The organism is Glycomyces lechevalierae (genome assembly GCF_027622945.1).
Classification (GTDB): Bacteria; Actinomycetota; Actinomycetes; order Mycobacteriales; family Micromonosporaceae; genus Glycomyces; species Glycomyces rutgersensis.
This window is the reverse complement of sequence record NZ_JAPZVQ010000012.1, coordinates 1-57,671: the sequence shown is the minus strand read 5'-3', so window position 1 is coordinate 57,671 and position 57,671 is coordinate 1. Positions and strand designations below refer to the sequence as shown.

Sequence of the window (57,671 nt, the reverse complement as noted above, 5' to 3'; positions counted from 1 at the left end):
GCCGCCGCAGCCGCCGGAGGCAACGCCAGCACCGCGCACACCACCGCCAGCGCGGCCGCGAAACCCCGCACCAACGAACCGCCTCCGCGCCACCGCACGCCAGCCTCCCAAGTCATCCCAGCAGTCTATGGTGTCCGCGCGCCCCTCCCGGCTCCCTGGCGGCCCGACCTTCACCACACCCCGCCGCGCCGCACCCCGCCCGCGTCACACCCCCGCGTTAGGCTGGGCCGATGCGCACCATCGCCACCGCCAACGTCAACGGAATCCGAGCCGCCGCCAAGAAGGGCATCGTCCCCTGGCTCGAACAGACGCAAGCGGACGTGGTGCTCCTCCAAGAAGTCCGCGCCGCCCACGACCAGATCCCCGCCGAAGCCCTCGAAGCCGGCGGCTGGCACTGGCACGTCGCCCCCTCCACCGTCGCCAAAGGACGCGCCGGCGTCGCCGTCCTCACCCGCACCGCACCCGAGGCCGCCCGCATCGGCTTCGGCGGCGAATTCGACGACCACGGCCGCTACGCCGAAGTCGACCTCCCCGGCCTCACCGTCGCCAGCCTCTACCTCCCCTCCGGCGAGACCGACACCCCCCGCCAGGTCGAGAAGGAACGCTTTATGGACGCCTTCGCCGAATACCTCGCCGAAGCCGCCAAGAAAGCCCAGGCCGACGGCCGCGAACTCCTCGTCTGCGGCGACTGGAACATCGCCCACGCCGAAGCCGACCTCAAGAACTGGAAGTCCAACAAGAAGACCGCCGGCTTCCTCCCCAACGAACGCGCCTGGCTCACCGACCTCTACGCCACCGGCGCCTTCGTCGACGTCGTCCGCGCCCTCCACCCCGGCGTCGAAGGCCCCTACTCCTGGTGGTCCTACCGCGGCCGCGCCTTCGACAACGACGCCGGCTGGCGCATCGACCTCCACGTCGCCACCACGCCGCTCGCCGCCAAGGCCACCACCGCCTGGGTCGACCGCGCCCCCGCCCACGACCAGCGCTGGTCCGACCACGCCCCCGTCCTGGTGACGTACGACCATTAGGTGGCGTCCGGGAATCCCCGGCGAGTCGGTATCCGAGTCCATTTGTTCGCTCGCAAGGCGGCAGGCCCTCCCGATACCGGTGTTGTATCCGGAGGGCCGACAACGAAGCGAGCGGGCGAATGGGCCGGATAGCGGCCGTTGGGGATTCCCGGACGCCACCTGACCCCGCCTGGCCGGGCAAGCGGGCAAGCGGGCACCATTGACCCCCGTGAGCCTCATCGACTACCTGCCGTCCTCGAACACGCCCGAACCCGACGACGTCTACACGGCCTTCGCGCAATGGGCCGAAGACTCCGGGATCGCCCTCTACGAGCACCAGGAAGAGGCGCTGCTGGCCATCTGCACCGGCCAGAACACGATCATCGCCACCCCGACCGGCTCGGGCAAGTCGCTCATCGCCGCCGCCGCGCACTTCAACGCGCTCGCGAACCAGCGCACCTCCTTCTATACGGCGCCGATCAAGGCGCTCGTGTCGGAGAAGTTCTTCGAGCTGTGCGAGCAGTTCGGGCACGAGAACGTCGGGATGCTCACCGGCGACGCCGCCGTCAACCCCGACGCGCCGCTGATCTGCTGCACCGCCGAGATCCTCGCGAACCTCGCGCTGCGCGAAGGCGCCGCCCTCGACTGCGACTCGGTCGTCGCCGACGAGTTCCACTTCTACGCCGAGCCCGACCGCGGCTGGGCCTGGCAGGTCCCGCTCCTCGAGCTGCACCGCGCCCAGTTCACCCTCATGTCGGCGACGCTCGGCGACACCGAGTTCTTCCAGAAGGACCTCACCCGCCGCACCGGCCGCGAGACCGCGCTCATCGCCTCCGCGACCCGGCCCGTGCCGCTGCACTACGAGTACCGCAAGACCCCGCTGCACGAGACCGTCGAGAACCTCGTGGACAACAACCGGGCGCCGGCGTACATCGTGCACTTCACGCAGGCCGCCGCGCTCGACACCGCCCAGGCGCTGTCGAGCCTCAACCTCGTGGACAAGGACGCCAAGGCCGAGATCAGCGCCGCGCTCGGCGGGTTCCGGTTCACCACCAAGTTCGGCCAGACCCTCGCCCGGCTCGTGCGCTCCGGCATCGGCGTCCACCACGCCGGGATGCTCCCCAAGTACCGGCGCCTGGTCGAACGCCTCGCCCAGCAGGGCCTGCTCAAGATCATCTGCGGCACCGACACGCTCGGCGTCGGCATCAACGTCCCGATCCGTACCGTGCTCTTCACCGGCCTCACCAAGTACGACGGCCGCCGCACCCGCCGCCTGCGCTCCCGCGAGTTCCACCAGATCGCCGGGCGCGCCGGCCGCGCCGGGTTCGACACCGAGGGCTTCGTCGTGTGCGAGGCCCCCGAGCACGTGATCGAGAACGAGAAGGCCATGCAGAAGTTCGGCCTCGATCCCAAGAAGCGCAAGAAGATGGCGAAGAAGAAGCCGCCCGAGGGGTTCGTCGGCTGGTCCGACGAGACCTTCGCCGCGCTCTCCGAGGCCCCGCCCGAGCCGCTGCAGTCGCGCATGCGCATGACCCACGCGATGCTCATCAACCTGCTCGCCCGGCCCGGCAACACGTTCGAGCACGTGCGCACCCTCATCGAGGACTCGCACGCCGACCGCGCCACCCAGCTCAAGATGGCGCGCACGGCGCTCACCATCGCCCGCACCCTCCGCGACGCCGGGATCATCGTCATCGAGGACGGCAAGGTGCGCCTCACCGTCGACATGCCCGACCACTTCGCGCTCAACCAGCCGCTCGCGCCGTTCGCGTTGGCGGCCTTGGAACTGCTCGACACGGAGTCGGAGACGTACGCGATGGACGTCGTCTCCATCGTCGAGGCGACCCTCGAAGGCCCCGGCCAGATCCTCGCCGCCCAGCGCAACAAGGCCAAGGGCGCGGCGATCGAGGCGATGAAGGCCGACGGGCTCGACTACTACGACCGCATGAACCAGCTCGAAGACGCCGAAGTGGACTACCCGAAGCCGCTCGCCGACCTCCTCGATGAGGCGTTCAGCGCCTACCGGACCAGCCACCCGTGGGCGGCGGACTACCAGCTCGAGCCCAAGTCGATCCTCCGCGAGATCTGGGAGGGCCGCATGAGCTTCGGCGAGTACATCGGCCTCTACGGCATCCAGCGCGGCGAAGGCCTGCTGCTGCGGTACCTCTCGAGCGCGTACAAGGCGCTCATCCAGACCCTCCCGGAGGACACCGGCGGGCCCGAGCTCGACGACCTCACCGCCTGGCTCGGCGAGACCATCCGCCAGACCGACTCCTCGCTCATCAACGAGTGGGAGCAGCTCACGAACCCCGGCGAGGAGGAGGACATCGACACCGGCCGCCCCTCCCGGGCGTTCACCGACAACGAGCGGGCCTTCACCATCGCCGTCCGCAACGCCGCGTTCCGGCACGTCGAGCTGGCCGCGGCCGACCGCGTGGACGCCTTGGCGGCCTTGGAGACCGGCTGGCCCGTCTCCAAATGGGACGCGACCCTGGAGCGGTACTTCCAGGCCCACGACGACATCGGCACCTCCGGCGCGGCACGCGGCGGCGAGTACCTCGACATCGCCAAAGAGGGCCGCACCTGGACCGTCCGCCAGACCATCGACGACCCGGCCGGCGACAAGGACTGGGCGATGGTCTTCAAGGTGGACCTGGATGCCTCGGACGAGACCGGCACCGTGGTCATGACCCTGGAGGACTTCACCGACTAGGAACGGCCGAGTCTTGCCGAGATCTGCGAGGCCAAGGCGAGGCCTGCTTCTCCCGACGCTACAACCGATCAGCGAGGGCCAAGCGGTGTTTCACCGGGAGGCGCCGCCGGGGCCGGGTCGGTGCTCCTTGGGTACAAGCAATCAGCGACGGAATGCGGTGGGCGAACTCCCGCAGTGTCCGGCCGGAGCGCGCTGCCGGATTCGGGCAGGCGCGCGGACGGTCGTACCTGCCGTTCCCCCCGGGGCGGTCGGGCCGGCGGCGGTGGCCGGTGGGGTGCCGCCGTTGTCTGGCGGTGCCCCGGTGCGGTCGGGCGGCCGGGGCCAGCGAGGATCGAGCCGGAGACGGCAGGCACCGCCCCTGGGGCGACGACGCTCGCCGCCTCGGCCGTCATCGACTCGCGCGCGCGCATCCCGTTCCACTGACACGCTTGCAGCATCACTGGGCTCTGCTTCCTCATCGCCTCACACCTCCCATCCTTCCGACCTCGTCTCGCGCTCCATCGTTCGCCGAGGGCACCCGGGCCTTCGGTGTTCGCTTTCGCCCGACGGGGCGTCTGTTGCGCCCCTTTCGGTGTGCGATCGTCTTGGCGGTCCCCATCCTCACGGCCCGCTCGGAGAACCTCCTTTCCGTGTCTCGGCCACCACGATTACCGGGTAGGTGTCGTTCCTGGGAATGGCGTGTCGGTGTGCTGGCGGTCGCCGCCCCCGATTGGACGGTCCTGTCCGCTGCGTTCACCAACAGCGCCTGGTGATGTCCGGACTCCCGCTATGGTCGGCGTTGCATCGCTTGGACATGGTGTGCCTCGTTCGTAGCACTCGCGGTCCGGTCGAGGTGATCCCGACCGGTCCGTCTCCTACCCGATCCGATCAGCGAACTGAGAGCGGATAGCTGCAGGACCCGATAGCACGAGCGGAGCCAGCACCACCGACCCATCGAAATGGGACGGCGGCCTGGGAACCCGTTCAGGTAAGCCAGTCGGCCAGAGGCTTGGCGTAGTCTGCTTGCACCTACTCGACTCCTGTACGGATTCCATACTCTTGTGCGTATCTCAATGATCCTCCGTACCCGCAGGGACGGCAACACCCACACGGTGCGAAACCATTCACGTTCGCGTCAAACCACCTGGGCTGCAACGAAACCCCCACCCCGCGGTGGAGCGGGTCGACCGGCAGTCCGGCGCCCGCCGAACCCGTCGACCGACCCCGCCGCTCCACCCAGCTCCTCGTCGCTGACTGGTTTGACCACCAGGACATGAGTGCGGCAGGCCGCCAGCGCATCCGATGGGGCAGAATCAGCCGGTGCTCTCCGACCCGCTCCACTCCCCCATCGGCACCGACTTCCACTCGGTCACCACCCTCACCCACAACACCGGCAACCAGGCCACCGGCGGCATCTGGCGGGTCTCCGGGCCCGGCGGAGACGCGATCCTCAAGCACCTCACGCCGAACGGCGGCGGCCACCAGCACTGGGCGGCCTCCGACGACCCGCGCCACTGGAACTTCTGGCAGCGCGAATACCTCGCCTACACCAGCGGCTTCGCCGCCGCATACGGCCGCGAAGCCGGTATCGCGGCGCCCGCGCTGCTCGCCTCCGGCGAACGTCCCGACGGCAGCCGCGAACTGTGGCTCGAAGCGGTCGACGGTGTCCACGGCCGGCACTGGACCGCGCCGATGCTCGCCGACTTCGCCCACCGGCTCGGCGTCGTCCAAGCGCTGCACCGCGACAGCCCCGAGCCGCCCTGGCTCTCCCACCGCTTCCTGCGCCAGTACGCGGGCCGCCGCGACTTCACCGGCATTCCGTGGGACCACCCGGCCGCGGCCGCCCACTGGCCTGACGAGACCCGCGGAGGACTGCGCCTGATCTGGGAGCGCCGCGACGACCTGTTCACCGTCGCCGAGCACCTGCCGCAGACGATCGGCCACCTCGACGTGTGGCCGATGAACCTCGTGCAGCGCGAGGGCGAACCGGTCCTGCTCGACTGGTCGTTCACCGGGCGCGGCGCGATCGGCGAGGACGTGGCGAACCTGATCGCGGACACGTTCTTCGACGGCCTCCAGCCCGTCGAGCGCCTCGCCGAGACCGAAGCGCTCGTCACCGACGCCTACCTCGCCGGGCTCGCCGAAGCCGGGTACACCGAACCGTCCTCGACCCGAAAAGCCATCGCCGCCACCGGCGCCGCCAAGTACTGTTGGCTCGCCCCGGCGATGCTCACCCGCCTCGCCGCGGAGCAGCCGATCGCCAGCGCCGACTACGATGCCGCCGGGGACGCGGCGGTGCTCGAACGGCGCCGCCCGATCTTCGACATGCTCGTCCGCTGGGCCCGCACCGCCCTCGACACCTGAGAGACCGACATGCCCGTCCAAGTCACCGAGACCATCGCCATCCCCGACAGTGAGCTGCGGTGGCGCTTCTCGCGGTCCTCGGGCCCGGGCGGGCAGGGCGTCAACACCACCGACTCGCGCGTGGAGCTGGTGTTCGACCTGGCCGGGACGAAGGCGCTGTCTCCGGCGCTCATCGAGCGTGCCCTTGCGCGCCTTGGGGACCGGGTGGTGGACGGGGCGGTGGTGATCGCGGCGTCGGAGTTCCGGTCGCAGTTGCGCAATCGCGAGGCCGCGCAGGAGCGGCTGGCCGAGCTGATGCGGCGGGCGATCGCCGCGCCGCCGCCGGCGCGGCGGGCCACGAAGCCGTCGAAGGGTGCGAAACGGCGGCGCCTGGAGGACAAGCGCCGCCGTTCGGACGTCAAGAAGCTGCGCCGCAGCACCGACGATTAGTTCTCGGGGAGGGGCTCCTCGAAGTCGGGGGTGCCGTCCTCGTTCCAGCCGAAGGGCTGCACGCGGCAGTGCCGGTCGGGGTTGTCGAGCGGGTCGCCGATGATCTCCTCGTAGGCGCGGGCATGGAAGACCAGGAGGTCGTTCCCTTCTTCGTCGACGGTGAAGGCGTTGTGGCCGGTGCCGTAGATGCCGTTGTCCGCGTTGGTGGTGAAGACGGGTTCGGGGTGCTTGGTCCAGGAGGCGGGGTCGAGGAGGTCGGCGTCGGCGTCCGCGGTGAGCAGGCCCATGCAGTACTCGGCGCCGGTGCCGGAGGCCGAGTAGGTGATGAAGACCTTGCCGTTGCGGATGAGGGCGTAGGGGCCCTCGTTGACGGCGAAGCGGATGGTCTCCCAGGGCAGTTCGGGGCGGGAGAGTTCGACGGGCGCGCCCTTGAGGGTCCAGGGGTTCGCGAGTTCGGCGAGGAAGAGGCTGGTGTTGGAGCCTTCGAGGCCGGGGTCGTGCTGGGCCCAGCAGAGGTAGCGGGTGCCGTTGTGGGCGAAGGTGGTCGCGTCGAGGGAGAACGAGTCGATGGGCGTCTCGATCTGGCCCTTCTCGGTCCATTCGCCTTGGAGGGGGTCGGCGTTGCGGTTCTCGAGGACGTACATGCGGATGCGCCAGACGTCCGCGGTGGCCGATTCGGCTTCGCCGGCGGCGAAGTAGACGTACCAGGCGCCGTCGATCCAGTGCAGCTCCGGGGCCCAGATGTGGGAGCCCATGGGGCCTTCGGGGTGCTGGACCCAGATGGTGGTCTCTTCGGCGTCGCGCAGGCCCAGGAGGGTGTCGGCGGCGCGCAGCACGATCCGGTCGTAGGCCGGGACGGTGGCGGTGAAGTAGTACCGACCGTCGGTGTGCCGGGTGATCTGGGGGTCGGCGCGTTCGAGGATGAAGGGGTTCGGGAGCTCGAAGGCAGTCTTGTTATCGGTCACAACTGGCATGTTACAACTCCACGCGGAGTGTCCCGGAGGGCTCCACCTCCGCCGTGCCCGCGGATTGGGACGCGAGCCAGTCGACCAGCAGCTCCACGTCCGAGCAGGCCAGGTCGAAGACGACTTCGGGGCCGAAGGCGACGTCGACGAGGCGCACGTCCTCGCGCAGTCGCAGCAGCCCTTCGAGGCTCCCGGCGGTGCCGTAGTCGACGCGGACGGTGAGCCGCTGCCAGTAGGCCAGCGGGACGGTGCCCGCCTCGTCGAGGGCGGCCGAGACGGCGGCGCCGTAGGCGCGCACGAGCCCGCCCGCGCCGAGCTTCACGCCGCCGAAGTGGCGGGTGACGACCGCGAGCACGTCGGTGAGGTCGCGACCGCGCAGCACTTCGAGCATGGGGACGCCGGCGGTCCCGGCGGGTTCGCCGTCGTCGTTGGAGCGGGCGGCGCGGCCGTCGTCGAGGACGTAGGCGGTGCAGTTGTGGGTCGCGTCCCAGTTGGCCTTGCGGTGGGCGCTGATGCGTTCGCGCGCTTCGACATCGGAGGCGACGCGGTAGAGCGTGCAGATGAACCGGGACCGGTTGACGACGGTCTCGGTCTCGGAGCGGGCGACGGCCAGTGTGGAGGGCATGTCAGCCTACGACGCCGTGCTCCCAGGCCCACGCCGCGATGCCCACGCGGTTGCGGACGCCGAGTTTGGCGCGCACGGCCTCGAGGTGGGTCTTGACGGTGGAGACGGAGACGAAGAGCGTCTCGGCGATCTCGGCGTTGGTCTTGCCGCGCGCGACGAGTTCGACGACGTCGAGTTCGCGCTCGGTGAGCACGTGCGAGGCCTTGGGGCCCTCCGGAACGGGCTCGGTGAGCCGTTCGAGGAGCCGCACGGTGACGGACGGGGAGATGAGCGATTCGCCGCTCGCGGCGGCTCGGACCGCTTCGACGAGCAGGGTGGGGCCCGAGTCCTTCAGCAGGAACCCGGTCGCGCCCGAGCGCAGCGCCCCGTACACGTACTCGTCGGTGTCGAAGGTGGTGACGACGACGATGCGGGGCCCGGTGCCGTTGGCGCCGGCCAGGAGGGTGCGGGTGGCCTCGAGCCCGTCGAGGCGGGGCATGCGGATGTCGAAGAGGCACACGTCGGGCTTGTGCCGCCGCGCCTCGGCCACCGCGATCACCCCGTCGGGGGCGTCGGCCACCACTTCCATGTCGGGCTGGGCGTCGATGATGGCCCGGAACCCTGCCCGGACCATCTCCTGGTCGTCTGCGATCAGCACTCGGATTGCCACGCCCCGAGCCTAACCGGCGTCGGCCGCTATGCGGCGGCGCCCGCCAGTTCCCGCTCGCGCACCACAGGCGCGGGCATCGGCTCGGCCACAGGCTCGGCGACCGGCGCGGTGCGGATCGGCGCCACGGCCGAGTCCTCGGCCTCGCGCTCGAGCACGGCCTGGCGGCGGGCCGACCGCTGCCGGATGGCGAAGGTCGTGGTCACCAGGAACAGCCAGGTGCCTTCGAGGAGGATGAGGCCCCAGTCGTGGCCGATGATCGCGGCGGTGAGGAGGATCGAGCAGGCCGAGATGACCAGCAGCAGCGAGGCCGGCTTGGTCGCGTGGATGCGGTGGGTCTGCAGGAGCAGGAAGTTGGTGATGTAGAGCAGCGCGCCGATGATCTGGAACATGATGCGGATGTCGAAGTCGTGCATGGCGAATCCTCGAAAGAACGTGAGCAGGCAGGAAGGTGCCCCGCGCCGTCGGTGGCGCGGTGCGGGAAGGAAGAAGAGGAGAGAGGAGACCGAGGGGTTACAGGGTCGCGGCCGGATGGCCGCTCGGTCTGCTCCGCGCGCAGATCTCCATCACGGCCCCGCGAAGGACCCGTGTCTGGAGCGATCCGCAGATGCAGCGCGTCCATACCGTCAGACCCGAGCCGCTCTGATGCCGGGACACGGTCGTCACCGGATCGTCGTCGGGCCAACCGCAAAACGGGCAGCACTGCATGACCGCGTCCTCCTTACAGGGCTTCGGGTTTCGTTCTAGGGAAGAGCGCCGGCCGAAACCGCCCTCGGCGGTGTTCGCGCACTGTTCTCACGCTCAATACGAGGTTAAGGTCCCAATCGTCCGGGCTACAACACCTTGGTGACGCTAGTTTGCGAAACTCATCGTGAAGTGACTACTTAAGCGATTGGGGCCACACTGTGATCGACCTGAGGAGACTGCACGTGCTGCGGGCGATCGCCCACCACGGCACGGTCTCCGGCGCCGCGAAGTCCCTGCACATGTCCACTTCGGCGGCGTCGCAGCAGATCCGGCTGCTCGCCAAGGACCTCGGCGTGCCGCTGCTGGAGCCGGTCGGGCGCGGGGTCAAGCTCTCGTCGGCGGCGCAGGTCCTCATCGCCCACATCGACGCGATCGAGGCGATGTGGCGGCTGGCCGAGGCCGAACTGCAGGCCACTGAAGGGGAGCCGTCGGGGATGCTGCGCCTGTGCGGGTTCCCCACGGCGATCGCGACGCTGCTGGCGCCGCTGGTCGATGCGGCTCGCAAGCGGTTCCCCGCGCTCGAGCTGCGGCTGCGGGAGGCCGAGGCCTCGGAGAGCTTCGACCTGCTGTTCGCCGGAGAGGCGGACCTCGCGCTCGTCGAGGCCACGCCTGAGAATCCGCCGCCCGAGGACATCCGCTTCGACGCGCAGACGGTCTTCAACGACCCGTTCGACCTGGTGGTGCCCGCCGGGCACTGGTGCGCCGGGCACGAAGCGGTGGACCTGCGGGAGCTCGAGCGCGAGCCGTGGATCATCGGCGTGCCCGGGTCGATGCACCGCCGGCACGTGCTCACCGCCTGCTCGAACGCGGGTTTCCGGCCCACGGTCACCGGTGAGGCGCGCGAGTGGAATGTCATCGCTGTAATGGTCGCCCACAAGATGGGCGTCGCACTCATCCCCCGCCTCGTGGACCTCCCCCACCACCTCGACCTCGTGCGCGTCCCGGTCTCGGGGCCGTTCACGCCGTTCCGGCACTTCCGGGCGGTGACGCTGCGCGGCGGCGCCCGCCGCCCGTCCGTCGCGGCCGTCATGGAGCTGCTGGACGAGCAGGTGCGGGCCGCCGAAGGCATCGGGCCGCTCCCCGAATCGCCGTCCTGAACCGGCGCGGGCGCTTTTACACCCATGCTGAGCTGGGCGAACCAGAGAACGTGATCGACCCTACTGGACATTGGATTCCGTTACGCTGACCGCATGTTCGACTACGGCGGCGATCCCGCGACCACCGGCCCCCGCCACCTGCGCGTGCGCGGCGGCACCGCCCTCACCGGGTCGATCGACGTCAAGACCTCCAAGAACGCCGGGGTCGCGCTGTTGTGCGCGAGCCTGCTCAACCGCGGGCCGACGGTGCTGCGCCGCGTCGCCCGCATCGAGGAGGTCAACCGGATCCTCCGCGTCCTCGGCTCGATGGGTGTCGCGTACGAATGGCTCAGCCCCGAAGGCGACCTGCGGATCCAGCCGCCCGAACGCCTCGACCTCACCCGCGTCGACACGGACGCGGCCTGCCGCACGCGTTCGATCATCATGTTCCTGGGCCCGCTCCTGCACGACTACCATCAGTTCGAACTGCCGTTCGCCGGCGGCTGCGAGCTCGGCGACCGCACGGTCGAACCGCACCTCACCGCCCTGCGCCGCTTCGGCCTGTCCGTCGAGCGCTCGCAGGGCCGCTACTGCGCCACCGTCAAAGAGCACGTGGAACCGCCCGGGACGATCGTCCTGACCGAGCGCGGGGACACCGTGACCGCGAACGCGATCATGGCCGCCGCGCGCTTCCCGGACGTCACGGTCATCCGCAACGCCTCCTGCAACTACCAGGTGCAGGACCTGTGCTGGTACCTCGAGCAGCTCGGCGTGCGCATCGACGGCGTCGGCACCACCACGCTCACCGTCTACGGCCGCGAGGAGATCGACGAGCCGGTCGACTACGCGCCCGCGGAGGACCCGATCGAGGCCTGGAGCCTCGTCTCGGCCGCGATCGTCACCGAATCCGAGATCACCGTGCGCCGCACGCCGATCGAGTTCGTCGAGATCGAACTCGCCCTCGCCGAGGAGATGGGCCTGGCGTACTCCCGCAGCGAGGAGTACCTGGCCGCCAACGGCCGCACCCGCCTCGTCGACCTCACGGTCCATCCCTCGCCGCTGCGCGCGGCCGCGGACAAGATCCACCCGATGCCGTTCCCGGGGCTCAACATCGACAACCTGCCGTTCTTCGCGGTCATCGCCTCCTGCGCCGAGGGCGGGACGATGATCCACGACTGGGTGTACGAGAACCGCGCGATCTACCTGACCGAGCTCAACCGGCTCGGCGCGCGCGTGAAACTGCTCGACCCGCACCGCCTCCAGGTCGAAGGGCCGGTGCGGTGGACCGGCGGCGAGGTCGTGTGCCCGCCCGCGCTGCGCCCGGCCGTCGTCCTGCTCCTGGCGATGCTGCGCGCGCAGGGCGTCTCGGAACTGCGGCACGTGGACGTCATCCACCGCGGCTACGAGCAGCTCGCCGAGCGCCTGCAGCTCCTCGGGGCCGAGATCGAGCCGTTCTGAACCGCGGTGTTCCGAAGCACGGTCGCGGACCGGCCGCGACCGTATGTGACACTTCCATTCATGAACATGCCGCCCGATGTGCCTCCGCAGACCTATGCGCTCCTGAGCCTCGTCCAGGCCCATCTCAAGCACCTCGACAAGGTCGAGGGCGAGGTCATCGGCAGCCCGCAGTGGGAGGCGACCGTCGAGTCCACGAAAGCCGTGGTCGCCGCCAAGTCCCCCGGGCTGGCCGTCACCGCCGCGGACATCCCGATGATCGTCGGCACCGGCTCCCCCGACCGCAAGCGGCGCCTCTACGCGACCATGCCCGTCAGCCCCGAGATCGCCGCCCTCGCCGACGAGTCCGAAGTGGCCCTGTTCGCCTACAACCGGCGCGGCCGCCTCCAGCCCGCCAACCGCACCGCCGCCAAAGCCCAGGCCCGCGCCTGGTACCCGCCCGCGAAGGCCCTCGCCCCCATGCGGATCATCGACGACACCGTGTGGGAGCCCGTCGTCGCCGCGACCGGCGACAGCGGCCGCCCCGGCATCATGGAGGCCGCCGCCGGCTGGCTCGTCCTCCTCGCCGTCATCGCCTGCATCCTCGCGGCGGGCTACCTCGTCCTCTGGTACTTCCACATCCTCTGACTCCCCCTCGAGAGCGAACCCAAGAGCCTCCCGTTTCCCCTTGCTGAGCAGGGAAAACGGGAGGCTCTTCCGTGCTCTGTCCTTCTTGGTGGGTGCGCGGGCGCAGCCCGTGCTCGTGCTTGATGACGGCCGATTCCGTTGACTGACAACGAGGTCTTCTACCTCGGAGTCGATATATCTTGTTATACCTGCCATAATGGACGCATGTTGAAGATGGCCATTCTCGGATTCCTGCGGGACTTCCCGCTCCACGGCTACGACCTCAAGAACCGGGTCGCCAGCCTCGCCGGGCACGTCCGGCCGATCGCCGACGGGACGCTCTACCCGACCATCAAGAAGCTCGAGGACGCGCAGTGCCTCACCCGGCGCACCGCGCCCGGGTCGGTCGCGGCCCCGCGCCACATGCTCGAGATCACCCAGATCGGCACCGACCAGCTGCGCCGGTGGCTCCGCGACCCCGAGCCGGGGTTCGTCACCGACGACAACAAGTGGTACGTGCTGCTCGCGTTCCTCCACCACCTGGAGAACCCGCGCGAGCAGGCACTCGTGCTCGCGCGCCGCCGCGAATTCCTCGACCAGCCGGCGCAGCTGTTCTTCGACGAGCAGGGCGCGCCGATCCCGGCCGAACGGCTCGAATCACCGTTCCGCAAGGGCCTCATGCAGATCCACCGGTCGACGAACTTGACCGAGATCGACTGGCTCGACCGCCAGATCGTCGACCTCAACCGCCGGGCCGGCTTCTCGGTGCGCCAACACGACGGCGTCTAGCTAGCCGTTGAGGATCGTCGAGAGCAGCACGAAGAAGATGACGATCAGGACGATGACGGCCGCGCCGGTCACCAGGACGGCCGGCTCCTGCGTCAGGGGCCGCTTCGCCGGGAGCTGCTGCTGCGGCTGCTGATACGCCGGCTGCGGGGCCGGGGCGGGCTGCTGGTAGGCCGTCTGGGGCGGCAGCATCTGCGGGGCCTGGACGGGCGGGCGGGGCGCGGACATGTGCCCGGCGGGCGAGACGGGGCCGCCCGAGGTGGGGCGGGTCATCGGCTGCTCCGAGGGGGCCGGGCCGGAGGCGGCGCGCACCGCGCCTTCGACGACGACGGTCTCGGGCTGCTCGAAGGTCTGCGGTGGGACGCCCAGCTTGGAGTGGATGAGCTGGGAGATCGCGGGGATGCGCGAGGAGCCGCCCACGAGGAAGATGCCGACGAGGTCGGCGGGGTTCATGCGGGCGGACTGGATGGCGCGCTGGAGGCAGTCGACGGTGCGCTCCAGGGGCGGGCGGGCGATCTCCTCGAACTCGGCGCGGGTGAGGTGGGCGTCGACTTCGAGCGCGGGGAGGTGGATGTCGGCGCTCGCGGTGCGCGAGAGGGTCTCCTTGGCCCCACGCACGTCTTCGTAGAGCATGCGGCGGTAGCGGCGGTCGCGGTCGTCGGAGGGGGTGAGGAGGCGCTGCCACTCGGCGGGGTGGGACTTGCCGTAGGTCTTGCCGAGGTGCTCGACGATGCCGTGGTCGAAGTCGAGGCCGCCGATGTCGCCGACGCCTTCTTCAGCGAGGACTTCGAAGCCGGTCTGGGTGCGGCGCACGACGGTGGCGTCGAAGGTGCCGCCGCCGAGGTCGTAGATGGCGAGCGAGCGCCCGGGCGGGACGGCGGTGCCGAGCACGGAGGTGAAGTAGGAGGCCGCGGCCACGGGCTCGGGGATGAGCTGCGGGGTCGGGAGGCCGGCGAGGCGCGCGGCGTCGACGAGGATGGCGCGGCGGCGCTCGCCCCAGCGGGCGGGGTGGGTGAGGCGGACCTGGCCGGGCATCTGGCCGGCCTGGCGCTGGGCCTCGAGGGCGACCTGCTGCAGGACGTACGCGAAGACCTGGGGCACGGGGATCTCGGAGGTGCCGAGGAACAGGGACCCGTCGTCGATGCGGCGCTTCGGGTTGGGTTCGAAGCGGGCGGGGTCCATGCGGGCGTTGCGCTCGGCGTCGCGGCCGACGAGCATGCGGCCGTCGGAGTTGTAGTACACCGCCGAGGGCAGGATCGGGGCGCCGTCGAACAGCAGGGGTCGTACGCGTCCGTCGGCCGAACGCAGAACCGCAACGGTGTTCGAGGTTCCGAAGTCGATTCCCAGCACGTGCATTTTGAATACTCCCTCTCGGCGACGCTTGCGAGCCGTTGACGCGTCTAGCCTGATGCACACCCTACTGGGCGCGTCCACCCTTGATGCGACCCGATCGGCGTTCACCGGCCGCCCGCGCCCGGTACGCCCCGGTGTAACCGGAAGGTGGTGGACGGCGTTTGCCTCCGGTGATGTCCGGCCATGAAGGGGACGAGCGGCATCTCACGTGCTCGGGCGCGCGGATCCGGGCCGGTGTTGTGTCACACTTCAAGGGGACGTCCGTGGGCGGCCGCACGAGCGCCGGGCCACACTTGGGGGTCCGCAACGCGAGCGCGGCGCCTGGGAACGGCGATGCCGGGAAGGATCCGGCCGCGTCCGGGCGTTGTACGAAGCGAAAACCCCAGGAATCGGCGTGATCGGCTGGGGACTGATGCGCCGGCCCAGGCTGACCGGGTCGGCTGCGTGTGGCAGAGCGAATGCTCCAGAGGAAGTGCAGGGGAACATGGGCGACAGAATGCTGAGGGGCTCCCGTCTCGGCGCCGTCAGCTACGAATCGGACCGCAACACGGAGCTGGCGCCGCGCCAGACCCGCGATTACGTCTGCCCGCAGGGGCACCGCTTCGAGGTGCCGTTCGCGGTCGAAGCGGAGATCCCGTTGACGTGGGAGTGCCGTCTCGACGGTTCCACGGCCAAGCTGGTGGACGGCGAGGAGCCGGAGACCAAGAAGGTCAAGCCGCCGCGCACCCACTGGGACATGCTGCTGGAGCGCCGCTCGATGGAGGAGCTCGAGGAGATCCTCGACGAGCGCCTGCAGGAGATGCGCGCCCGCCGCGGCGAGCGCTAGCGAGCTGCAAGGTAGCGCGGTCGAGCGCTAGCGAGCTTCAAAGAAGCGCGGTCAAACGCTGATAACGGCTGAGTTTTTCACGGGCCCGGGTCGATGGACCTGGGCCCGTTTTTCGTGTCCCCGTACTTGACCGGCGCGTCCGGATCCCAATCGCCTGTCCGCATGTCGTCCGCGCTGCGCTCGTCGATCACTTCGCCGTCGATGACGTCCCCGCCGCCGAAGCGCATCACGGGGGCGCTCGCGGCGATCCAGCGGCCGAGGCCGCGGAAGAGCAGGCGCGTGGGCGGGAAGAGCAGCAGCAGGCCGATGAGGTCGGTGACGAACCCGGGGATGATGAGGCACAGGGCCCCGGCGATCGCGTACCCGTTCGGGAGCTCCCGGGAGGGGTCGCCGCCGGAGTTGAGGTAGTCGCGGGCGGACCGGAAGGACTTCTTGCCCGCGTTCGTCACGAGGGCCACGCCGAGCACGGTGGTGCCGACGGCGATGAGGATCGTGTAGAAGAAGCCGATGAGGTAGGCCAGGCCGAAGAACGCGGCGGCCTCGGCGATGACCCAGATGGCCAGCGCGAGCCGGAAGGCGAACGGTGCGCGTTTGGGCGCCGCGGGCGGCTGCTGGTACGTCACCCTTCGATTCTGCCACGCCGCAGGGCGCTCTTGAGTTGGCGTGCGCGGTGGGCGAGGCCCCAGCGGCTCACGTTCCAAAGGGCTTCAACGGTGATGGCGCCGCTCATCTTGGAGGCGCCGGCGCGGCGCTCGGTGAAGACGATGGGAACCTCGCGGATGTCGAAGCCGGCTTTGACGGCGCGCCAGGTGAGGTCGATCTGGAAGCAGTAGCCGACGGAGTTGACGGTGTCGAGCTGGAGTTTGTGGAGGCCGTCGAGGCGGTAGGCGCGGTAGCCGGCGGTGACGTCCTTGACGCGCAGGCCGAGCATGGCGCGGGTGAAGACGCCGGCGCCGCGCGAGAGGGCGAGGCGGTGGAGGGCCCAGTTGCGGACGGCGCCGCCGGGGATGTAGCGGGAGCCGATGGCGACGTCGGCGCCGTCGTCGAGGGCGGCGAGGAGGCGGGGCAGGTCGGCGGGGTCGTGGGAGCCGTCGGCGTCCATCTCGACGACGGTGCGGTAGCCGTGGCGGGTGGCCCAGTCGAACGCGGCGAGGTAGGCCGCGCCGAGGCCCTGCTTCTCGGCCCGGTGGAGGACGTGGACGCGGGGCTCGGCGGCGGCGAGCGCGTCGGCGATCTCGCCGGTGCCGTCCGGTGAGGAGTCGTCGACGATGAGGATGTCGATGCGGTCGCATCCGGCGAGGGCGGCGGCGACGGTGGTCTCGATGTTGTCGCGTTCGTTGTACGTCGGAATGGCCACGATGGCCGGACTGGTGTCGTTGCCGGCGGGGCCCCGGTCCGGTGTCTGGCTCATGGCTTCGGCTTTCTAGGTCTGGCTGCGGCGGTGCTTGAAGTTGATCAAGAAGGCGCAGGCCAGGGCCACCAGTGCCGCTCCGGTGAGGACCGCTTCAGGAAGGATACCCACTGTGGAGGCCGGAGTCGAGCGGTCGGACAGGGTGAGGTCCGATTGGATGACGGCGGCGGTGTTGAACTCGGTCGCCTGGGAGACCTCGCCGGTGTGGTCGGTGAACCCGGAGACGCCGACGGTGGAGGCCATGAGGCCGTCGCGGGCGTGCTCGATGGACCGCAGTTGGACCATGGCGAGCTGCTGCTGGGCCTCGTTGGTGTCGAACGTGGCGTTGTTGGTGCCCACGGCCATGAGCTGGGCGCCGTCGAGGACGGAGGCGCGGGTCTCGGCGTCGAAGGCGATCTCGAAGCAGATGAGGCCGGTGAGGGTCAGGTCGCCGACCTTGACGATGCCGGGGTTCTGGCCGTGCTCGAACCCGGCGACGTTGTCGAGGCCCTCGGACATGCGCGGGTCGATCCAGCCGGCGACGGTGCTGAAGAAGTCCTTGTAGGGCACGTATTCGGCGAAGGGCACCGGGTGGCGCTTGGAGTACATGTAGACCGGGCCGGCTTCGGGGTCCCAGACGATGGTCATGTTGGAGCGGGTGCCGTCCTCGTTGTTGACGATGCCGCCGAGGACGATGGGCGCCCCGATGGCGGCGGCGGCCCCGCTGATGGCGAGGTAGGCGTCGTCGTTCTGGATCGGGTCGATGTCGGAGGCGTTCTCGGGCCACACGACGAGGTCGGGGCGGTCGGCGCGGCCTTCGTTGACGGCGTCGGCGAGGTCGAGGGTGGCCTGCACGTGGTTGTCGAGGACGGCCATGCGCTGCTCGTTGAAGCCCAGGCCCAGGCGCGGGACGTTGCCTTGGACGACGGCGACGTTGATGGTCTCGCCGTTCGGCGCGGTCGAGCCGATCGGCAGCGCCAGGGGCGCCAGCGCGGTCAGCGCGGCGGCAGCGGTGAACGCGACGGCCTTGCGGATACCGGCCGTGCGGCGTGTGACGATCGCGAATCCGGCGGCGAGGAGGAAACCGCCCGAGAGGGCGACGATGAAGCTCAGGAAGGGCGCGCCGCCGAGCCAGATCGCGGCGGCCGTCGGCGCGTCGGCCTGGCTGAAGGCGAGGTTGCCCCAGGGGAAGCCGCCGAAGGGCTGGCGCGAGCGCAGGGCCTCTTCGGCGACCCACGCGGCGCCGGTCAGGGGCGCCCAGATCCAGCGGTGCGAGTCGATGAGGCGCGAGCAGGCCGCGAGGCCCATGCCCAGCAGGCCCATGCCGAGCGCTTCGAGGCCGCACAGGAACAGCCACGGCCACTGCCCGACCTGCGTGGAGGACCAGGCGAGGAGGGGCAGGAAGAACGCCATGCCGTAGACGAAGCCGACGCCGAGGCCGCCGCGCAGGCGGCGGCGGTGGACGGCGGCGCCGAGACCGGCGACGGAGACGGCCGCGAGCGGCCAGGCGCCGTAGGGCGGGAACGCGAGCACGGCGAGCAGGCCGGAGGCGACGGCGAGGACGAGCGCGGCGGGGAGGGTGAGGCGGCGGCCGAGCGGGGAGTCCGTCAGCACGAGCGTGCGGCGCTTGGTCGCCGGGGGCGCGGCCTCGAGGGTCGGGGCGGCGTCGCGGTCGTCGTCGATCACGGTGCTCAAGTAGGGCACTCCTCGCTGGTACGCGGTGCTGCTGGGCCGCGCGCGGCGGCCTGTGGCGAGGGGCCCTCGCCTTCGGGGGTCTAGCGTACTGCGGGTACGGCAAAGGGGCGTAGCTGTGTCCGGCTACGCCCCTCGCACGGGTTTCTCCCAGTCCCTGTACGGCCGGTGTCCCCTGCCGCGTCGGCTGGTGATCTTCGGACCAACTCGCACCCGTCTGGCTGAGCGTCTACGAGCTGTTGTCTAGGGATCTCCTGCGTCTGCTGCGGGTCCACCACCGGCGACCGGCTCGCCTTCCTCCGCCGACCCCCGCGATCTGGACCTGGCCGCCGGTAGCAGTGCGGCCGCGCTGCCACCTTGTCCAGTCTGCGTGGGAGCAAAGCAAGTCGAGTCGCCCCCGACGTTCGGCGGGCTTCCGTTTCCGGTCGTCCGCCGAGGACCAGACCACCGTAAGCCAAACTGCGCCGATGGCGTCAACCGGGTCGGAATTTTGGTCCCACAAATTTTCTCGCGTCAGGACGGCCGCGGAGTCGGCGCTGGCCAGGCGGCCGACCAGATCAGGGCGCCGTCGGCGACGGTCATGGCGCACTTCGGATCGGGGACGCCGGGGTCACTCAGATCGGGAAGTCCCCCGTCCGTGAGCTCCCACACGGTGAAATTCGCGCGCGTGTGCGGCACGAGCGACCCGGCGTCGTCGACGCCGAGGGCCCTCCAGCCGCCCCTGGTGGCCGCGGTGAACGCCGCGGCCATCGGGAGCCGCGAGACCGGGTTGCGGTGGCGCACGGCGGCTCTCACGCCGCCCCAGGGGTCCAGTGCGGTCACCGGGGAGTCGGATCCGAAGGCGAGGGGGACGCCGACGCCGGCGAGCTTCGAGAACGGGTTCGTGGCGAGGGCCCGCTCGCGCCCGAGCCGGGTGGCGTACATGCCGTCGGGGCCGCCCCAGGCGGCGTCGAACGCGGGCTGCACGGAGGCGTGCACGCCGTGGTGGACCATGCGGGCGATAAGCGCGGCGTCGAGGAGCTCGGCGTGCTCGATCCGGTGGCGGGCATGGCGGATCGCGTCGAGGCCGAGCACGGGTTCGACCGCGTCGAGGCCGTCGAGGACGTTGGCGATCGCGCCGTCGCCGATGGCGTGGAACGCGGCGGGCAGGCCCGCCTCGTGGCAGTCGAGGAGGTGCGCGGCGACGTCGTCGGCGGTCAGGTACTCGGCGCCGAGCGTGTCGGCGTCGCGGTAGGGCTCGCGCAGGAACGCGGTGCGGGCCCCGAGGGAGCCGTCGGCGGAGAGGTCGCCGCCGCAGCCGTGGGCGCCGAGGTCGCGGGCCTTGGCGGCGGCCCGCAGCTCGCCCCACCAGCCGTGCACGGACGGGTTGCCGGGCTGCTGCCCGAGTTCGACCAGGCCTTGGAACTCCTTCTCCCCCAAGGGGTCGGCGGCGACGGGGATGAAGTGCTCGACGACGGCGGCGATGCCGCGGCGGGCGGCCTGGGCGAGGGCGTGCTCGGCGAGCGCGAGGCGCTGGGAGACCGGGATGCGGGCGGCGAGAGTGGCGCGGGCGGCTTTGTGGGCGGCGCGGGTGAGCACGCCGGAGGGGTCGTAGCCGTCGTGCTCGGCGAGTTCGGGGTGCTCGGCGAGGAGGCGTGGCGTGGCGATCCCGGTGTGCCCGCAGGCGCGCGAGAGGTAGGCCAGGCGGCCGCCGGCGGCCTTGTCGACGGCCTCGCCGGTGGGCAGCGCCGGGTCGTCCCAGGTGGTCTCGTCCCAGCCGCCGGCGAGGATCAGCGCGTCGGCGGGGGTGGTGCGCGCGAAGTCGTCCAGGTGCTCGAGGACGGCCGCGGCGGAGCGGTCGGCGGCGAAGTGCAGGCCCGCGAGGGCCGCGCCGGTGCCGGTGAGGTGCACGTGGGAGTCGACGAACGCGGGCGTCACGAGCCCGCCGCCGAGGTCTTCGATGCGGTCGGCGGCGGGCGCGTCGGCCTCGGGGCCGACCCACTCGATGCGGCCGTCGACGCTGAGCAGGGCCGTCGCGGCGGGACTCGTCGGACTGAGCACGCGGCCGCCGCGCCACAGGACGCGCTCGGCCGTTGCGGGACCGGTCTTCTGGTGGAGGCTCATGCCTCCAATGATGTCAGTCGACCGGGTGCAGGACGCGGTGGAGGAAGCTGCGGGCCCGCTCCGTCTTCGGGTTGGAGAGGACCTCGGCGGGCGGCCCGGACTCGACGATGACGCCGCCGTCGAGGAACAGCACCCGGTCGGCGACCTCGCGGGCGAAGCTCATCTCGTGCGTGACCACGAGCATCGTCATGCCTTCGGCCGCAAGGCCCTTCATGACCTGCAGGACTTCGCCGACGATCTCGGGGTCGAGGGCGCTGGTGGGCTCGTCGAAGAGCATGAGCCGCGGTTTGACGGCCAGCGCGCGGGCGATGGCGACGCGCTGCTGCTGCCCGCCCGAGAGCTGCGAGGGCTTGGCCCGCTCCTTGCCTTCGATGCCGACCTCGGCGAGGAGCCGCCGCGCCTCGGCGACGGCCTCGTCCTTGGGGAGCTTGCAAACGCGCATCTGCGGGATGACGAGGTTGTCGAGGATCGTCATGTGGCTGAACAGGTTGAAGTGCTGGAAGACCATGCCGATGTCGCGGCGGGCGAGGTCGAGGTCGGCGTCCGGGCCGGTCATGTCGTGCCCGGCGGCGCTGATCGAGCCTTCGGTGGGTTCCTCGAGGAGGTTGACGCAGCGCAGCAGTGTGGACTTGCCGGACCCGGAGGGGCCGATGAGGCACACGACCTCGCCTTCGGCGATCTCGAGGTCGACGCCGCGCAGGACCTCGTTGTCGCCGAAGGACTTGTGCAGGCCTTCGATGTGGACGATCGGGTTCGCTCCGGCGCTCATCGGGCTTCTCCTCGCTTCTCGAGGCGGCGGGCCAGCAGCCCGAGGGGGATGGTCAGGAGCAGGTAGAGCAGGCCGCCGACGAGCAGCGGTGTCGCGTTGGCCTCGGAGGTCAGCGCGTTGCGCGCGAACTTGGAGAGCTCCATGGTCGCGGTGGTGACGCCGAGGACGAACACGAGGCTGGAGTCCTTGGTGAGCATGACGAGCTCGTTCGTCAACGGCGGGATGACGATCCGCAGCGCCTGCGGGAGGACCACGGTGATCATGGTGCGAGTGTGGCTCATGCCGAGCGAGCGGGCCGCCTCGACCTGTCCCTTGGGGACGGCCTGGATGCCGGCGCGCACGCTCTCGGCGATGTACGCCGAGGAGGTCAGGCCGAGGCCGATCGCGACCTGGCCGTAGACGCCGCCGGGGTACTGGATGCCCGGGAACGCCTGCGGCACACCGAAGCCGACGAGGAACAGCACCAGCAGGGCGGGCAGGCCGCGGAAGATCTCGACGTAGCCGGTGGCGAACCACCGGTAGGGGCCGAACGTGGAGACGCGCATGAGCGCGATCGGCACGCCCACGGCCATGCCGAAGATGAACGCGAGCACGGTGTAGACGATCGTGTTCCAGAACGGGATCCACACCGCCGGGAACATGTCCGCGGCGATGTCGATCTGGAAGAACGAGTCGACGATCCGGCCCCAGTCGGCCACGACCGCCAGCACGATCACGATGGCGGCGAGCACGACGTACTGGATCGTGCGGGACAGGCGCCGCCGCTGCCTCGGCGTCATGCGGCGTTCGGGCGCCGCGGTTGCGGTTGCGGCGTCCACTACTTTCCGGCGTCTCCGGTGTAGGGCTCGCCGATCCACTTCTCGTAGAGCTCGGCGTAGGTGCCGTCCTTGAAGGCCTGGTCGAGCATGGCGTTGACCTCGTCGAGGAGCTCCTTGTCGTCCTTCTGGACGGCGAAGCCGTAGTGCTCCTCGGTCTCGATGGGCTGCACGAGCTTGAGGTCGGGCGCGTCCTTGATCATGTCGGTCCAGGTCGCGAGGTCGGCGATCGAGGCGTCGACGCTGCCGGCGGAGAGGGCGGAGGCGATGTCGCCCATGGTCTCGAAGGCGACGACCTCGTAGCCGTACTGGCCGGCGTGGTCGTTGGCGTAGGTCTCGCCGGTGGTGCCGGACTGGACGGCGACCTGCATGCCGGAGAGGTCGTCGAGCGTGGCGACGGTCGAAGCGCTGGGCACGACGAGGGCCTGGTCGGCGCGGTAGTAGGCCTGGGACATGCCCATGGCCGCCTGGCGCTCCTCGGTGATGGTGAGGCCGGCGGCGGCGATGTCGCAGGTGCCGGCGTTCAGGGCCGAGCCGGAGCCGATCGAGTCGAAGTCGATCTCGACGACCTCGACGGTCTGGTCGAGGCGCTCGGCGAGGAGGTTCATGAGATCCATGTCGAAGCCGACGTACTCGTTGCCGTCCATGAACTCGAAGGGTTCGAACGGGACGTTCGTGCAGACGGTCAGGGTGGAGTCGTCGCCGGAGTCCGACGTACATGCGGCGGCGGCCAGCCCGGTCCCGATCAGGGCCAGTGCGGCGGCGGCGCGGCGGGCGTAGGTGTTCACCTGAGGGCTCCTCATAGGTTGCTGATTCGCTGATCATTCCGGTCGGACCCTCCCATAGTTGTTCCAGCCAGTGGAAAATGTGGCAGGTTTCGCACTAATAGAAGCGGTCGAATCGCCGTTCGCACGCCGTGTCGTCGGCCTCGGCGAAGCTTGCGAGGCGTAAGTGTGCACAGCGTGAGAAGCTGGTGGGCATGCTGATGCTCATCGACGCCGCCTCGCTGTGGTACCGCGCCCACTACGGGCTCCCCTCCTCGATCAAGGCTCCGGACGGGCGGCGCTCGGGGGCGGTGCGGGGCTTCTTCGACGGCCTGGCCGTGCTGGCGCGCAAGTACTCCCCCACCGGGATGGTGTGCTGCCTCGAGGGGAACTGGCGCCCGGAATGGCGGACCGACCTCATGCCCGGGTACAAGGCCGCGCGGGCGCTGCCGGACGGCTCGGAGGACACCCCGGAAGGGCTCGACGAGCAGGTCGAGGCGATCGAGGCACTGCTCCCGGCTTTGGGCGTGGCGACGGCGACGCATCCGCGATTCGAGGCGGACGACGTGATCGCGACCCTCGCGGCGCGCACCGCCGAGCCGGTGCTGGTCGTGACCGGCGACCGGGACCTGTTCCAGCTCGTCGACGACGAGCGCGATCGCAAAGTCGTATACCTCGCGCGCGGGATATCTAAAGCGGAATTGTTCGACGGGGAGGCGGTCGCGACGAAGTTCGGCGTCGCCCCCGATCACTATGTGGACTTCGCGGTCCTGCGCGGCGACCCCTCGGACGGCCTGCCTGGCGTGAAGGGCATCGGCGCGAAGACCGCGGTGACGCTCGTGAACACCTTCGGCGGCATCGCGGGGCTCAAGGCCGCCGCGGCCGAGGACGGTTCTGATCTCCCTGAGCGCCAGCGCAAGGCGATCACCGAGGCCGCCGACTACCTCGACCGGGCCGTGATGACCTCGACCGTGGTCGCCGACGTCGACGTGCCCCTGGTCGACGCGACCCTGCCGAAGTCCCCGAAGGACCCCGAGCGCGTCGAAGCCCTTGCGGCCCAATGGGGCGTGGCTTCAGCGCTCACCCGCTTCCACGAGGCCATCGCGATCGAAGCGGCCTGAATCACACCGCCTTCACGGCCGCCGGCACGGAAAACTGTCGTACCCCCGCGCCACGCTTGCAACCGGGGACCCAAACCCAGCGCCCATGAGTACGGTCGGCGTGCCCGCCGAACGGCCCCAACGGCATGCCGTGCAGCCAAGGGAACACACACGGGCTTATCGCTGGGCCGGACTGCCCTCTTACCGAAGGCCGTTCCCCGGCCTCACTCCCAGACCGTGGCCGCCGCTTCGAATTCGGCCCGGTCGGAGTGGACGGGGATGACGCACACGATGTGCCCGCCGGGCACGCGCAGCGTCCGGCATTCGAGCCAGCGCGAGACCTCGGTCGCGCCGAGCGCGATCAGCCGCTCGGTCTCGGCGTCCAGGTCGTCGGTCTCCATGTCCACATGGATCCGCGGCTCGCCCTCGTCGATGCGCTGCACCGCGGTCACAAGCCCCGGCAGCGCGCCTTCGAGGGACGTGAACTGCTCCTCCCCCGCGACCGGCGTCGCCGGCACGCCCAGGGCGGCCGACCAGAACGCGGCCGCCGCGTCGGCGTCGGGGGTGTCGATGAGGACCGTCGAGATGCGGCTGCGGTGCACGGCATGTCCTTCCGGTTCAGCGCCGCCGAGCAGCGAACCGGGGCGGCCGCGAGACCGCACCGGTCACGGCTCAGACGTCGGCGACGACGCCGCGGCGGATCGCGTCCACCGCGTCGTAGGCGGCGTCCGCCAACTTGTTAGATGACTCGGTGTCGATATATCTTGCCGCAGTCCCCATTTGATGCAGCAGGTCGGCGGTGCGCCGCGCCCACCGCACGAAGTCGCCGCCGGGCATCGGCCACGGCCCGTCGGCCGCCGCGAGCGCCTTCGACAGCTCCTCGCCGCGCGTCCACCGGTAGATCGGCCAGGCCAGGCCCATCTGCGGCCGCGAGATGAGCGAGAGCCCGCGCGTGTTCTCCGCGCGCCGGATCGCCTCCCAGCGCCGCACGGTCTTCGCCACCGGGTCCACGATCGACCCCGGCACGGCCACGAAGAACTCGTCCTCCTCGAACCGCGACTCGTAGATCACCGTCGACGCGATCGCCGCCAGCGACGCCGCGTCCAGGCCCTCCCAGATGCCGTCGCGAAGGCACTGCGCCACAAGCAGGTCGGTCTCCACGAAGAGGTTGCGCAGCAGCCGGCCGTCGCTCGTGACGGTCTCGCCGTCGAGGTACCCGAACTCGCTCAGGACCTCGCGCACGGCGGTGAACTGCCGCGCCAGCGAGTGCTCGCGCCGCTCGGAGCGGCGCCGCAGCAGCTCGCCCTCGCGCTTGAGCCGCGACCAGCGGGATGCGTGCACCGTGTGCTGCCCGGCGTCCGGGCACAGCCGGCACGGGTGCGCCTTGACCTCCTCGCGCAGCTGGGCGATCTCGGGGGTCTCGGCCGCCCCGCCGCGCCGCGTCGGCCGCGAGCGGTCCCGCGTGGCCTCCCGCAGGCTCGAGGCGAGGTCCGAGCGGGACTTCGGGTCGCGCCGGTCGAAGCGCTTGGGCATGCGAATGCGGGTGACGACCTGCACGCCGCCGTCGAACGCGGAGGTCTCCAGCGTCCCGGCCCAGCCGTCGGCGGTGAGCACCGACCAGCGCGGGTCGTGGTGGCGCGAGCCGCCGGTGGGGCGCAGGAACACCGCCCAGCCCGTGCGCTTGCCTCGCGAGATCCAGATGACGTCGCCGCCGCGCAGCTTCTCGAGGTTCGTGCGGGCCTCGTCGCGCAGGGCGCCCTTGCGGCGCTTCTGCGCGCCGCGCTCAGCCTGCGAGAGCTGCTGCGTCAGGTCGTAGTAGGCGAGGAAGTCGCCCAGGTGGCACTCGGCGGCCTGGGCCGCCTCCGCGGCGCGGCGGCCGAGCGAGCGGGCCTGCTCGGCGATGTGGACGGCCTCGGAGTCGGACTGGAACTGCGCGAACGAGGAGGCCAAGACCTCTTGGGCGCGTTCGACTCCGGCGGCGCCGATGAGGTTCACGGCCATGTTGTACGACGGCGCGAAGCTCGAGTTCAGCGGGTACGTGCGCTTCGAGGCGAGTCCGGCGAGCTCCTTGGGGCGCACGTCCTCGGCCCAGACGGTGACGGCGTGGCCTTCGACGTCGATGCCGCGCCGCCCGGCGCGCCCGGTCAGCTGCGTGTACTGGCCGGGAGTGAGCATCACGTGGTCGGAGCCGTCGTACTTGATGAGCCGCTCGAGGACCACCGACCGCGCAGGCATGTTGATGCCCAGCGCGAGCGTCTCGGTCGCGAACACGGCTTTGAGCAGGCCGCGCTCGAACAACTTCTCGACGACCTCCTTGAACACCGGGAGCAGGCCGGCGTGGTGGGCGGCGATCCCGGCGGCGAGGCCGGCGAGCCACCGGTCGAAGCCGACCGCCTCGAGGTCGGCGGGGTCGATGTGGGCGACGGCGGCGGTCGCATAGTCGACGATCTCGTCGCGTTCGCGCCCGTCGGTGAGCCGGAGCCCGGCGCGGACGCACTCGTCGACGGCCGCGTCGCACCCGGCGCGGGAGAAGATGAAGTAGATGGCCGGCAGCAGCGCGGCCTGGTCGAGGCGGGAGACGACCCGGCCCCGGTCCACATAGGGCCTGCCGCCGCGGCGGCGCCCGCCGGTGCGGCCCTCGTTGCGCTCGCGCGCCCGGGCGTCCTTTTTGAGCAGTTCCTTGGAGACGTAGTCGCCGTCGGGCTCGAACAGGTCGAGCAGCGCGCCACCGATCATCATGTGCTGCCACAGCGGGACCGGGCGCGTCTCGGAGACGACGACCTCAGTGGAGCCGCGGACGCTCTTGAGCCAGTCGCCGAACTCCTCGGCGTTCGAGACCGTCGCCGAGAGGGAGACGACCCGGACCTCCTGCGGGAGTTCGATGATGATCTCCTCCCACACGGCGCCGCGGAAGCGGTCGGCGAGGTAGTGCACCTCGTCCATGACCACATAGCGCAGTCCCTGCAGGGTGGAGGAGCCCGCGTAGATCATGTTGCGCAGCACCTCGGTCGTCATGACGACGATCGGGGCCTCGCCGTTGACGACCGTGTCGCCGGTCAGCAGCCCCACGTTCTCGGCGCCGTGCGCGGCCACGAGGTCGTTGAACTTCTGGTTCGACAGCGCCTTGATCGGGGTGGTGTAGAAGCACTTCGCGCCCTCGGCCAGCGCCAGGTGCACGGCGAACTCGCCCACCACGGTCTTGCCGGCGCCCGTGGGGGCGCACACGAGCACGCCGTGCCCGCTCTCGAGGATGCGGCAGGCCTCGACCTGGAAGTCGTCGAGCTCGAACGGGTAGTCCCCTGCGAAGGCCGCCAGCTCAGGCCATTGCCGTCGCGCCTGGGCGGCGGCGTGGCGTTGGGCCGGGGAGCGGTCGTCGGCGTAAGGCACGTCGGCGGTAACCATGGCCTCAACACTAGTCTCCCACCCCGACAAGAGCACTCCGGTAACGCGGGTTCCGCACCCGGCTGTGACGACGCCTACACGGCCGGGTATCGTCCGTTTGTGCACCGGGATTCCTCACCAGGAGATGACGATGCGGGACGCGGAGGGGTCGACGCGGTCCTGTTCGATTTCCACGGCACCTTGGCGCAGCTCGAACCACTGACCCGTTCGGTGTCGCTCGCGGCCGAGTCCTGCGGCAGGCGGCTGGATCCGCTCGCGGTGACGGCGCTGGCCGACGCCATCGGCGCGCAGGGCTGGCTCGGTTCGGGCATGGAGCCGCGGGTGCGTCCGGATTTCGCCGACGCCTGGGCGGACCGCGATCTCGACGAAGAGGCCCACCGGGAGGCGTTCACGGCGCTCGCGGCGCAGGCCCACGGCGTGTTCGAGGGTCTGGCGGAGGCGCTGTACGACCGGATGGCCTCGCCCGAGGGCTGGGTCGCGTTCGCCGACACGATCGGCACGCTCGTTTCCTTGAAGGCCCAGGGGTACCCGATCGCGCTGGTGTCGAACATCGGTTTCGACGCGCGGCCGATCCTGCGGCGCTTGGGCATCGACCGGTTCATCGACGAGTGGGTGCTGTCCTACGAGGTCGGCTACTGCAAGCCCGACGAGAAGATCTTCTACGCGGCGTGCCACGCGCTCGATGTGGAGCCGGGCCGGGCGCTCATGGTCGGCGACAGCATGGCCGACGCGGGCGCGGCGCGGATCGGCGCCCGCTGCTTCCTGTTGCCGCACGCGGAGGCGGGCCGGATCGTGGGCCTGGACGCGGTGCTGCGGCTCGTGCGCAGCGGCTGCTGAATCACTTGAGACATTGAAAGGGCCCCACCGCCGAAGCGGTGGGGCCCTTTCTCATTGCTCGACCTTCGTCCTCAGGGGACTCAGGTGATGTCGTCGTAGCCGTCGACGCGCCGACCGAAGCGGTTGCGCCGCTCGGGCTCACCGGGGTGGTCGTCGTCGTCCAGTCGGCTCGCCGAGATGTCGGCGGTGGCCGCCAGGTCGTCGGAGGCGCCGATGTCACCGGCCTCGTCGTCGTCGAGTCCGTCGTACTCGTCGTACCGGACGCCCTTGCGCTTGTCGTTCAGGTAGGCGACACCGCAGGCGGCCAGGTAGAGGATGAGCATGCAGATCGCCAGCGCGGTCATGCCGAACGGGTCGGGCGTGGGCGTGAAGATCGCGGTGAACACGAAGCTGACCAGCACCACGATCCGCCACCAGCCGAGCATCTGCTTCGCGTTGACCAGGCCGATCACGTTGAGCATCAACATGATCAGCGGGAACTCGAAGCCGATGCCGAAGACCATCATCACCGAGAGGAAGAACTTGAGGTAATCCTCGAGGTTCAGCAGGATGACGAAGTCCTGGCTCGCCAGCAGCATGATGAACTCCATGCCGTGGGCGACCACGAAGTACGCGAGAGTCGCGCCGGCCAGGAACAGCGGCGCGGCGATCGCGATGAACAGGTACGCGTACTTGCGCTCGTTGCGGTGCAGGCCGGGCGCGATGAACGCCCACAACTGGTAGAGCCAGACGGGGGCGGTCCCGACCAGCGCCATGTACAGCGAGATCTTCAGCATCAAGGTGATGTGCGAGATCGGCGAGTTCAGCACCGCTTCGCATTTCGCCCCGTCGCCGGTTTCCGTGAGCGAGCCGCTGTTGAGCGCCGAACAGTACGGATCGGAGAGGAACTTGATGATCTCGTCGGCGAAGTAGAACGCAGCCGCCGTGCCCACCAGGATCACGGTGATCGCGATGAGCAGGCGGTTCCGCAGGTCCGCGAAGTGCTCCATGAGTGTCATGGAGCCGTCTGCGGCACGCTGGAATTTGGACTTGCGTTTGCCGCTGCGCCGCGGTGGTTCGTCAGCCATGTGCGTAACGACCGGTTCCGGGCTAGCGGGTCTTCTTGTGGTCGACCGATTCGCCGTCGATCACGGACTCGTTGACCGGCTGCGGCGGCTCGAGCGGCTCGCGGGTGTGGCGCGGCTCGGCGCGCGTGTCGCCGTCCTCGTCCGGGTTGCTGCCGTCCTTCTTCATGGCCTCGGTCTCCGACTTGAGGATCCGCATGGAGCGACCGAGACCACGCGCCATGTCGGGAAGCTTCCTGGAGCCGAACACCAGCAAGATGACAACGACGAGAATGATGATGTGCCAGGGCTTCAATGCACCCATTGTTCGGTCCCTCCGGGTATGTGTCGGTGACGTTAACCATCGTATGCCGCTTGGAAGGCGGCTGCCACGGAGCCTGAGTCTCGGCTTGGTACCGGGTTCACCTGCGGTGGCGTGGCTACGACATCGTCGAGCCGGACAAGCATGACCGACGTTTGACACTTCCGTCAACACTGGAGCCTTCGGGAACCCTGATCTTTATCAGAATGTGGCGGCGGTGACGGTGATACGTCACTTCTTCGGGAGTGCGGCGGCGGTGCGTTCGGCTTCGGCGAGCGTCGCGTTCAGGCGTTCTTGCAGGTCCTGTAGCTCTCCGGCGCGTTCTTGGACGCGTTCGAGGCCGAATCGGAGTTGTTTGAGGCCGCCGAGGAGACGCGAGGCCGCCACGGCCAGGAGTACGAGTCCGGCGAGTGCCAGCACGACCGATATCGCCCAGATCATCGGGTCAGTGTAGCGCCGGCTGCCGCCGGGGCCGAGCGGGCCCGGCGGCGGGTCGGCGGTCTTCAGGCGTTCTGGTACCGGTCCAGTGCGGCGCGGGCGGTCTGGCGGACGGCGTCGCGCAGTTCGGCGGGGGCGAGGACCTCGGCCTCGCCGCCGAGGCCGAGGACGAACCGGCGGGCCCAGTCGAGGTCGCGCACGCGCATGGTGACGCGGCGGCGGCCGTCGCTCTCGCCGACGATCTCGTCGCACGGGTAGGCGTCAGTGACCGTGGTCGCGCCGGGGCCGAGGAGCAGTTGGATGCGCGGCAGCTCGGAGGCGAGGAACGCGGTGGGCGCGGGCTGGTTGGTGAGGCGCAGCGGCTCGGAGGGCTCGTCGAGTTCGGAGCAGGCGTCGATGCGGTCGATGCGGAACTGGCGGATCTCCCCTGCGGTGCGGCACCAGGCGCGCAGGTAGGCGTGCCCGTCGGCGGCGACGACCTCGATGGGGTCGACGACGCGTTCGGAGGTGGTGTCGCGGCTGGCGGAATAGTAGGTGATGCGGGCGGCGTGACCGGAGGCGACGAGCGCCGCGTACCGCTCGGCCTGCGGGTCGGTGACGGTGTCGCGGACGGTGACGTCGGCGGGGGCCTCGCCCGCGGCCGCGGCGAGCTTGTCGAGCGCGGAGACGATGGCGGCGCGGTCGCCGACGCCGGGCGTGTCGCCGAGGACGCGCAGGGCGACCGAGAGCGCCAGCGCCTCGTGGGCGGCGAGGCGCACGGGCCGGTCCATGCCGGCGGCGAAGAGGACGCGCACCGCGTCGGCGTCGAAGGCGATGTCGATGAGGTCGCCGGGGCCGTAACCGGGCAGTCCGCACATCCACAGCATGGTGAGGTCGGACTGGATCTGGTCGGCGTCGACGCCGAAGTCGGCGGCGAGCTCGGCGATGGGGACGCCCTCGGGCCGTGCGACGAGGTACGGGACGAGGTTGAGCAGGCGGGCCAGGCGGTTCTGCGTCACGGGGTCTTCTCCTCCTCGTAGGCGAGTGCCTGGAGGCACGCGACGGTCTCCTTGACCAGCTCGGGCGGGTCGGTGACGAGCACGTCCGCGCCGAACGAGGCCAGCCAGGCCGCGGTCGCGGCGGTGTCCGTGTACGAGAAGCAGGCTTGGTCGCCCTCGGGGGTGCGCGGGCCGATCTGGTCGGCGCGGCGGCGCACGCCCCAGGCGCGCTTGGGACGGACGAGGACCGTGGCGCGGGTGGGCAGCGGCCGGTCCTCGGAGGCGGACGCGAACGCGAGCACGTCGACGTCCTCGGGGATCGTGAAGGCGCCTTCGGGCCCGGTGAGGCGGACCTTCCCGCTGATGCGCGAGAGCCGGAAGCAGCGCTGGGCGCCGCGTTCGAGGTCCCAGCCGGCGACGTACCAGCGGCCGCGCCAGGCCGCGCAGCCCCACGGCTGGATCCGGCGCTGCTGCGCGGACTCGTCGCGCGAGCCGAGGTAGTCGAAGACGACGGTGCGCCGCGAGGCGACCGCCTCGAGGAACGGCGCGAGGGCCGCTTCCGCACCGGGCAGGGCCTTCACCGGGGACGCGGCGGCGTGCGAGTCGACGTCGATGCCGGCCGCGCGGAGCTTGCGGAGGGCGTCGGAGGAACCGGACTGGAGCTCGGGCTGCTGCCACAGGCGCGCGGCTGCGGCCACGGCGGCGGCCTCGGCGTCGGTGAACTCGATCTGCGGCAGCTCGAAGTCCGAGCGGGCGATCCGGTAGCCCGGTTCGCCGTCGCCGAGGTAGTCGATGCCCGACTGCAGCGGGATGCCGATGCGGCGCAGCTCGGACTTGTCGCGCTCGAATTTGCGCTGGAACGCGTCGTGCGCCTTCTTGTCGTCGTGGTTGTGCTCGTAGCCGGGGACGGTCCTGGCGATCCTGGTGGAGGTCTGGAAGCGCCGCGAGGACAGCAGGCAGAGCACCAGGTTCACCAGTCGTTCAGTGCGATCGTTGGACACCCGCCCAGCCTATGCCAGGCTTCGGAGACGCTGCCAGCACGTCTGCCCGCGCGCGCGTCGCGCCGGCGAGGGCCCGGCTCTTTCGGACGGGTCCCTACTGCGCCCGTGCGGGTGTCGCGCCGGCGGCGCGCCGCCGCCGTCCGGGCGCGCGCTTGATAATGTCCGGGCGTGATCAGATGGCGATACGGGACCGTCACCGGCGTGCGCGGCGGATGGCGCGGCTGCACCGAGCTCGAGGTCGACGTCGAGGCCCGCGAAGGCGAGGACGCGTTCGCATGCCGGGGCCTGGCCTACGACGAGCTCGTGGGCGTGCCCGAGGTCGGCGACCGGGTGCTCCTCAACTGCAACGCCATCGCGAAGGGCCTGGGCACGGGCGGTTACGCGCTGGTCGTGGCCGTGCCCGACCGGCTCCCTGCAGACGTGGACGAGCCGGGGCACATCGTCAAGGCCCGGTACACGCCGCTGCAGGCCATGCGCCTGGCCGTCGACGAGGACGACTCGCCGCACCGGGCGGCCGTGGAAGCCTGCGAAGACCTCGGCGGCATGCCCGTGGTCGTCGCCGACCTGCACTCGGCCCTCGCGCCGGTGCTCGCCGGGATCCACGCGACCGTGCCCGAGGCGCGGGTCGCGTACATCATGACCGACGGCGGCTCTCTGCCCGCGTGGTTCTCGCGCCAGCTCGACCAGCTCTCCGACCGGCTGTGCACGACCGTGACCGCCGGGCAGTGCTTCGGCGGCGACCTCGAGGCGACGAACGTCCACAACGCGCTCATCGCGGCCCGGGTCGTCGGCGGCGCGGACATCGCGATCGTCGCGCAGGGACCGGGGAACCTCGGCACGGGCACCGTGTGGGGCTTCTCCGGCACCGCCGCGGGCGAGGCGGTCAACGCCGCGGCCGTGCTCGGCGGCAGGCCCGTGGCGTCGCTGCGGATCTCCGAAGGCGACGCGCGCGAACGCCACCGCGGCATATCGCACCACTCGATGACCGCGTACGCGAAGGTCGCGCTGGCCTCGGCGGACGTGCCGGTGCCCGACGAACTCCCGGCGGACCTCGAAGGCAAGATCCGACGCCAGCTCGCGGAGCTGCCGGAGCGCCACCGCCAGATCGAGATCGACTGCTCGGGCCTGGTCGAGGCGATGGAGGCACTCCCGGTCAAACTGTCCACCATGGGCAGAGGTCTCGACCGCGACCGCGTCTACTTCATCGCAGCGGCCGCAGCAGGCCGCCACGCAGCCCAAATCGCCCCCCGCCGCGAATAAACCACTCCCCCGCCGCCAGCGCGGCAACACGCTTCAGCTCCGCTTCAGGTTCCCTTGGCTACCTTGGAAACCGGGGGCCCTTTCCCAGCGCCTAGCCGACACTCGGCGTGCGCCGCAACCGCCCCGGTGCGGACCATCCGGCATGACGGCTTCAGCTCCCCTTCAGGTTTCGTCGGCTATCTTTGCGACCGGGGGCCCTTTCCTTTGGCCGGAGCGGACTTTCGGCGTGCGCTCGAACGCGAAATGCCCCGCCGGCGCTTTCGCGCCGGCGGGGCATTCAGGTCTTCGATTCGCTAGAGCACGAACAGCACCAGGATCCACAACCCGATGACCGCCGCCAAGGCGACCGCCAGGACCCAGGTCGGGACCGTGTACTCGCCGCGGCGGTTGCGGGCGATCTCCTCGCGGATGCGGGTCGTGCGCCGCTCGTAGGCGGCGATCGGGTCGAGGGCGCTCAACGTCCCTCGCCGCGCATCGTGGGCCCGGTCCACTCGGACCGGCCCGGAGCCGGGCTCGGCCGCCCCTCCCGGGGCGGCCTCGCGCTCGTCTGGTTCGGGCATCGCCGGCCTCACATGCTGGCGATGAGCTTGTCGACCCGTTCGTCCCGCGACCGGAACGGGTCCTTGCACAGGACCGTGCGCTGCGCCTGGTCGTTCAGCTTCAGATGCACCCAGTCCACAGTGAAGTCGCGTCGCTTCTCCTGCGCCTTGCGGATGAACTCGCCGCGCAGCCGCGCCCGCGTGGTCTGCGGCGGCACTTCCTTCGCCTCGAAGACCTCGACGTCCCGAGTGAGCCGCTCGGCCTCGCCGCGCTTCTCCATCAGGTGGTGCAGGCCGCGCCCGCGCCGGATGTCGTGGTACGCCAGGTCGAGCTGCGCCACGCGCGGGCTCGAGAGCGCCAGGCCCCGCTTCTCGCGGTAGCGCTCGATGAGCTTGTACTTCGCGACCCAGTCGATCTCGCGCGAGACCGAGTCCAGGTTCTCGGACTCGACGGCCTGGAGCACGCGGCCCCACAGGTCGATGACCCGCTTGGTGCCGGCGTCGGCGCCGCGCTGGTCGACGAAGTCGATGGCCTTCTCGAGGTACTCGCGCTGGATGTCCAGAGCGGACGCCTCGCGGCCGCTGGCCAAGCGCACCAGGCGCTTTCCGGTCGTGTCGTGGCTGATCTCGCGGATCGCCCGGATCGGGTTCTCCAGGGTGAGGTCGCGCATCGTCACGCCGGTCTCGATCATCCGCAGCACCAGGTCGGCCGAGCCGACCTTGAGCATCGTGGTGACCTCGTTGATGTTCGAGTCGCCCACGATGACGTGCAGGCGGCGGTACCGCTCGGCGTCGGCGTGCGGCTCGTCGCGGGTGTTGATGATCGGCCGCGAGCGGGTCGTTGCGGAGGAGACGCCCTCCCAGATGTGCTCGGCGCGCTGCGACAGGCAGAAGCGCGCGCCGCGCGGGGTCTGGAGGACCTTCCCGGCCCCGCAGATGAGCTGGCGGGTGACCAGGAACGGGATGAGCACCTCGGCGAGGCGCCCGAACTCGCCGTGGCGGCTGACGAGGTAGTTCTCGTGGCAGCCGTAGGAGTTCCCGGCGGAGTCGGTGTTGTTCTTGAACAGGTAGATGTCGCCGGCGATGCCCTCGTCGTGGAGGCGCTTCTCGGCGTCGATCATGAGGCCTTCGAGGATGCGTTCACCGGCCCGGTCGTGCTTGACCAGGTCCTCGATCGAGTCGCACTCGGGGGTGGCGTACTCGGGGTGGGAGCCCACGTCGAGGTAGAGGCGGGCGCCGTTGCGGAGGAACACGTTGGAGGAGCGGCCCCAGGAGACCACCCGCCTGAAGAGGTAGCGGGCCACTTCGTCCGGAGACAGGCGGCGCTGTCCCCTGAAGGTGCAAGTGACCCCGTATTCGGTCTCCAGTCCGAAAATGCGCCTGTCCATGTCGAAACCCTACCCCGATTCGGTTGAGGAGAACACCCCTCGCGGTCGAACGGTTCCGTACCGCGACGGGCACTATGGAGATTGTTCGATTTACGGCGGTATGCACCTGGCTTGATGCGGTCCCGCCGGGACGGGCCGTCCACTTGAGAGGGACGGCGAATACTCGTAGGAGTGTCGGTCGGCGGCGGTCGGAGGCCGCCGGAATCGGCGGTCGGCCGGGCCGGTCGGGCCCGCGAGAACGCGGGTACCCGCTCGGCCCGGACTCAAGCCGTGCCCGGCGGCGGTGCCGTCAGGACTCGTCGGTCTCCGCTGCCTCGTCCGCGGCCGGTTCGGCCTCGGGCTCGGCGGCGGGGGTCGCCAGCAGCGCGTCGAGGGCCAGGCCCTCGATGCGGCGGAAGGCGCGGCCCGGGCGGGCGCGCTCCAGGACCGCGACCTCCAGGACCTCCTTGGTCAGCTCGCGGGGCGTGCCGTTGCCGCCGGAGCTGGAGAGCGCCCGCAGCGCCAGCGCGAACGCGTCCGCGAGCGGCGCCTCGAAGTCGTGGCCGTCGGCCAGGACCTCTTTGAGCTGGTCGGCGTCGCCGCCCATGGCGAGGTAGCCGGGCTCGTCGTTGATCGAGCCGTCGAAGGTGAGCCGGTAGAGCTCGTCCTCCTGGGGCCCGGCGCCGACGCCGGCGACGCAGATCTCGACCTCGAAGGGCTTGGTCTGCTCCGAGAAGATCGCACCGAGGGTCTGGGCGTAGGCCTTGGCGAGGCTGGCGGCGTTGACGTCGCGGCGGTCGTAGGAGTAGCCGCGCAGGTCGGCCATCCGGACGCCGGCGGTGCGGAGGTTCTCGAACTCGTTGTACTTGCCGACGGCGGCGAAGCCGATGCGGTCGTAGAGCTCGTAGACCTTGTGCAGGGCCGAGGAGACGTTCTCCGCGACGAGGAGGACGCCGTCGGCGCAGGAGACCACGACGACGTTACGGCCCCGGGAGATGTTCTTCCGGGCGAACTCGGCCCGGTCCCGCATGATCTGTTCGGGACTGGTGTAGAACTGCATGGCCATGTCCGGCTCCTCTCCTTATCCGTAGGGGTTCTCGGTGCGGGCCGCGATGACCGAGCGGGCGACGTCGGCCACGACGGCCTCTTCGATCCGCTTGGAGCCTTCGGCGGTGGCGGTCATGACCACGGGGTAGAGGTCGCGCGTCGGGTCGGGTCCGCCGGTGGCGGAGTCATCGTCGGCGGCGTCGTAGAGCGATTCCACGGCGATCTTGACGGCTTCCTCGGTGCCGATGTCGCGGCGGTAGCGCTTCTTCAGGGAGCTCTTGGCGAACATGGAGCCCGAGCCGATCGAGTCGAAGTCGCGTTCGGCGTAGATGCCGCCGACGACGTCGAAGCTGTAGATCTTCCCGGCCTCCTCGAGGGAGGCGGCGTCGACGTCGAACCCGGCGAACAGCGGGACGACGGCGAGGCCCTGGAGGGCGATGCCGAGGTTGCCGCGCAGCATGGTGGCGAGGCGGTTGGCCTTGCCGTTCAAGGTGAGCGGGGCGCCTTCGATCTTCTCGTAGTGCTCGAGTTCGAGCTGGTAGAGCTTGACCAGCTCGATGCCGAGGCCGGCCGTGCCCGCGATGCCGACGAGCGAGTAGCCGTCGGCCGGGAAGACCTTCTCGATGTCGCGGCTGGAGATGTAGTTGCCCATGGTCGCGCGGCGGTCGCCGGCCATGACGACGCCCTCTGCAGTGCGGAGGGCGACGATGGTGGTGGCGTGGGCGCTGACAGCGGCGAAGTCACCCGGCGGCAGGGGTCTGCGCCCCGGCAGCATTTCGGGTGCCACCTGCATGAGGAACTCCGAGAAGGAGGAGGTTCCAGCCGTCATAAACGCGTTGGGCAGTTTGCCTGGGAATTCTTGACCTGTCACGACATGACCTCCCTGATCCTCTATTCAAAAAATGCGCCGGTAGAACGCGGCTCGCCGCTTCGGCCCGGGGGCCGGAGGGCCGCCGGTGGGGCAAGGCCCCCCGCTGCGTGCCTCAGCGAAGATTCGCGCTGAAGCGTCGCATCGGGCGGCCTTGTCACCGGCAGGGGGGCGCTACTGCCCGCCCTTTTGCACGAACGAGCGAACGAATTCCTCGGAGTTGGTCTCCAGGACCTCGTCGATCTCGTCGAGCAGGTCGTCTACTTCTTCGGTGATCGCTTCGTGGCGCTCGGCGATCTCGGGGTCTACAGCGGCCTCGGTGGCCTCGGCGTCGGCGTCTTGCCGCGACCGCTGTGACTGCGACTGCCCGCCGGAGTCCTTCGCTGCCATAGCTGTTCCCTTCTTCCCTTGGTGCCTAAACCGTACCGCGAAGGTACGACACCATGCCAGATGCGACGCTGCGCCGACCTGCTTTATTCCCTCGGCGAAATCACGGCCTCAATCGGCCGTGATGATGTCGAGGAGGTCCTTGGCGGCCTCGCAGCGTTCGAACAACTCCCCGACGTGGGCTTTGGTGCCCTTTTCGGGCTCCATCATGGGCACTCGCACGAGCGAGTCCGCGCCCACGTCGAAGATGACGGAGTCCCACGAGGCGGCGACGACCTCGGAGGGGTACCGGGCGAGGCAGCGGCCGCGGAAGAACGCGCGGGTGTCGCTGGGCGGCTCAGTCATCGCGTTGATGATCTCGGTGTCGGTGAGCAGGCGCTTCATCTTGCCGCGGGCGACGAGGCGGTGGTAGAGGCCCTTCTCGGGGCGCACGTCGTGGTACTGCAGGTCGATGGCCTGGAGCTTCGCGGCGCCCCAGCCGAGGTTCTCGCGTTCGCGGTAGCGGTCGAGCAGCGAGAGCTTGGCGGGCCAGTCGAGCATGTCGGCCAATTCCATCGGGTCGCGGGCCAGCGCGTCGAGCACGTACGCCCACTGGTCGAGGACCTCGCGGGTGTCGGGGTCGGCGTCGGCGCCGCAGTAGGCCTCGGCCTGCTCCAGGATGGACTGCTGGAGTTCGATGGCGGTGAGGCGCTTGCCGTTGCGCAGTTCGATCTTGTGCTTGAGGGTGGGGTCGTGGCTGACGGCGCGGAGTTCGGCGACGGGTTCGGCGATGCCGAGGGTGCCGTCGAAGGCGCCGGACTCGATCATGGACAGGACGATGGAGGCGGTGCCGACCTTGAGGAACGTGGCGTACTCGGCGAGGTTGGCGTCGCCGATGATGACGTGGAGGCGGCGGTAGCGCTCGGCGTCGGCGTGGGGTTCGTCGCGGGTGTTGATGATCGGCCGCTTGAGCGTGGTCTCGAGTCCTACTTCGACTTCGAAGAAGTCGGCGCGCTGGGAGATCTGGAAGCGGTGCTCGGAGGCGTCCTGGCCGATGCCGATGCGCCCGGCGCCGCAGTAGATCTGGCGGGTGACCAGGAACGGCGTGAAGTGGGCGACGATGTCGGCGAAGGGGGTCTGGCGCGACATGAGGTAGTTCTCGTGCGCGCCGTAGGAGGCGCCCTTGTTGTCGGTGTTGTTCTTGTACAGGTTGATCGGACCGATGCCGGGGGTGTGGGCCGCGCGGAGGGCGGCCTCGGCCATGGTCATCTCGCCGGCCTTGTCGAACAGGACGATCTCGCGCGGGTTGGTGACCTCGGGCGTGGAGTACTCGGGGTGCGCGTGGTCGACGTAGAGGCGGGCGCCGTTGGTGAGGATGACGTTGGCGAGTCCGGAGTCCTCGTCGGCGAGGTTCTCGGCGGGGTCGTAGAGGGCCCCGGTGTACGTGAAGCCGCGCGCGTCGCGCAGGGGGGTCTCCTCCTCGTAGTCCCACCTGGCGCGGCCGCCCTTGGAGAGCTCGGGGCGCGCGGCGTAGGCGTTGACGATCTGGGAAGAGGTCACCATCGGGTTCGCGCCCGGCTGGCCCGGCACGGAGATCCCGTATTCGATCTCGGTGCCCATGATGCGGCGTACGGTCATGCTCTCGAGCCTAGTCCCTTCGGGCGCGGCGGCGCTCCCTCCGATCGGAGAGGTTTGCTTTTCCAGGCCGCCGAGTTTCGCGCCGTTGAGGTTCTGGGTCTTCATGGCGACCGGTTACCCGGTGGCGGGTGGTCTGACACGTTCGAGGGTGCGCCGATCGGCCGGCGGGGGCCGCCGGCCGATCGAATCGACGTTACTTACAGGTTGTACGTACCTTTCGGTTCGCTACAGACTGCGCCTTCGGTACCTTCTGCTTCACTACAGACTGCGCTTTCGGTGCCTTCCGCTTCGCTACACACTGTGCTTCCGGTACCTTCCGCTTCGCTACAGGTACTGGCCGGTGTTCGACACGGTGTCGATGCTGCGGCCGGAGTCGGGGCCCTTGCCGGAGACGAGCGTGCGGATGTAGACGATCCGCTCGCCCTTCTTGCCGGAGATGCGGGCCCAGTCGTCGGGGTTGGTGGTGTTCGGGAGGTCCTCGTTCTCGCGGAACTCGTCGACTGTGGAGTCGATGAGGTGGCTCAGCCGGATGCCCTTCGACTGGTGCGTCAGGAAGTCCTTGATGGCCATCTTCTTCGCCCGGGCGACGATGTTCTCGATCATCGCGCCGGAGTTGAAGTCCTTGAAGTAGAGCACTTCCTTGTCGCCGTCGGCGTAGGTGACCTCGAGGAAGCGGTTCTCGTCCACTTCGGAGTACATCCGCTCGACGACCGCCTGGATCATCGACTGCACGGTGGCGTCCCGGTCCTTGTCGTGCTCGGCGAGGTCGTCGTCGTGCAGCGGCAGGGTCGGGGTGATGTACTTCGAGAAGATGTCCTTCGCCGATTCGGCGTCGGGCCGCTCGATCTTGATCTTGACGTCCAGGCGGCCGGGCCGCAGGATCGCCGGGTCGATCATGTCCTCTCGGTTCGAGGCGCCGATGACGATGACGTTCTCCAGGCCCTCCACGCCGTCGATCTCCGACAGGAGCTGGGGGACGATGGTGTTCTCGACGTCCGAGGACACGCCCGAGCCGCGGGTGCGGAAGATCGAGTCCATCTCGTCGAAGAACACGATCACGGGCATGCCTTCGCTGGCCTTCTCGCGGGCCCGCTGGAAGACCAGGCGGATGTGCCGCTCGGTCTCGCCGACGTACTTGTTCAGCAGCTCGGGGCCCTTGATGTTGAGGAAGTAGCTCCGGCCGGAGGCCTCCTCGCCGCGCATCTCGGCGACCTTCTTGGCCAGCGAGTTCGCGACGGCCTTGGCGATGAGCGTCTTGCCGCAGCCCGGAGGGCCGTACAGCAGGATGCCCTTCGGGGCGCGCAGCTCGTGCTCGCGGAAGAGGTCGGCGTGGAGGAACGGGAGTTCCACCGCGTCCCGGATCATCTCGATCTGGCCGTCGAGGCCGCCGATGTCGTAGTAGTCGACGTCGGGGACCTCTTCGAGGACCAGTTCTTCGACCTCGCTCTTCTGGATGCGCTCGTACGCGTACCCGGCGCGCGGCTCGATCATGACCGAGTCGCCCGCGCGCAGCGGCCCGTTGATGAGCGCGTCGGAGAGCAGCACGACCCGCTCCTCGTCGGCGTGGCTGGTCACCAGCGCGCGGTCCGGAGGGCCGCCTCCGGGGACCTCGATGAGCTCCTTGAGCGTCACCACCTCGCCGATGCGCTCGTAGTCGAGCACCTCCACCACGTTCATGGCGTCATTGAGCAGGACCTCCTGGCCGCGCTCGAGCTCGTCGGGGTCGATCGACGGCGCGAGCGAGACGCGGAACTTCCTCCCGGAGGTGAAGACGTCGACGGTGCCGTCCTCACGGGCCCCCAGGAACACGCCGTAGCCGGACGGCGGTTGGGCGAGCCGGTCGATTTCCTCTTTCAGTGAGACGATCTGCTCGCGGGCCTCCTTCAAGGTGGCCACGAGCCGCTCGTTCTGCTCCGACAGGCGATCGATCTGGGATTGGGCGGCGGCGAGCCGCTCCTCCAGAATGTGCATGTGTCGGGGCGTTTCGGTGAGACGGCGTCGGGCAGCGGCCAGTTCTTCCTGGAGCTCTTCGACCTGTCCTGACAGTTCGTCGTGCTCTGAGCCCTGGCTCAGGTTCTGTCGACGGTCATCGTTGCTACGTGCCACGGGTCACACCTCCCGAGTGAGGGTTGTCCTACTCCAACCGTAGCTGGCTGGGGAGGCCAATAGTAAGACTCGACACCGACATTGCGCCAGCTTCTTCGCGGCAATTAATCTGGGGGACATGGCTGAGGAACGTGAACTCGAAGTCTCGATCGACCAGGACGCCTGCACGGGCGACGGGCTCTGCGTGCAGTACGCGCCCTCGGTCTTCGAGTTCGACATCGACGGGCTGGCCTACGTGAAGGCCCCGGACGGTGAGCTGTTGACTACGGCCGGTTCACAAGTCGACGTGCCCGAACACCTGCGTCTGGACATTGTGAACGCCGCCCACGACTGCCCCGGCGAATGCATCTACGTCCGCGACCGGGCGACGAAGACGGCCGTCGCCGGCCCCGGCGCCGACGACTAGCGAGACCGAAATCGGGCGGGTGACGCGTTCGCGTCACCCGCCCGAATCTCGTTTCGGCGCTTGGAAAGTCGTGAATCCGACTCAGAATGTGACCGGATCGTTACAAACCGGCGGCGTCGTCCTCAGTGGCCCGCAGCGCTTCGACCGCGCGCGCCTCGGCCTCGGCGGCGATCCGCTCCTTGCGCTCGCGCAGCGCCTGCTGGCCCTTGGAGGGCTTGAGCTTCCGCGCCGGCGCGATCGTGCCGGGCGCCAGTTTCCGCGCGGTGATGAGGAACGCGGTGTGCGCGATCATGCGGTGGTCGGGGCGCACCGCCAGGCCCTCGAGGTGCCAGCCGCGGATGAGCGACTCCCAGGCGGCCGGCTCGGTGAAGGTCTTGCGCTCCCGCAACGCCTCCACGAGCTCCGACATCTGCGTGGTGGTGGCGACGTAGCCGATGAAGACCCCGCCGGGCCGCAGGATGCGCTCCACAGTGTCCAGCACCTCCCAGGGGGAGAGCATGTCGAGCACGACCCGGTCGACCGGCTCGAGGTCGGCCTCGGCCACGTCCCCCACCGTCAAGGTCCAGTGCTCGGGAACCTCGCCGTAGTAGCCGCGCACGTTCTCCTCGGCGATCTTCGCGAAGTCCTCGCGCAGCTCCCAGGAGTAGACGCGCCCGGTCGGGCCGGTGGCCCGCAGCAGCCAGTTCGTCAGTGCGCCCGACCCGGCCCCGGCCTCCACGACCCGCGAACCGGGGTAGATGTCGCCGAACGTGAGGATCTGGGCGATGTCCTTGGGGTAGATGACCTGCGCGCCGCGCTTCATCGACAGGCCGTAGTCCGGCAGGAGCGGGCGCAGCGCCAGGTAGGCGGTGCCGCCCTCGGTGGTGACCGTGACGCCGTCGGGCTTGCCGATGAGGTCGTCGTGGAAGAGCCTGCCCCGGTGGGTGTGGAACGCGCCGCCCTCCGCGAGGGTGATCGTGGCCATGCGGCCCTTCGCGTCGGTCAACTGGACGCGGTCGCCCGGCCCCAGCAGGTCAGATGCCACTTCGGTACGCTCCTTAGATAGGTCCGGAGCATCTTAACGGAGGGCTTTGACCACGTCGGCGGTGTAGAGCAGGCCTGTCAGGCGGCCCTCATCGACCACGAAGAACCGCTCCGCGCCGCTCTTGCCGATCACGTCCACCAGCGCCTGGCCCTTGAGCTCGGCCTTGAGCCCCGGGACCTGCCCGACCGAGCGCAGCAGCCCGGCCAGCGGCATCGCGGCCACCTGGTCCTCCGGGACGGCGTCGGCGGCGGCGTGGTCGAGGACCCCGACGGGCTTGCCGTCGACGGCGACGATCTCTCGCCCGTTCGCGGCCGCCAGGGCTTCCCCCAGGGTCGCCGAGGCGGGCACGAGGACGATCGGGCGGGCCAGCGCCGCGGCGTCCAGGGCCTTGACGCGCGGGCCCATGCGGGCGGCGCGGATGGCGCCGGTCGCCCCGCGCCAGAGTTCGAACGCCACGAAGATGAGCAGGAGCAGCCCGAACGCGGAGAACCAGTCGGAGGCGTAGAGCCACAGGCCTCCGGCGATGGTGCCGACGGCGACGACGCGCCCGGCCCAGCCGGCGACGCGGTAGCCGGTCCAGCGGTCGCCGGTGGCGGCCCAGATGCCGGCCTGGAGGGCTTTGCCGCCGTCCAGGGGCAGTCCCGGCAGGAGGTTGTAGACGGCCACGAGGAGGTTGGCGACGCAAATCTGGAACGCGAACTGCCAGAGGAGCGAGCCGGGGGCGGTGACGAAGAGCCCGGCGAGGCCGATGCCGCCGAGGACGGCGGAGACGGCCGGGCCGGCCAGCGCGATGGCGGCGGCCGTGCCGGGCCGGGGCGCTTCGCGGTCCATCTCGGTGAAGCCGCCGAGGGCGTCGAGGTTGATCTGGCGGACGCCGATGCCGGCGCGCAGGCTCACGAGGGCGTGGCCGAGTTCGTGGAGGAACACCGAGACGAGGAGGGTGACGGCGAAGAGGGCGGCGACGATGAGCGCGGCGCCGGTGCTGAGGCCGGGGACCGAGCGCTGCACGATCGGGGCGTAGACGATCACGACCACGGCGGCCAGGAGCAGCCAGGTGTAGCCGAGGGTGACGGGGATGCCCTTGAAGCGGACGAGGGTGAATCCGGCTTTGCGGAAGGCCAGCGTGTTTGCAGTCGACATCGGCGGCAATGCTACGCGTCCGCGCACAACGGGACCCGCGGCGCGGCCTGTTGAAGTTCTAATATGACGCGCGTACGGTATGGGCATGAGCTTCGATCAGCGCATGGCGCAGTCCTTCGGTCCCGCCGCCGACCTCTACGACTCGATCCGCCCGACCTACCCGGCCGAGGCCGTGGCGTGGATGACCGACGGGCGGGCCGACGACGCCGTCGACCTCGGGGCCGGCACCGGCCTGCTCACCCGGGTGCTCGTCGCCCAGGGACACCGCGTGACGGCCGTCGAGCCGGACGAGCTCATGCGCGCCAAGCTCGTGAGCGCCACGCCCGGCGCGGTCGCGCTGGCCGGGAGCGCCGAGGCGATCCCGGTGCCGGATGCGAGCGTCGGTCTCGTGACCGGGGGCCAGTCGTTCCACTGGTTCGACCGGGACAAGGCCATGCCCGAGATCCGCCGTGTGCTGCGCGCGGACGGCGTGCTCGCGCCGATCTGGAACGTCCGTGACGAGTCGACCGGGTGGGTCGCGGCGCTGACCGAGGCCATCGGCAGCTCGCAGGGCGAGCGGGACGCGCTGGCCGCCGCGCGGCCGGGCTACTTCGGGGACCTGTTCGGCGAGGCCGAGCACCAGGTGTTCCGCCACGAGTGGCCGATCGACCGGGCCGGAGTCCTGCGGCTGGTCCAGTCGCGCTCGTACTACCTCACCTCCGACGAGGCCGGCAGGGCGCGGATCGAGGCGGTCGTGCAGGAGGTGCTCGAGTCGCACCCGGACCTGGAGGGCCGGGAGTCGTTCGCGATGCCGTACGACACGCACGTGTTCCGGGTCCGGCCGGTCTGAGCGCGAGGGGTCGGGCGGACCGGGTGTCGGTCCGCCGCTTTATGCTCGACGGATGCCGCACGCCACCCGCCCGACCCAGCTCTCCCCTTCGCGCGCCGGGGATTTCAAGCAGTGCCCGCTGCTCTACCGGTTCCGGGCGGTCGACCGCCTGCCCGAGCCGCCGTCGAAGGCGCAGGTGCAGGGCACGCTCGTGCACTCGGTGCTCGAGCGGCTGTACGAGCTGGACGCGGGCCGGCGCACCCCGCGGCAGGCGCTGGCGATGATCGAGCCGGAGTGGGCGAAGCTGCAGGCCTCGGGCGAGTACGCGGCGCTGTTCGACGGGCTCGACGACGAGTCGGACTGGCTGCGGAACGTGCGGCGCCTGGTCGAGACGTACTTCGCGATGGAGGACCCGCAGCGGCTCCAGCCGCACCGCACCGAGTGCCTGGTGACGACCACGCTCGACGACGGGACCTCGCTCAAGGGGTTCATCGACCGGGCCGACGTGAACCCGGAGGGCCTGGTGCGGCTCGTGGACTACAAGACCGGGAAGCGCCCGCCGGAGCGGTTCGCGGACAAGGCGCTGTTCCAGATGAAGTTCTACGCCCTCGTGTGGTGGCGGACGCGGGGCACGGTGCCGACCCTGCTGCGGCTCATGTACCTCGGGGACGGGCAGATGCTCGACTACTCCCCCAAGGAGCGCGAGCTGGAGGGGTTCGAGAAGACCCTGAAGGCGCTGTGGTCGGTGATGCGCGAGGCGATCGCCACGGGCGAGTTCCGGCCGCAGAAGTCGAAGCTGTGCGGCTGGTGCGCGCACCAGGCGCTGTGCCCGGAGTTCGGGGGCGAGCCGCCGGCGTACCCGCTGCCGACGGTCCTGCCGGGCCTGGCGATGCCCGTCGAGGCGCCGCTGGAGGACACGCCTCCTACCTGAGGCGTACTCGCGGATCATTCTCGCGTTCGATGAAACGGGCCGGAACGGCGGATACGGTGTAGAGCGTGCACGCCGCCTCCACTTTCACACGCCTGCAGCGCCGTCTGCGCGACCGGCCGCTCCTGGCCGACACGCTCCTGGCGGTCGTCGCCGCCGTCGGCTACCTCGGGTTCTTCTCGCTCTCTGCGGCGATCTCCCCTGAGGTGACGCTCACCTGGACCCAGGCCGGACTGATGGCCGTGCCGTTCGCCGCGATCTGCCTGCGACGCAAGTGGCTGTGGGGCGGGATCATCCTGTCGCTGGCCGTCATGAGCGCCGCGTTCCTCTTCGAACCGCTCATGGGCCTGGCCATGGACAGCGGCGTCGGCATGTTCGTCCTCACCTACACCGCAGCCGCGTACCTGCCGCTGACCCGGGCGCTGGTCGCGTCCGCCGCGATCTGGGTGCCGGTGTCGCTCTTCGTGCAGTCGGCCGCTTTCCGCGACGGCGACCACCTGACGAGCACACTCGTCACGATCCTCAACCTCGCCTTGGCGGCCACGGTGTTCTGGATCGGCTGTGTCATCCGCAACCGGCGCGAGCACGTCGTGGAGCTCTCCGACCGGGCCCGGCTCGCCGAGGAGCGCCAGGAGGCGCTGGCGGCCCAGGCCGTAGCGGACGAGCAGCGGCGCATCGCCCGCGAGCTGCACGACGTCGTGGCCCACCACATCTCCGTCATCGGTGTCATGTCCGAAGGCGCCAAGCGGGTGCTGCGGACGAATCCCGAGGCGGCCGAGGAGGCGCTCACGACGGTGAACCAGACCGCGCGCACCGCGCTGCGCGAAATGCGGGACATCCTCACCGTGCTGCGGCAGGGCCGCGACGAAGGCGGCAGCGCCGACCTCGAGCCGCAGCCTACAGTGGACTCGCTGCGGGCGCTGGTGGCGCAGACCAAGGACGCCGGCCTGCCGGTGCGCTACACCGTCCGCGGCGAGGAGTACCCGCTGCCGACGGGCGTGAGCCTGGCGGTCTACCGCATCGCCCAGGAGGCCCTGACGAACACCATCAAGCACGCCGGGCCGCAGGCCAGGGCCGGCATCGTGGTCGACTACGGCGAGGCCGAGTTCCGCATCGCCGTGGGCGACTCGGGCCACGGCGCCCCCGTCGTCTCGGGGTTCTCCGGCGGCCACGGCCTCATCGGCATGCGCGAGCGCGCCACCCTGTACGGCGGCACCCTCGAAGCCGGGCCCCGGCCCGGCGGCGGCTACCTCGTCGAGGCCCGCTTCCCCAAGAACGCCCACCTCCAGGGAGTCACACGTTGAACGACCGGCCGATCCGCCTCCTCCTCGCCGACGACCAGCAGCTCCTGCGCGCGGGCTTCAAGATGGTCCTCGGCGCCGAGACCGACATCGACATCGTCGGCGAGGCCGGCGACGGCGTCGAGGCCTTCGACCTCACACGGCGGCTCGTCCCCGACGTCGTGCTCATGGACATCCGCATGCCCCGCCGCGACGGCGTGGCCGCCACGGCGGACATCGTGCAGGCCAACCTGCCCACCCGCGTCCTCGTGCTCACCACCTTCGACCTCGACGAGTACGTCGTCGGGGCGCTGCGGGCCGGCGCCGCCGGATTCCTCACCAAGGACGCGCCCGCCGCCGACCTGGTCGAGGCCATCCGCACCGTCCACAGGGGCGGCGCGGTCGTCGCGCCGCACATCCTCTCGACCCTCTTGGGGCGCTTCGCCGAGCACCGCGGCAGCGACGGCGACGCCGCCCCGGCGATCGTCGACGGCCTGACCGCCCGCGAGCGGGAAGTCCTGCTGCTCTTGGCGAAAGGCCTCACGAACGCCGAGATCGCCGAGACCCTCACCGTCGGCGAGACCACCGTCAAGACCCACGTCGGCCACCTGCTCACCAAGCTCGGCGTCCGCGACCGCGTCCAGGCCGTCGTCCTCGCCTACGAGAGCGGCCTGGTCAAGCCCGGCAGCACCGGCTGACACCGGCGACGGCGTCGTACCCCGGTACCGCCGCCTCCGCCTCTCGACGTAGACGAAGACCCTCCGTGAAGCGGATGCGCGCACGTCCGGAGTCCAATATCGTCGGAACATGACCGCGAGCCACACGACGCCGAATGACATCATGTATGATGTCACAATCAGCCGAGTCGACGTCATGCGCTCACCTCGCGTCTGACGCAACGACTTCGCGAGCGGCGTCTCGCGAACCAGGAAACCACCGAATCCCTCGGCACACCGACACCTTCATCGAAAGCGAGAGCGTCGTGTCCACCGCATCCCCCGTCAGGACCACCGCCGTATCGGCCGAAGGCCTCTGGAAGGCCTACGGCATGGGCGAAGCCCAGGTCGTCGCGCTCCGCGACGTCTCGGTCGAGTTCGCCTCCGGCGCGTTCACCGCCATCATGGGCCCCTCCGGGTCCGGCAAGTCCACCCTCATGCACTGCCTCGCCGGCCTCGACACCACCGACCGCGGCACCGTCCACATCGGCGACACCGCCGTCACCGGCCTCGGCGACAAGGCCCTCACCAAACTCCGCCGCGACAAGATCGGCTTCATCTTCCAGCAGTTCAACCTGCTGCCGACCCTCACGGCCGAAGAGAACATCACGCTGCCCGCGGCCATCGCCGGCGCCAAGGCCGACCCCGCCTGGATCAACCAGATCATCAAGACCCTCGACCTCGCCGACCGCCTGTCGCACAAGCCGACCGAGCTCTCCGGCGGCCAGCAGCAGCGCGTCGCCTGCGCCCGCGCCCTCGCCTCGCGCCCCGAAGTGGTCTTCGCGGACGAGCCCACCGGCAACCTCGACACCCGCTCGGGCGCCGAGGTGCTCCGCTTCCTGCGCACCAGTGTGGACGACTTCGGGCAGACCATCGTCATGGTCACCCACGACCCGTCCGCCGCCGCGTACGCCGACCGCGTGGTCTTCCTCGCGGACGGCCAGATCGTCGAGGACATGGCCGAGCCGACCGCGGACAAGGTCATCGACAAGATGAAGCACTTCGAAGAGCTCGTCGCCGCGGCCCAAGGGGAGCACGCCTAGCCATGCTGCGCGCCACCCTCAAGGGCATGGCGAGCCGCAAAGCCCGCCTCGTCCTCACCAGCCTCGCCGTCGTCCTCGGCACGATGTTCGTCGCCGCCGCGATGGTCCTCACCGCCACCATGGAGAAATCCGTCTCCGGTGTCATCGCCGACGCCTACACCGGCGTCGACGCCGTCGTCACCCGCGACACCGACGGCGGCGGCATGGGCGGGCCCGGCAACCCCGCCGCCATGGCGATCCCCGCCGCCACCCTCGAGCAGATCCGCGCCACCGACGGCGTCGACCGCGCCGACGGCGCCATCGAAGGCCAGGTCAAGGCCCTCGGCGAGAACGGCAAGCTCGTCGGCACCTTCGCGCCCACCATCGGCCTCAACTGGGCCTCCGGCGAAGGCCAGGGCGACTACATCGAACTGCGCGAGGGCCGCGGGCCCGAAGCGGACGGCGAGGTCGCCGTCTCCGCCAAGTTCGCCGCCGACTCCGGCTTCACCGTCGGCGATACCGTCACCGTCTACTCCGACACCGTCGACCTCGAAAGCGCTGTGGCGTACGAGATCGTGGGCGTCTACGGCCTCTCCGGCGACCGCGACTCGCTCGCCGGCGAGACCCAGGTCGCCTTCAGCACCGGAGACGCCCAGCGCCTCCTCACCGGGGGCGAGGACGTCTACACCTCGGTGTACGTCTACGGCGACGCCGTCGACACCGACGCCATCGCCGCGGCCGTCGGGAACGACTTCAAGGTCCAGACCGGCGAGGAGGCCAGCGAGGCCGCCGCGCAGGGCTTCGCCGTCGTCTCCGACTTCATGGGCTACATCTTCCTCGGTTTCGGCCTCGTCGCCGTGTTCGTGTCGATCTTCCTGATCATCAACACGTTCACCATCATCGTCGCCCAGCGCCAGCGCGAACTCGCGCTGCTGCGCGCCATCGGCGCCGGGCGCGGCCAAGTCGTGCGCTCGGTCCTCGCCGAAGCCCTCATCATCGGCACCGGCGCCTCGATCATCGGCCTCGGCCTCGGCCTGCTCCTCGGCTGGGGGCTGTCCGAAGTAGTCAGCGCGACCATGATGGGCGGCCTGCCCGTCCAGCTGCTCATCCCCGCGACCACGCTCTGGGCGCTGGCCGTCGGCATCGGCGTCACGGTCCTGTCCGCGCTGCTCCCGGCCGTCAAGGCCTCCAGCGTCCCGCCGGTCGCGGCGATGCGCGAAGCCGTCAACCCGCCGAAGCCCCTGCGCGGCATCACCATCGCCGGGGCGATCGTCTTCCTGGCCGGGGCGGTGCTGCTCGCGTTCGGGCTCACGGACAACCTCGGCGGCGAAGAGCTCACCGGCATCCTCGTCGGCGTCGGCATCGCATTCGTGGGCGTCACCATGCTCACGCCGATCCTGTCGCGCCCGCTCGTGGCGCTGCTCGGCGCGGTCATGTCGTGGTCGTTCTCCGGGCGGCTCGGCAAGCTCAACGCCGGCCGCAACCCGCGGCGCACCGCGATCACCGCCTCGGCGCTCATGATCGCCGTCGCGCTCATCACCGGCATCGCCACGCTCGTCTCCAGCATCAAGTCGACGACCTCCGAAGCGCTCGACTTGAACCTCAACTCGGACCTCATCGTCTCCGGCGCCCAAGGCGGGGCGAGCATCCCGTCGTTCTCGCCCGAGCGCGTCAACGAGATCCGGGCCCTGCCCGACGTCGACGAGGTCGGCGACGTGTACGCGGACTTCTTCAACACCAAGGTGAACGGCGAAGAGGCCGCGCTCTCGTCCAGTTCGGACCTGCAGGCCGCACTCGCGGTCTTCGGCGGCACCGTCGCCGAAGGCTCGGTCGCGGACCTCGCACCCGACGCGGTCGTGGTCGACGAGGGCACCGCGAAGGACCGCGGCGTCGACGTCGGCGACACCGTCGAAGTGACCTTCTCCGACGGCACCGCCGAACAGTTGACGATCGCGGCGATCCTCGAGGGCTACGACCTCACCAACGGCTGGTGGGTCGCGCCCGACCAGGTTCAGCACTTCATGGTGCAGAAGCCGATGCAGGCGTACATCCAGGTCGCCGAGGGCGCCGACGTCGCCGCCGTGCAGGACGAGGTCGACGAGATCCTCAAGGACGAACCGGAAGTGGGCGTCACCAACAACGCCGAGTTCGTCGAGCAGCAGACCGGCGGCCTCGACACGATCCTCGCGGCCGTGCAGATCCTGCTCGCCCTCGCGATGATCATCGCCGTCATCGGCGTGGTGAACACACTGGTCCTCTCGGTCCTCGAACGCACCCGGGAGCTCGGGCTCCTGCGCGCGGTCGGCATGACCCGCGGGCAGGTGCGGCGCATGATCACCGTCGAGAGCGTCATCATCTGCGTGTTCGGCGCAGTCCTCGGCATCGCGGTCGGCATCGGCCTGGGCTGGACCGTGCAGCAGGCGCTCGAAGAAGAGGGCCTCCATAACTTCGCCCTCCCGTGGGGCCTGATCGCCACCTACCTGGTCGCGGCCGTGGTCGTTGGCCTGCTCGCGGCGATCGCCCCGGCGGCGCGCGCCGCGAAGCTCAACGTGCTGGGCGCCATCGCCTACGAATAGCATTCCTCCGGAAACCAGGTGAGGGGCGGTGTTGTCAGGCGCCGCCCCTCCCGTCTGCCCGCGGACGGCCGGTCGGCCGAGGCGAGCAGCCGAAGGGGCTCCGTCTTTCGGCCGACCCGGCGGGCGGCGCTCCGCCTCGGGGAGGACGGAACTCCGTCCCGCGGGCCGAAGCGCCCGGGTGTCCGTCTCAATAGCCTTGTGGCAACAGGAAAGACACCCGATCAGAAAGGCGCTTCCGTGCCACTCAGCACTCCCCCCGCCCCGCAGAGCCTGCAGCACGCGCCCGGCCCGCAGCACCGCCGCCCCGCCGTCACCGCCACCGGCCTGTGGCGCGCGTACGGCTCGGGAGAGGCCCAGGTCGTCGCGTTGCGAGACGTGTCCGTGGCGTTCGCCGCCGGCCGGTTCACCGCCATCATGGGCCCTTCGGGTTCGGGCAAGTCGACCCTCATGCACTGCCTCGCCGGGCTCGACACCACCGACCGCGGCACCGTCGACATCGGCGGCACGATCATCACCGGCATGGGCGACAAGGCCCTCACGAAGCTGCGCCGCGACAAGATCGGCTTCATCTTCCAGCAGTTCAACCTGCTGCCGACCCTCACGGCCGAGGAGAACATCCTCCTCCCGGCCTCCATCGCCGGCGCGAAGGCCGACCCCGCGTGGATCAGCCAGATCATCCGCACCCTCGACCTCCAGGAGCGCTTGACGCACAAGCCGACCGAGCTCTCCGGCGGCCAGCAGCAGCGCGTCGCCTGCGCCCGCGCCCTCGCCACCCGGCCCGAGGTCATCTTCGCGGACGAGCCCACCGGCAACCTCGACACCCGCTCCAGCGGCGAGGTCCTGCGGTTCCTGCGCAAGTCCGTCGACGACTTCGGGCAGACGATCGTCATGGTCACCCACGACCCGTCCGCCGCCGCCTACGCCGACCGCGTCGTGTTCCTCGCGGACGGCCAGATCGTGCGCGACCTCGACCGGCCCACCGCCGACGCCGTCATCGACACGATGCGCGGCTTCGAGAACCGCGTCCCCCTCGCCGGAGAGGCCGCCTGACCCCATGCTCCGCGCCGCACTCAAAGGCATGGCGGCCCGCAAGGCCCGCCTCGCCCTGACCAGCATCGCCATCATCCTCGGATCGGCGTTCATCGCCGCCGCGCTGGTCCTCACCGCCTCCATCCAAGCCACTGTGGACGACCTGAACGCCGAGGCCTACGCGGGTGCCGACGCCCTCGTGCAGCCGGCCGACGCCGAGTCGAGGAGCGAGGACCTCGTCCAGCAGGGCATCCCCGCCGAGGCGCTCGCCGCCGTCGAATCCACTGCGGGCGTCGACCACGTCGCCGCCACCGTCTCCTGGGCGATCAGCGCCATCGGCGACAACGGCAAGGTCGTCGGCGGCCTCGCCCCCACCACGGCCGTCAACTGGGGCGACGAGGCCCGCGAACGGGAACTGCGTGAAGGCCGCGCCCCGGAGACCGACGGCGAGGTCGCCGTCTCCGCCAAGTTCGCCGCCGACTCCGGCCTCGGCCTGGGCGAGACGGTCACCGCCTACTCGCAGACCACCGACCAGACCGAGTACGCGATCGTCGGCGTCTACGGCTACGCCGGCGGCCGCGACTCCATCAGCGGCGGCACCGAGATCGCCTTCACCACCGCAGAAGCCCAGCGCCTCGTCTTCGACGGCGAGGACGCCTACTCCGTCCTCGCCGTGTACGCCGCCGACGGCACCGGCGCCGACGACCTCGTCGCCGCGCTCGAACCCGTCATCGGGGCCGAATCGCAGGTCACGTCCTGGGAGGACTACAACGCCGAGGCGAGCGCCCAGACCGCGAAGCTGACGAAGACGATCGGCAACTTCCTGCTCGGCTTCGGACTCGTCGCCGTGTTCGTCTCGGTCTTCCTCATCGCCAACACGTTCTCGATCGTGATCGCCGGGCGCCTCAAGGAGATCGCGATGATGCGCGCCATCGGCGCGGGCCGCGGCCAGGTCGTCCGCTCGATCCTCGCCGAAGCGCTCCTGCTCGGCACGATCGCCGCGGCCGTCGGCGCAGCGGTCGGCGTCGCGGGCGGCGCCGGGCTCACCGCCGCCATCGCCAACTCGTTCTTCGACGCGGCCCAGGTCAGTGTGGCCGTGCCGCCCACCGCGATCCTGGCCGCGCTGGCGGTCGGCATCGGCGTCACCGTGCTCGCGGCGCTCGTCCCCGCCGTGCGGGCCTCCAGGGTCCCGCCCGTCGAGGCGATGCGCGCCGCCGCCAAGACCGACCGGCCGATCACGCTCCTCACCGTCAGCGGCGCGATCATCGCCCTCGCCGGCGGCGGCGCGATGGCCTTGGGCCTCACCGGGAACCTCGGCGGCGACACGGCCGACCTCACCGGCACCGCCGTCGGCGCCGGCCTGGTCTTCGTCGGCGTCACCATGCTCACGGCCTGGCTCTCCAAGCCGCTCGTGGGCGCGCTCGGCCTGATCTGGTCGTGGAACTTCGCCGGGAAGCTCGGCCGCCGCAACGCCGGCCGCAACCCGCGCCGCACCGCCGTCACCGCCTCCGCGCTCATGATCGGCGTGACGCTGGTTACCGCCACCGCGACGCTGCTCACCAGCGTCAAGGCCAGCATCGAGGACTACTTCGGCGAGGCGGTCAAGGCCGAGCTGTTCGTCACCGGCCCAGCCGTCTCCGAGGTCCCCGCCTCATTCGACCCCGCCGTCATGGACGACATCCGCGCCATCGACGACGTGGACGCCGCGGTCGAGGTCTACTACGACATCGCCGACATCGACGGCACCGACCAGTACGTCAACACCACCACCGACTTCGGCGGGATCGTCGACCTCTTCGGCGGCACTCTCGCCGAGGGCGACTCCGACGAGCTCGCCGACGACGAGATCGCCGTCAACCAGTCGGCCGCCGACGAGCTCGGCGTCGGCATGGGCGACATCGTGACCGCGACCTTCAGCCGCGGCACCGAGGCGCACGAGTTCACGGTCGCCGCGATCCTCGTCGACAACGAGAACACCGACGGCTGGTACGTCGCCCCGGCCTACGTCGAGGAGTTCTACACGACCAAGCCGATGATGGCCCTGGTCGACGTGGCCGACGGCGCCGACATCGACGCCGTCACCGCGGCCGTCGACGACGCGCTCGCCGACGAGCCCGAGGTCAGCGCCCAGAACCATGAGGAGTTCGTCGGCGAGGTCACGGTGTTCTTCGACTTCGCGATCATCGCGATCCAACTGCTCCTGGGCCTGGCCATGATCGTCGCCGTCATCGGCGTCATCAACACGCTGATCCTGTCGGTCCTCGAACGCACCCGCGAGCTGGGGATGCTCAGGGCGATCGGCATGACCCGCGGCCAGACCGTCCGCATGGTCATCGTCGAGAGCGTCACCATCGCCCTCTTCGGCGCGGTCCTGGGCGTCGCCGTGGGCCTCGGCCTCGGCTGGGCCCTCCAGAACGCGCTGGCCGACTCCGGTGTGGACGTCTTCGCCGTCCCGACCACGCTCATCGCCGGGTACCTGGCCGCGGCCGTCCTCGTCGGACTCCTCGCGGCCATCGCCCCCGCGGCACGGGCCGCGAAGACGAACATCCTGGGCGCCATCGCCTACGAATAGCCTTCCGCCACAAGGAAACCAGTGAGGGCCGCCCCCGATCGGGGGCGGCCCTCATGTCGTCTGCGATCAGTCGGCCGCCCTGATGGTGCCGCCTTCGAGCTTCTCCATGTCCTCGAGCTCGACGCCCTTGGTCTCCTTGATCATCTTGCCCACGAAGAAGAACGAGATGAGCGCGAAGGCCGCGTACAGGCCGTACGCCAGGAACAGGCCGGTCTGCGCGAGCTCCGGGAACGTGACGGTGATGAGCCAGTTGCTGATCCACTGCGCGGCGGCGGCCACGCCGAGCGCCGAGGCGCGGATCCGGTTGGGGAACATCTCCCCCAGCAGCACCCACACGACCGGGCCCCACGTGAACGCGAATCCGAACACGAACACGTTCGCGGCGAGCAGCGCCGTGATGCCCTGCGCATCACCGAGGATCGGGTTGTTGCTCGAGTCGACGTCGGCCGTCGCGAAGATGACCGCCATCGTGCCGAGCGCGATGAACATGAGCATCGAGCCCCACATGAGGAGCTTCTTGCGGCCCACCCGGTCCACCAGGTAGATCGCGAGGATCGTACCGGCGATGTTCACGATCGAGTTGATGACGCTCGTCAGGAACGCGTCGTTCTCGCTGAACCCGACCGACTGCCACAGCGACGTCGAGTAGTAGAAGATGACGTTGATGCCCACGAACTGCTGGAACATCGACAGGAAGATACCGACCCACACGATCGGCAGCAGGCCCAGGCGCGGGCCGCGCACATCCGAGATCCGCGGCGGCCGGTCGCTGTGCAGCGATTCCTGGATCTCCACGATCTTCTGGTCCACGTCCCCGCCGACGTACTTGATGAGGATGGCCTTGGCCCTCGCCACCTCATGCTTCGCCACGAGATACCGCGGCGATTCGGGGATCTGCAGCGAGCACATGAAGTACACGAACGCCGGCACCGCGGCGGCCGCGAACATCCACCGCCACGCCGTACCGCCCCACGGCACCTCACCGCTCGCGCCCCCGGCCGCGTTCTGGATCGCGTAGTTCACCAGCAGCGCCGAGAAGATGCCGAGCACGATCGCGAACTGCTGCAGCGAACCGAGCCGCCCGCGCAGATGCGCCGGCGCGATCTCCGCGATGTACGCGGGGGCGATGACGCTCGCCGCGCCGATCGCCAGACCGCCGCACACGCGCCAAATCGTCAAGTCCACCGGACCCGTCGACAAGGCACTGCCCAGCGAGGTGATGAAGAAGACGACCGCGGCGATCATCATGACCCGCGGGCGCCCGAGCTTGTTCGCCAACGAACCCGCGAACCACGCGCCGACGGCACAACCGAGCAGCGCCGAAGAAACGACCACGCCGGTCTCGACCGAGCCGATCTCCCACTGGACCTCGAGCGCGCCGGTGGTCCCGTTGATCACGGCCGTGTCGTACCCGAACAGGAACCCGCCGAGTGCGGCGGCGATCGAGACGAACACCGCCGAGGCCGTCCCCACATGGGTCTCGCCCCGCTTCAGACCGTCATTGTCCGTGGCCATCGCTCACTCCCGCTGCCGACTCGAATCGGTACCACACGTGCCGAAATCCTAAGCCGCATGGACCCCGTAGGTCACCAATTGCGGCAATCAGTCGAGCTACCCCGCAAGAGCGGAAATCAACCGGAAAGCCCCGCATCGATTCGCACATCGAGCGCCCGCAGCATCCGTGCCAACGCAATGTACGTCGCCCCGGTGACCGTCAATTCGGTCTGCTCCACCGGACTGAAGCACGCCTCGAGCGCCGCATCGTCCCGAGCCGCGCCGGCCCCCAGATGCTCGGCGTACCCGAGCACCGCCCGCTGCCGGCGCACTGAAGCAGTCGGCCTCACGCCACCGTTCAAGCGCGGCCAGCTGCTCATCGTCCAGCCCGGCGTCGGCGGCCATCGGAAGATGATGCGCCAGCTCATAGGTCGAATTCTCGAGCTGCGCGATCCGGCAGATCATCAGCTCCCGCAGGCTCCGCGGCGCCTCGGCGTCGAAACGCAGCGCATGAATGAGGTCGAGCAGCGGCGCCAGCAACGCCGGCGCGTGCGCGAGTGCCCGATGCAGGTTGATCGGATCCCGCCCTACGCTCGCCAATCGCCGCGAGGCCGAAGGCGGCAGCGGTGTGCCGGGAAGACGCGAAACCGAATCCCTGTCCACTACTGTGACCTATCTAACTTGTGACGCCCACTACGTCTCATCCAACGATGTGGGACAATACCTGAAGGGCACTTGCCCAGCCGACGAGCCTGCAACGGAGGAGGCCACGTGAGCACATTTTTCAGCGTCGTAGGAGCGATCGGGATCGCGATCGCACTGGTGACCGTCTCGCTACTGACATTCCTGGTGACGGGGGCGATCTTCGGAATTGGGGTCGGTGTGGCGAAAGTGAGAGACGCGCTCTCGACTTCTTCCTGAATCAGCGCATACGAAAAAAGGCCCCCACCGTGAGGTGGGGGCCTTTCTATAAGTAAATGTTTGGCGGTGTCCTGCTCTCCCACACCCTCTCGAGTGCAGTACCATCGGCGCTGGAAGCCGTAACGACCGGGTTCGGAATGGGACCGGGTGTGTCACTTCCGCTCTCACCACCAAACAAACCATTGAAACCAACAGTCCGTTCAGCGATCAAGCCAGGCCACGAGACGTGTCTCGTGGTTAGGCGATCGAGCCAACAGTGTTGTCTCAGAATCGCATAGCGTGCGTGAATGCCTCGTTCTATCAAGACCGAATGTTATGTTAAGTTCTCGGCGGT

Annotated in this window: 53 protein-coding genes and 1 rRNA gene (1 of these 54 running past the window's edge); 22 read left to right on the top strand and 32 right to left on the bottom strand. The window is 69.9% G+C overall.

Annotated features, from left to right (window positions below; genetic code table 11):
• Positions 1-116 carry the beginning of a hypothetical protein gene (locus O2L01_RS18020; protein ID WP_270123390.1) on the bottom strand. Its footprint begins 2,161 nt before the window's first position, so 116 of the gene's 2,277 nt are visible here — the first part of the coding sequence; the start codon lies at positions 114-116; its stop codon lies beyond the left edge, outside the window.
• Between the two features lie 114 nt (positions 117-230).
• On the opposite strand from O2L01_RS18020, the gene O2L01_RS18015 reads away from it, so the two are divergent.
• From O2L01_RS18015 to arfB, 4 genes are all read left to right on the top strand, one after another.
• Positions 231-1,028 carry an exodeoxyribonuclease III gene (locus tag O2L01_RS18015; RefSeq protein WP_270123389.1) on the top strand — a complete coding sequence of 266 codons (798 nt, stop codon included), beginning with the start codon at positions 231-233 and terminating at the stop codon, positions 1,026-1,028.
• Positions 1,029-1,227: 199 nt separating this feature from the next.
• A complete protein-coding gene (locus tag O2L01_RS18010) occupies positions 1,228-3,720 on the top strand; it encodes a DEAD/DEAH box helicase (RefSeq protein ID WP_344468903.1) in 2,493 nt (830 codons plus the stop codon).
• Positions 3,721-5,019: 1,299 nt separating this feature from the next.
• Positions 5,020-6,063, top strand: coding sequence for a hypothetical protein (locus O2L01_RS18005; RefSeq protein WP_270123386.1), 1,044 nt, complete (start codon positions 5,020-5,022; stop codon positions 6,061-6,063).
• Between the two features lie 9 nt (positions 6,064-6,072).
• Positions 6,073-6,492, top strand: coding sequence for an alternative ribosome rescue aminoacyl-tRNA hydrolase ArfB (gene arfB, locus O2L01_RS18000; RefSeq protein WP_344468901.1), 420 nt, complete (start codon positions 6,073-6,075; stop codon positions 6,490-6,492).
• On the opposite strand, the gene O2L01_RS17995 is transcribed toward arfB, so the two are convergent.
• Genes O2L01_RS17995 through O2L01_RS17980 form a run of 4 tightly spaced genes read right to left on the bottom strand, consistent with a single transcriptional unit; the run spans position 6,489 to position 9,144 of the window.
• Positions 6,489-7,457, bottom strand: coding sequence for a glycoside hydrolase family 43 protein (locus O2L01_RS17995; protein ID WP_270123385.1), 969 nt, complete (start codon positions 7,455-7,457; stop codon positions 6,489-6,491). The genes arfB and O2L01_RS17995 overlap by 4 nt on opposite strands.
• Before the next feature lie 10 nt (positions 7,458-7,467).
• Complete coding sequence (locus O2L01_RS17990) at positions 7,468-8,082, bottom strand: IMPACT family protein (RefSeq protein WP_270123384.1); 615 nt, start codon at positions 8,080-8,082, stop codon at positions 7,468-7,470.
• A 1-nt stretch (position 8,083) separates the two neighbouring features.
• Entirely contained in the window at positions 8,084-8,731 is a 648-nt protein-coding gene (locus O2L01_RS17985) for a response regulator (protein ID WP_270123383.1), read from the bottom strand.
• A 26-nt stretch (positions 8,732-8,757) separates the two neighbouring features.
• Entirely contained in the window at positions 8,758-9,144 is a 387-nt protein-coding gene (locus tag O2L01_RS17980; protein ID WP_270123382.1) for a hypothetical protein, read from the bottom strand.
• Between the two features lie 489 nt (positions 9,145-9,633).
• On the opposite strand from O2L01_RS17980, the gene O2L01_RS17975 reads away from it, so the two are divergent.
• The 4 genes from O2L01_RS17975 to O2L01_RS17960 all read left to right on the top strand — a co-directional run bounded on the left by O2L01_RS17975 (position 9,634) and on the right by O2L01_RS17960 (position 13,401).
• A complete protein-coding gene (locus tag O2L01_RS17975) occupies positions 9,634-10,572 on the top strand; it encodes a LysR family transcriptional regulator (RefSeq protein ID WP_270123381.1) in 939 nt (312 codons plus the stop codon).
• Between the two features lie 93 nt (positions 10,573-10,665).
• Complete coding sequence (locus O2L01_RS17970) at positions 10,666-12,009, top strand: UDP-N-acetylglucosamine 1-carboxyvinyltransferase (protein WP_270123379.1); 1,344 nt, start codon at positions 10,666-10,668, stop codon at positions 12,007-12,009.
• 60 nt (positions 12,010-12,069) lie between these two features.
• On the top strand, positions 12,070-12,633 hold the full coding sequence (locus O2L01_RS17965) for a hypothetical protein (protein WP_270123378.1): 564 nt from the start codon (positions 12,070-12,072) through the stop codon (positions 12,631-12,633).
• 204 nt (positions 12,634-12,837) lie between these two features.
• Positions 12,838-13,401 carry a PadR family transcriptional regulator gene (locus O2L01_RS17960; protein ID WP_270123377.1) on the top strand — a complete coding sequence of 188 codons (564 nt, stop codon included), beginning with the start codon at positions 12,838-12,840 and terminating at the stop codon, positions 13,399-13,401.
• Here the strand turns inward: O2L01_RS17960 and O2L01_RS17955 are convergent, their stop codons facing one another.
• Positions 13,402-14,754: an Hsp70 family protein gene (locus tag O2L01_RS17955; protein WP_270123376.1), complete on the bottom strand. Its 1,353-nt coding sequence runs from the start codon at positions 14,752-14,754 to the stop codon at positions 13,402-13,404.
• Positions 14,755-15,235: 481 nt separating this feature from the next.
• Here O2L01_RS17955 and O2L01_RS17950 point away from each other — a divergent pair, with 481 nt between their 5' ends.
• Entirely contained in the window at positions 15,236-15,577 is a 342-nt protein-coding gene (locus O2L01_RS17950; protein WP_205327476.1) for an RNA polymerase-binding protein RbpA, read from the top strand.
• Between the two features lie 77 nt (positions 15,578-15,654).
• Here O2L01_RS17950 and O2L01_RS17945 read toward each other — a convergent pair whose 3' ends face one another.
• The 7 genes from O2L01_RS17945 to O2L01_RS17915 form a co-directional block, all read right to left on the bottom strand.
• A complete protein-coding gene (locus tag O2L01_RS17945) occupies positions 15,655-16,200 on the bottom strand; it encodes an FxsA family protein (protein WP_270123375.1) in 546 nt (181 codons plus the stop codon).
• A complete protein-coding gene (locus tag O2L01_RS17940) occupies positions 16,197-16,988 on the bottom strand; it encodes a polyprenol monophosphomannose synthase (protein ID WP_270123374.1) in 792 nt (263 codons plus the stop codon). The genes O2L01_RS17945 and O2L01_RS17940 overlap by 4 nt, the downstream gene beginning before the upstream one ends.
• A 12-nt stretch (positions 16,989-17,000) precedes the next feature.
• Positions 17,001-18,653, bottom strand: coding sequence for an apolipoprotein N-acyltransferase (lnt, locus tag O2L01_RS17935; protein ID WP_270123499.1), 1,653 nt, complete (start codon positions 18,651-18,653; stop codon positions 17,001-17,003).
• A 519-nt stretch (positions 18,654-19,172) separates the two neighbouring features.
• Positions 19,173-20,762: an amidohydrolase gene (locus O2L01_RS17930; RefSeq protein ID WP_270123373.1), complete on the bottom strand. Its 1,590-nt coding sequence runs from the start codon at positions 20,760-20,762 to the stop codon at positions 19,173-19,175.
• A 13-nt stretch (positions 20,763-20,775) separates the two neighbouring features.
• Positions 20,776-21,531 (bottom strand): amino acid ABC transporter ATP-binding protein, encoded by a 756-nt coding sequence (locus tag O2L01_RS17925; protein WP_270123372.1) that lies wholly within the window; start codon positions 21,529-21,531, stop codon positions 20,776-20,778.
• A complete protein-coding gene (locus tag O2L01_RS17920) occupies positions 21,528-22,310 on the bottom strand; it encodes an amino acid ABC transporter permease (protein ID WP_344468956.1) in 783 nt (260 codons plus the stop codon). Before O2L01_RS17920 ends, O2L01_RS17925 begins: the two co-directional genes overlap by 4 nt.
• 38 nt (positions 22,311-22,348) lie before the next feature.
• Positions 22,349-23,134, bottom strand: a complete 786-nt coding sequence (locus O2L01_RS17915) for a transporter substrate-binding domain-containing protein (RefSeq protein WP_270123370.1) — start codon at positions 23,132-23,134, stop codon at positions 22,349-22,351.
• A gap of 191 nt (positions 23,135-23,325) precedes the next feature.
• On the opposite strand from O2L01_RS17915, the gene O2L01_RS17910 reads away from it, so the two are divergent.
• Positions 23,326-24,231 carry a 5'-3' exonuclease gene (locus O2L01_RS17910; protein WP_270123369.1) on the top strand — a complete coding sequence of 302 codons (906 nt, stop codon included), beginning with the start codon at positions 23,326-23,328 and terminating at the stop codon, positions 24,229-24,231.
• Between the two features lie 203 nt (positions 24,232-24,434).
• Here O2L01_RS17910 and O2L01_RS17905 read toward each other — a convergent pair whose 3' ends face one another.
• On the bottom strand, positions 24,435-24,812 hold the full coding sequence (locus tag O2L01_RS17905; protein ID WP_270123368.1) for a VOC family protein: 378 nt from the start codon (positions 24,810-24,812) through the stop codon (positions 24,435-24,437).
• A 70-nt stretch (positions 24,813-24,882) separates the two neighbouring features.
• The gene (locus O2L01_RS17900) at positions 24,883-27,612 is read right to left on the bottom strand and encodes a DEAD/DEAH box helicase (protein ID WP_270123367.1); all 2,730 of its coding nucleotides are present in this window, start codon (positions 27,610-27,612) and stop codon (positions 24,883-24,885) included.
• Positions 27,613-27,711: 99 nt separating this feature from the next.
• Between O2L01_RS17900 and O2L01_RS17895 the strand changes: the two genes are divergently transcribed.
• A complete protein-coding gene (locus O2L01_RS17895) occupies positions 27,712-28,449 on the top strand; it encodes an HAD family hydrolase (protein ID WP_310283398.1) in 738 nt (245 codons plus the stop codon).
• Between the two features lie 80 nt (positions 28,450-28,529).
• On the opposite strand, the gene tatC is transcribed toward O2L01_RS17895, so the two are convergent.
• The 5 genes from tatC to O2L01_RS17870 all read right to left on the bottom strand — a co-directional run bounded on the left by tatC (position 28,530) and on the right by O2L01_RS17870 (position 32,230).
• A complete protein-coding gene (gene tatC / locus O2L01_RS17890) occupies positions 28,530-29,516 on the bottom strand; it encodes a twin-arginine translocase subunit TatC (protein ID WP_270123365.1) in 987 nt (328 codons plus the stop codon).
• A gap of 22 nt (positions 29,517-29,538) precedes the next feature.
• Complete coding sequence (gene tatA / locus O2L01_RS17885; protein ID WP_270123364.1) at positions 29,539-29,817, bottom strand: Sec-independent protein translocase subunit TatA; 279 nt, start codon at positions 29,815-29,817, stop codon at positions 29,539-29,541.
• Positions 29,818-30,045: 228 nt separating this feature from the next.
• Complete coding sequence (locus tag O2L01_RS17880) at positions 30,046-30,255, bottom strand: hypothetical protein (protein WP_270123363.1); 210 nt, start codon at positions 30,253-30,255, stop codon at positions 30,046-30,048.
• 62 nt (positions 30,256-30,317) lie between these two features.
• Entirely contained in the window at positions 30,318-31,250 is a 933-nt protein-coding gene (locus O2L01_RS17875; protein ID WP_270123362.1) for a helix-turn-helix transcriptional regulator, read from the bottom strand.
• Positions 31,247-32,230 (bottom strand): helix-turn-helix transcriptional regulator, encoded by a 984-nt coding sequence (locus O2L01_RS17870; RefSeq protein WP_270123361.1) that lies wholly within the window; start codon positions 32,228-32,230, stop codon positions 31,247-31,249. Before O2L01_RS17870 ends, O2L01_RS17875 begins: the two co-directional genes overlap by 4 nt.
• Positions 32,231-32,398: 168 nt before the next feature.
• Between O2L01_RS17870 and O2L01_RS17865 the strand changes: the two genes are divergently transcribed.
• A complete protein-coding gene (locus O2L01_RS17865; protein WP_270123360.1) occupies positions 32,399-33,490 on the top strand; it encodes a DUF3866 family protein in 1,092 nt (363 codons plus the stop codon).
• 293 nt (positions 33,491-33,783) lie between these two features.
• Here O2L01_RS17865 and O2L01_RS17860 read toward each other — a convergent pair whose 3' ends face one another.
• From O2L01_RS17860 to arc, 7 genes are all read right to left on the bottom strand, one after another.
• A complete protein-coding gene (locus O2L01_RS17860; RefSeq protein WP_270123359.1) occupies positions 33,784-34,050 on the bottom strand; it encodes a hypothetical protein in 267 nt (88 codons plus the stop codon).
• A gap of 8 nt (positions 34,051-34,058) precedes the next feature.
• Entirely contained in the window at positions 34,059-35,417 is a 1,359-nt protein-coding gene (pafA, locus tag O2L01_RS17855) for a Pup--protein ligase (protein WP_270123357.1), read from the bottom strand.
• Positions 35,418-35,706: 289 nt separating this feature from the next.
• Positions 35,707-36,462: a proteasome subunit alpha gene (gene prcA / locus O2L01_RS17850; RefSeq protein WP_270123356.1), complete on the bottom strand. Its 756-nt coding sequence runs from the start codon at positions 36,460-36,462 to the stop codon at positions 35,707-35,709.
• Between the two features lie 15 nt (positions 36,463-36,477).
• Positions 36,478-37,272, bottom strand: a complete 795-nt coding sequence (prcB, locus tag O2L01_RS17845) for a proteasome subunit beta (protein ID WP_344468898.1) — start codon at positions 37,270-37,272, stop codon at positions 36,478-36,480.
• Positions 37,273-37,485: 213 nt separating this feature from the next.
• The gene (locus O2L01_RS17840; protein WP_270123354.1) at positions 37,486-37,701 is read right to left on the bottom strand and encodes a ubiquitin-like protein Pup; all 216 of its coding nucleotides are present in this window, start codon (positions 37,699-37,701) and stop codon (positions 37,486-37,488) included.
• Between the two features lie 108 nt (positions 37,702-37,809).
• Complete coding sequence (gene dop, locus O2L01_RS17835; protein ID WP_270123353.1) at positions 37,810-39,315, bottom strand: depupylase/deamidase Dop; 1,506 nt, start codon at positions 39,313-39,315, stop codon at positions 37,810-37,812.
• Between the two features lie 324 nt (positions 39,316-39,639).
• Positions 39,640-41,421, bottom strand: a complete 1,782-nt coding sequence (gene arc, locus O2L01_RS17830; RefSeq protein ID WP_270123352.1) for a proteasome ATPase — start codon at positions 41,419-41,421, stop codon at positions 39,640-39,642.
• A 118-nt stretch (positions 41,422-41,539) separates the two neighbouring features.
• On the opposite strand from arc, the gene O2L01_RS17825 reads away from it, so the two are divergent.
• Complete coding sequence (locus O2L01_RS17825) at positions 41,540-41,827, top strand: ferredoxin (protein ID WP_270123350.1); 288 nt, start codon at positions 41,540-41,542, stop codon at positions 41,825-41,827.
• 100 nt (positions 41,828-41,927) lie between these two features.
• Here O2L01_RS17825 and O2L01_RS17820 read toward each other — a convergent pair whose 3' ends face one another.
• Positions 41,928-42,851 carry a tRNA (adenine-N1)-methyltransferase gene (locus O2L01_RS17820; protein ID WP_270123349.1) on the bottom strand — a complete coding sequence of 308 codons (924 nt, stop codon included), beginning with the start codon at positions 42,849-42,851 and terminating at the stop codon, positions 41,928-41,930.
• A gap of 33 nt (positions 42,852-42,884) precedes the next feature.
• Positions 42,885-43,991, bottom strand: a complete 1,107-nt coding sequence (locus tag O2L01_RS17815; protein WP_270123348.1) for a M50 family metallopeptidase — start codon at positions 43,989-43,991, stop codon at positions 42,885-42,887.
• 85 nt (positions 43,992-44,076) lie between these two features.
• On the opposite strand from O2L01_RS17815, the gene O2L01_RS17810 reads away from it, so the two are divergent.
• The 8 genes from O2L01_RS17810 to O2L01_RS17775 all read left to right on the top strand — a co-directional run bounded on the left by O2L01_RS17810 (position 44,077) and on the right by O2L01_RS17775 (position 54,922).
• Positions 44,077-44,820: a class I SAM-dependent methyltransferase gene (locus tag O2L01_RS17810; RefSeq protein WP_270123347.1), complete on the top strand. Its 744-nt coding sequence runs from the start codon at positions 44,077-44,079 to the stop codon at positions 44,818-44,820.
• Positions 44,821-44,872: 52 nt separating this feature from the next.
• The gene (locus tag O2L01_RS17805; RefSeq protein ID WP_270123345.1) at positions 44,873-45,730 is read left to right on the top strand and encodes a RecB family exonuclease; all 858 of its coding nucleotides are present in this window, start codon (positions 44,873-44,875) and stop codon (positions 45,728-45,730) included.
• Between the two features lie 65 nt (positions 45,731-45,795).
• Complete coding sequence (locus O2L01_RS17800) at positions 45,796-47,031, top strand: sensor histidine kinase (protein WP_270123344.1); 1,236 nt, start codon at positions 45,796-45,798, stop codon at positions 47,029-47,031.
• On the top strand, positions 47,028-47,705 hold the full coding sequence (locus O2L01_RS17795) for a response regulator (RefSeq protein ID WP_270123343.1): 678 nt from the start codon (positions 47,028-47,030) through the stop codon (positions 47,703-47,705). Before O2L01_RS17800 ends, O2L01_RS17795 begins: the two co-directional genes overlap by 4 nt.
• 350 nt (positions 47,706-48,055) lie before the next feature.
• Complete coding sequence (locus O2L01_RS17790; protein WP_344468952.1) at positions 48,056-48,766, top strand: ABC transporter ATP-binding protein; 711 nt, start codon at positions 48,056-48,058, stop codon at positions 48,764-48,766.
• A 2-nt stretch (positions 48,767-48,768) separates the two neighbouring features.
• Positions 48,769-51,321, top strand: coding sequence for an ABC transporter permease (locus O2L01_RS17785; protein WP_270123341.1), 2,553 nt, complete (start codon positions 48,769-48,771; stop codon positions 51,319-51,321).
• Between the two features lie 270 nt (positions 51,322-51,591).
• Positions 51,592-52,371, top strand: a complete 780-nt coding sequence (locus tag O2L01_RS17780) for an ABC transporter ATP-binding protein (protein ID WP_344468950.1) — start codon at positions 51,592-51,594, stop codon at positions 52,369-52,371.
• A 4-nt stretch (positions 52,372-52,375) separates the two neighbouring features.
• Entirely contained in the window at positions 52,376-54,922 is a 2,547-nt protein-coding gene (locus O2L01_RS17775; protein ID WP_270123339.1) for an ABC transporter permease, read from the top strand.
• A gap of 66 nt (positions 54,923-54,988) precedes the next feature.
• On the opposite strand, the gene O2L01_RS17770 is transcribed toward O2L01_RS17775, so the two are convergent.
• Entirely contained in the window at positions 54,989-56,437 is a 1,449-nt protein-coding gene (locus O2L01_RS17770) for a sugar porter family MFS transporter (protein ID WP_270123338.1), read from the bottom strand.
• 96 nt (positions 56,438-56,533) lie between these two features.
• On the bottom strand, positions 56,534-57,079 hold the full coding sequence (locus O2L01_RS25715) for a carboxymuconolactone decarboxylase family protein (protein ID WP_374727617.1): 546 nt from the start codon (positions 57,077-57,079) through the stop codon (positions 56,534-56,536).
• A gap of 108 nt (positions 57,080-57,187) precedes the next feature.
• Here O2L01_RS25715 and O2L01_RS17760 point away from each other — a divergent pair, with 108 nt between their 5' ends.
• Entirely contained in the window at positions 57,188-57,337 is a 150-nt protein-coding gene (locus tag O2L01_RS17760; protein WP_157974657.1) for a hypothetical protein, read from the top strand.
• A 58-nt stretch (positions 57,338-57,395) separates the two neighbouring features.
• On the opposite strand, the gene rrf is transcribed toward O2L01_RS17760, so the two are convergent.
• Positions 57,396-57,512, bottom strand: a 5S ribosomal RNA gene (gene rrf, locus O2L01_RS17755).
• Between the last annotated feature and the right edge of the window lie 159 nt (positions 57,513-57,671).

Coding starts and splice junctions, on each gene's coding strand:
- O2L01_RS18015 (WP_270123389.1), top strand. CDS start 231: ATGCGCACCATCGCCACCGCCAACGTCAACGGAATCCGAGCCGCCGCC.
- arfB (WP_344468901.1), top strand. CDS start 6,073: ATGCCCGTCCAAGTCACCGAGACCATCGCCATCCCCGACAGTGAGCTG.
- O2L01_RS17990 (WP_270123384.1), bottom strand. CDS start 8,082: ATGCCCTCCACACTGGCCGTCGCCCGCTCCGAGACCGAGACCGTCGTC.
- O2L01_RS17980 (WP_270123382.1), bottom strand. CDS start 9,144: ATGCACGACTTCGACATCCGCATCATGTTCCAGATCATCGGCGCGCTG.
- O2L01_RS17970 (WP_270123379.1), top strand. CDS start 10,666: ATGTTCGACTACGGCGGCGATCCCGCGACCACCGGCCCCCGCCACCTG.
- O2L01_RS17965 (WP_270123378.1), top strand. CDS start 12,070: ATGAACATGCCGCCCGATGTGCCTCCGCAGACCTATGCGCTCCTGAGC.
- O2L01_RS17960 (WP_270123377.1), top strand. CDS start 12,838: ATGTTGAAGATGGCCATTCTCGGATTCCTGCGGGACTTCCCGCTCCAC.
- O2L01_RS17955 (WP_270123376.1), bottom strand. CDS start 14,754: ATGCACGTGCTGGGAATCGACTTCGGAACCTCGAACACCGTTGCGGTT.
- O2L01_RS17950 (WP_205327476.1), top strand. CDS start 15,236: ATGGGCGACAGAATGCTGAGGGGCTCCCGTCTCGGCGCCGTCAGCTAC.
- O2L01_RS17940 (WP_270123374.1), bottom strand. CDS start 16,988: ATGAGCCAGACACCGGACCGGGGCCCCGCCGGCAACGACACCAGTCCG.
- O2L01_RS17930 (WP_270123373.1), bottom strand. CDS start 20,762: ATGAGCCTCCACCAGAAGACCGGTCCCGCAACGGCCGAGCGCGTCCTG.
- O2L01_RS17925 (WP_270123372.1), bottom strand. CDS start 21,531: ATGAGCGCCGGAGCGAACCCGATCGTCCACATCGAAGGCCTGCACAAG.
- O2L01_RS17920 (WP_344468956.1), bottom strand. CDS start 22,310: ATGACGCCGAGGCAGCGGCGGCGCCTGTCCCGCACGATCCAGTACGTC.
- O2L01_RS17910 (WP_270123369.1), top strand. CDS start 23,326: ATGCTGATGCTCATCGACGCCGCCTCGCTGTGGTACCGCGCCCACTAC.
- O2L01_RS17900 (WP_270123367.1), bottom strand. CDS start 27,612: ATGGTTACCGCCGACGTGCCTTACGCCGACGACCGCTCCCCGGCCCAA.
- tatC (WP_270123365.1), bottom strand. CDS start 29,516: ATGGCTGACGAACCACCGCGGCGCAGCGGCAAACGCAAGTCCAAATTC.
- tatA (WP_270123364.1), bottom strand. CDS start 29,817: ATGGGTGCATTGAAGCCCTGGCACATCATCATTCTCGTCGTTGTCATC.
- O2L01_RS17880 (WP_270123363.1), bottom strand. CDS start 30,255: ATGATCTGGGCGATATCGGTCGTGCTGGCACTCGCCGGACTCGTACTC.
- O2L01_RS17860 (WP_270123359.1), bottom strand. CDS start 34,050: ATGCCCGAACCAGACGAGCGCGAGGCCGCCCCGGGAGGGGCGGCCGAG.
- pafA (WP_270123357.1), bottom strand. CDS start 35,417: ATGGACAGGCGCATTTTCGGACTGGAGACCGAATACGGGGTCACTTGC.
- prcA (WP_270123356.1), bottom strand. CDS start 36,462: ATGGCCATGCAGTTCTACACCAGTCCCGAACAGATCATGCGGGACCGG.
- prcB (WP_344468898.1), bottom strand. CDS start 37,272: ATGACGGCTGGAACCTCCTCCTTCTCGGAGTTCCTCATGCAGGTGGCA.
- O2L01_RS17840 (WP_270123354.1), bottom strand. CDS start 37,701: ATGGCAGCGAAGGACTCCGGCGGGCAGTCGCAGTCACAGCGGTCGCGG.
- dop (WP_270123353.1), bottom strand. CDS start 39,315: ATGACCGTACGCCGCATCATGGGCACCGAGATCGAATACGGGATCTCC.
- O2L01_RS17825 (WP_270123350.1), top strand. CDS start 41,540: ATGGCTGAGGAACGTGAACTCGAAGTCTCGATCGACCAGGACGCCTGC.
- O2L01_RS17815 (WP_270123348.1), bottom strand. CDS start 43,991: ATGTCGACTGCAAACACGCTGGCCTTCCGCAAAGCCGGATTCACCCTC.
- O2L01_RS17810 (WP_270123347.1), top strand. CDS start 44,077: ATGAGCTTCGATCAGCGCATGGCGCAGTCCTTCGGTCCCGCCGCCGAC.
- O2L01_RS17805 (WP_270123345.1), top strand. CDS start 44,873: ATGCCGCACGCCACCCGCCCGACCCAGCTCTCCCCTTCGCGCGCCGGG.
- O2L01_RS17790 (WP_344468952.1), top strand. CDS start 48,056: ATGGGCGAAGCCCAGGTCGTCGCGCTCCGCGACGTCTCGGTCGAGTTC.
- O2L01_RS17785 (WP_270123341.1), top strand. CDS start 48,769: ATGCTGCGCGCCACCCTCAAGGGCATGGCGAGCCGCAAAGCCCGCCTC.
- O2L01_RS17775 (WP_270123339.1), top strand. CDS start 52,376: ATGCTCCGCGCCGCACTCAAAGGCATGGCGGCCCGCAAGGCCCGCCTC.
- O2L01_RS17770 (WP_270123338.1), bottom strand. CDS start 56,437: ATGGCCACGGACAATGACGGTCTGAAGCGGGGCGAGACCCATGTGGGG.